Source organism: Nocardioides oceani (assembly GCF_030412965.1).
Taxonomy (GTDB): domain Bacteria; phylum Actinomycetota; class Actinomycetes; order Propionibacteriales; family Nocardioidaceae; genus Nocardioides; species Nocardioides oceani.
In genome coordinates this window covers 971,595-1,028,551 of record NZ_JAUHJQ010000001.1, presented here as the reverse complement: position 1 = coordinate 1,028,551, position 56,957 = coordinate 971,595, and the positions used below count along the sequence as shown (strand labels likewise).

Genomic DNA, 56,957 nt, shown 5'->3' with positions numbered 1-56,957 from the left:
GCTGGGCCAGCTCCTCGTGGGTGCACCCGAAGTCCTCGAGCAGCTGGGCGTACGCGGCGGCCTCCTCGAGCGGGTTCAGCTCGGAGCGGTGCAGGTTCTCCAGGAGCGCGTCCCGGAGCATGTCGGTGTCGTCGGTTTCCCGGACGATGGCCGGGATCCGCTCCAGGCCCGCCTCCTGCGAAGCGCGCCAGCGGCGCTCGCCCATGACCAGCTCGTAGGCGTCGGGACCACTGCGCCGGACCACGATCGGCTGGAGCAGACCGACCTCGCGGATGGAGTGGACCAGCTCGGCCATCGCGTCCTCGTCGAACACCTGGCGTGGCTGGGCCCGGTTCGGCACGACCTGGCCGACCGGGACCTCGGCGAAGTAGGCCCCCGCCACCGGTGCGAGCGGCTCGCCGACCGCTCCGGTCGGCCCAGCGGCGACCGTCGGCGTCGCTCCGTCCCCCCTGACCGCCGTCGAGGCAGCACCGGACGACGTCACGGCATCGCCGGTGACCGCGTCCGTCGTGCTGGTCGTCTCCGCGTCGTCCGCGGGCGTCGGCCCGGTCGGGATCAGCGAGCCGAGCCCGCGGCCCAGACCGCGGCGCACCGGCGGCTTCGTGGTCACGACGCGGCTCCCGCGGTCGTGCGGTGCTTGGTGGCGATCTCGCGGGCCGCCTCGAGGTAGCTCAACGCACCGGGGGAGCCGGGGTCGTAGGTCATCACCGTCTGGCCGTACGACGGCGCCTCGGACACCCGCACCGAGCGGGGGATCGCGGTGCGGAGCACCTGCGGCCCGAAGTGCTCACGCACCTCCTCCGCCACGCCCGCGGCGAGCCGGGTGCGGGCGTCGTACATCGTGATCAGGATCGTGGAGACGTCCAGGCCCGGGTTCAGGTGCGCCTTGACCATCTCGACCGTCTCGAGCAGCTGGCCCAGGCCCTCCAGCGCGTAGTACTCCGCCTGGATCGGGATCAGCATCTCGTCGCCCGCGACCAGCGCGTTCAGAGTGAGCAGGCCCAGCGACGGGGGACAGTCCACGATCACGTAGTCGAACCGGTCCTCGCCGACGTCCTCCGCGCTGCCGACCAGCGGGTGGCCCGTGATCGCCTTCTTGAGCCGGTTCTCCCGCGCGACGACGCTCACCAGCTCGATCTCCGCCCCGGCGAGGTCGATGGTGGCCGGCACGACGAACAGGTTCGGCAGGTCCTCGCTGGTCGCGACCACGTCGGTGAGCGGGACGCCGTCCACCAAGGCGTCGTAGGTCGACGGCGTCCCGCGCCGGTGGTCGATGCCGAGGGCGGTCGAGGCATTGCCCTGCGGGTCGAGGTCGATGACCAGCACCCGCTGGCCGAGCTGGGCCAGGGCTGCCGCGACGTTCACCGTCGACGTCGTCTTGCCGACGCCGCCCTTCTGGTTCGCGACCACGAACACGCGCGTCGTCGCCGGGCGGGGGACCGCCGGCCGGCTGTGCGCACCCTGCCGAGCGATGATGCTGTGCTGCGCCGCCTTCGCCAGCGGCGTCTGGTCGTCCTCGAAGCCGGCCGAGTACGTCGCGAGGTCGGCCGCGGTCCGCACCGTGAAACCGGTCGCAGGGCTGGTTTCACGTGAAACGTCGGGGTGGTCCGGCACAGCGGCTCCTGTGGAAAAGCTCGGCGGTTCTGTGGACAGTCACGCTCAGCGGGGGCTTCGGATCGGTGGATAACTCTGCGGAGACGCCCGCCGCGGTGCTAGCCGCCCCGCCGTGACCGTCGCCCGCCGCGGGACTTCCCGGTACGTCCCTTGGCGCCACCGGAGTCCCGCCCGGCGCTCGCGGCGGGTGGCCACGATACCGCCGCCGGATCGGCCCACGAAACCCGCACGGCACCCGTCGTCACCTCGAGCACGTCGGCCCCGAGCTCACGGACGACCGGCTCGGCGCAGCCCCACCGGTCGAGCAGCGGACGGGCCTCCTCGATCTCCGCCACCACCGACGACCCCTTCATCGCCACCAGCGCACCCTCGGCCGCGACCAGCGGCATCGACCACTCCAGGAGCCGCCCCAGGGGCGCCACGGCGCGCCACGTCACGACGTCGAACCGACGCTCGCCGTGCAGCGACTCGGCACGACCGCGCACCACCTCGACCGTCGTCAAGCCCAGCTGCTCAACGACCTCGCCGAGGAACGTCGTCCGGCGCAGGAGCGGCTCGACGAGCGTGATCGCCAGGTCGGGCCGCGCGATCGCGAGGACGATCCCGGGCAGCCCTGCGCCCGAGCCGATGTCGCAGACCGACCGATCCGCGTCGATCCACTCGCCGAGAACCGCGCAGTTCAGCACGTGGCGGTCCCAGAGCCGCGGCGCCTCACGCGGGCCGATCAGCCCACGGACGACACCCTCGGTCGCGAGGAGCTCGGCGTACCGCTCGGCGAGTGGCAGCCGGTCGGACGCGAACACCCTCCGCGCCGCATCAGGCGTGGAGGGTGTACGTGTTTCACGTGAAACGTCGTCGGTCACCGGCGAACGACCCGGCTCACTCCGGGAGGACGACGACGTGGCGGCGCGGCTCCACGCCCTCGGACTCCGAGACGAGCCCGGCCGCGGCGACGGCGTCGTGGACGACCTTGCGCTCGAAGGGGGACATCGGGTCGAGCGAGACGGGCGCTCCCGTCTCCTTGACGCGCGCCACCGTGTCCGCCGCCAGCGCGACGAGCTGCTCGCGCTTCTGGGCCCGGAAGCCGGAGATGTCCAGCATCAGACGCGACCGCTCGCCGGTCTCGCGGTAGACCGCCAGCCGGGTCAGCTCCTGCAGCGCGTCGAGCACCTCGCCGTCGCGGCCGACGAGCTGGGCCAGCTCGGCGCCCACGATCGAGACCGCGGCTCGGTCGCCCTCGACGTCCATGTCCAGGTCGCCGTCGAGGTCCGCGATGTCCAGCAGCTCCTCGAGGTAGTCCGCAGCGATGTCGCCCTCGGCCTCGAGCTGCTCCACGCGCGAGGGGCGACCGGGGGAGTCACCCTCGGCCGCAGGCGCGTCGGCCGGGCGCCCGTCCTCGCCGGCCTCGGTCGCGTCGTCCAGCTCGGCCGGCTCCGTCGTCTCGGCGGTCTCGGTCGTCTCGTGGCTCACTTCTGCTTCCCACCTTCGGTCTTGCCTCGCGCGGGGCGCTGCCCACCGGAGGACCTGCGTTGCTCTCGGGTCTGCTTCTTCGGCTGCTGCCGCGCAGCGGGGCGGCGCTCCGTCGTCGGCTCCGGGGCCGCCTCCGCCACCTCCGCGACCGCGGCACCACCCTTGCGGACCGCCTTGGCACGGTCCCGCTCCTCCTTGGCCGTGAAGGCCGGCGTGCCGGGGGCGGGGTTGTTGCGGATGACGTAGAACTGCTGGCCCATCGTCCACAGGTTCGAGGTGGTCCAGTAGAAGAGGACACCGATGGGGAACGCGATGCCGCCGACGGCGAAGACGACGGGAAGCACGTAGAGCAGCATCTTCTGCTGCTGCGCGTAGGGGCCGCTCAGCGCGTCGGCCGGCATGTTCTTGCTCATCAGCTGGCGCTGGGTGAGGAACGTCGTCGCCGTCATCGCCACGACCAGGAAGGCCGCCAGGACCATCACGCCGACGTGCCCGTTGGCGTTGAGGAAGGTGTCGGAGATCGGGATCTTCCCGAACAGCTCGGCCTCGCCGAAGCTGCGGGCCCGCTCGTCGGTCAGGATCCCGTGGGTCTTGTTCTTCGCGGCCTGGTCGATCAGGCGGAACAGCGCGAAGAAGATCGGCATCTGGAGCAGGATCGGCAGGCAGGACGCGAACGGGTTGGTGCCCGAGTCCTTGTAGAGCTTCATCGTCTCCTGCGCGAGACGCTCCCGGTCGTGGCCGTACTTCTTCTGCAGCTCCTTGACCTTGGGCTGGATCAGCTGCATGTTCCGGCTGGACTTGATCTGCTTGACGAACAGCGGGATCAGGGCCGCGCGGATGACGAGGGTCAGCCCCACGATGGACAGCACCCACGCGAGGCCGCCATCAGGGTCGAGGAACGACCCCAGCACGTTGTGGAACCCGACCAGGATCACCGAGATCACGTAGTACAGCGGCGTCATGATGAAGTTGCCGATGTCGCCCAGAAAACCCACGGGTCAGGCTCCTTGCGTCGAAGAGGAAGATCCCGCTGGGGCGCGGGAGGGAACGGGGTCGTAGCCGCCCGCGGCCCACGGGTGGCACCGGCCGAGCCGGCGCACCGCGAGCCAGCTGCCCCGCAGGCTGCCGTGCTCGGTCACCGCCTCGAGCGCGTACGCCGAGCACGAGGGGTGGTAGCGACACACCTGGCCGTAGAGCGGGCTGATGACGGCCCGGTAGGCGCGCAGCAGCGCGATGAGCACGAGCCTCACGACGGCACCGACACGCGGCGGTCACGCACGCGCGCCAGTCCGCGGGCGAGGTCCTCGCCCAGGGCGCCGTACGACGCCTCGGCAGCGGCGGGCAGCGCCCGCACCACGAGCACAGCAGAGCCCGGAAGCGACGAGACGTGCTCCCGGGCGAGGTGTCGCAGACGGCGCTTCACACGATTGCGGGTGACGGCGTCGCCGACCGCCTTGCTCACGACGAACCCCACCCGTGGTGGGCGATCGCCGTCACCGGGGGTCCACAGGTGGACCACCAGCGTGCGCGACCCCGCTCGCTCCCCGGCACGGGTGGCGGCGCGGAACGAGTCCGCGTCGACCAGCCGATGGGCCGGCGGGAGCACAGCGGGGTCGAGCTGGGCGGCGGCGCGGCGCTGGCCGTCAGACGGCCAGGCTCTTGCGGCCCTTGCGGCGACGCGAGGAGAGGATGGCGCGGCCGGCACGGGTGCGCATGCGCAGGCGGAAACCGTGCACCTTGTGGCGGCGACGGTTGTTCGGCTGGTACGTACGCTTGCTCACGGGCTCTTCCTTCGGTGGTGGTTCAGGGGCATCAACCCCGGCGGATCGGCGGTGCGGTCACGGTCCGTGACACCTTTCGGCTGGCACCGCCCACCCACGCGAGGCCGGATGGCTCCCGTGGACGTGCGGCACCGGTCGACGCCGGGGACCGGCCAACGGTACGCGCTGCGCTTTCCCAGGGTCAAACCGGCGGAGGCCCTCGCGGACCACCCGCCGGGACCAGCGTACGGGCCTGTGGATGACGTCTTGCTGCTGGCGCGAGGTGGGGGTTACGTTCGGTCGGTCGAGTTTCCCCGCCGGGCGCTCCGCAGCACCACGGGAAGCGAGCCGTGATCCCGGTCACCCGCTTTCTCAACAGGCGTTTGACCTGCGAAAACAGTGATTTCGCCTCCTCGGGCCCCGGCTCTCGGCCAGACTCCTCCACAGCGAGCGGGTCGCGTTCACAACCTGTGGACAAAGCTGTGGAACTTCGTGAGCGCAAGGAGAAGGGGACACCCACCGTGGACCAGAGCACGCCGGACCTCGGGACCGCCTGGCGGCAGGTCGTCGACGACCTCCAGCCCCACCAGCGGGCCTGGCTGACCGCCAGCGAGCCGGTCACGCTCCACGAGAGCACCGCCATCGTGGCGGTGCCCAACGACTTCACCCGCGGGCAGCTCGAGGGCCGCCTGCGCGGCCAGCTCGAGGACGCCCTGACCGTCGCGTTCGGGCGCGAGATCCGGATCGCGGTCACCGTCAACCCGGCGCTGGACCGCGACGCCCACCCCGCTCCGGGTGACCGGGTCGACGTGGCCCCCCTGCCCGAGCAGCCGACGGAGGCCGACGTCGCTTTGTCGACAAACCGACATGACGCTCTGGCGCCCGTCCAGCAGCTGCCCCGTCCCGGCGGTCATCCGCCGCTGGTGGGCGGCGGCACCGACGCGGGCCGCGCACCCGCCGCGCACCACGGCGACGGCGGCTACCTCGGCGACGCCTTCCCCGGCCACGCCGCGATGGGCGGCGCGCCCGGCGGTGGCGATGCCGGCCGCCCGACCGCGCTGGAGACCCGGCTCAACCCGAAGTACACCTTCGAGACCTTCGTCATCGGCTCGTCGAACCGCTTCCCGCACGCCGCGGCCGTCGCGGTCGCCGAGGCACCGGGCAAGGCCTACAACCCGCTGCTGGTCTACGGGGACTCCGGCCTGGGCAAGACCCACCTGCTCCACGCGATCGGGCACTACGTCCGCAGCCTCTACACCGGCGCCAAGGTGCGCTACGTGTCGAGCGAGGAGTTCACCAACGAGTTCATCAACGCGATCCGCGACGACCGCCAGGACCGGTTCAAGCGGCGCTACCGCGACGTGGACGTGCTCCTCATCGACGACATCCAGTTCCTGGAGGGCAAGACCCAGACCCAGGAGGAGTTCTTCCACACGTTCAACACCCTCCACAACGCCAACAAGCAGATCGTGCTGACCTCCGACCGTGCGCCCAAGCGCCTCGAGGCGCTCGAGGACCGGCTGCGCAACCGGTTCGAGTGGGGCCTGATCACCGACGTCCAGCCGCCCGACCTCGAGACCCGGATCGCGATCCTGCGCAAGAAGGCCGCCATGGACCGGTTGACCGCGCCGCCGGACGTCCTGGAGTTCATCGCCTCGAAGATCCAGACCAACATCCGCGAGCTCGAGGGCGCGCTGATCCGGGTGACGGCGTTCGCGAACCTCAACCGGCAGGAGGTCGACATGACCCTCGCCGAAATCGTGCTCAAGGACCTGATCCCCGAGGGCGGCGAGCCGGAGATCACGGCCGGGCTGATCATCGCCCAGACCGCGGCGTACTTCGGGCTCTCCATCGACGAGCTCACCGGCCCCAGCCGTGGCCGGCACCTGGTCATGGCCCGCCAGATCGCGATGTACCTGTGCCGCGAGCTGACCGACCTCTCGCTGCCGAAGATCGGGGCCCAGTTCGGCAACCGCGACCACACGACGGTCATGTACGCCGACCGGAAGATCAACCAGCTCCTGGCCGAGCGCCGCGCGGTCTTCAACCAGGTCAGCGAGCTGACCAACCGGGTCAAGATGCAGGCGCGCCAGGGCTGACCGCCCCGTCGATCAGCCCGCGGAGGCGTCGAGACCGTCGAGCAGGGTGCCGAGGTCGCGCCGCAGCCGCAGCAGGTCCTCGACCGAGAGGCCCATCCCGTCCAGCAGCCGGCCGGGGACGTCCGCCACCCGCTCGCGCAGCGCCCAGCCCTGCTCGGTCGGCTCGACCAGCACGCGGCGCTCGTCCTCGGGGTCCCGCCGACGCGAGACGTGGCCCTGGGACTCCAGCCGCTTGAGCAGCGGCGTCAGCGTCCCGGAGTCCAGCCGCAACCGCCGGCCGAGTCCCCCGACGGTGACCGGCGCGTCGGCCTCCCAGAGGGCCAGGAGCGCCAGGTACTGCGGATAGGTCAGTCCGACGTCACCCAGGAGCTCGGCGTAGCGCTGCGTGACGGCCCGCGTCGCGGCGTACAGCGGGAAGCAGAGCTGCTCGTCCAGCGCGAGCTGGGGGTGTCCGGTGCTCACGTCGGCCAGCGTAGACCCTTGCACCATTCAATTGCGCGCAATACGTTGGTGCACATGAAGATCCTCTACACCGCCAGCGCCGCCGCGACCGGGGACGGCCGCAACGGCCACGTCCAGTCCACCGACGGGCTCATCGACACCGACGTCCGCACCCCCGCCGAGATGGGCGGCCCGGGCGGCGCGACCAACCCCGAGCAGCTGTTCGCCGCGGGGTACGCCGCGTGCTTCCACTCCGCGCTCAAGCTCGTCGCCGGCAAGGCGGGCGCCGACACCACCGACTCCGAGGTCGTCGCCGACGTCTCGATCGGCTCGAACGACGCCGGCGGCTTCGGGCTCGCGGTGCAGCTGGAGGTCACGCTGCCGCAGGTCGAGCCGGACCGCGCGCGCGAGCTCGTCGAGCAGGCGCACCAGGTGTGCCCCTACTCCAACGCCACCCGCGGCAACGTCGAGGTCACCCTCACCGTCGCCTGACGGCCTGGTTCTCAACAGGCCTCCTCCACAGGAGGGGATGACAGGGCCTCGTCGTTCCGGCTGTGGACCAGCCCGGTCCGCGAGAGCGAACTACACGGGGAGGATCTGGGGAGAGCCTGTGCTCCGACCACCCACGGACGGTCGGGCTCCACACCAGGAGCCCGGCCGTCCGTCGTCGTTCCACAGCCCCTGTGAGTCCCGAGTGCACCGCACGACCTGCAGAAACGAGGTTTGTCCACAGATTCCACCGAACCTATGACTCCTCCCTACCTCCAGACATCCCGATCCTCCGAGAACGTCTCCCCACGCCCCTCCCTGGGGACGACCGACCACCGGCCTCCGAGCGAGGACCGAGCACGCGACCCGGCCTCCACAGCACGGCCGACGGGCAAACCACACCGAACCTCCCGCGCCCGCAGCCCGCATGGCAGGATTCGCATCCCGCCCGACCCGACCTCGCCCCCGACCTGAAGGACCACATCGTGAAGTTCCGCGTCGACCGCGACGTGCTCGCGGATGCCGTCGCCTGGGCTGCCCGCAGCCTCCCGGTCCGACCGAGCGTGCCCGTGCTCGCCGGTCTGCTCATCGACGCGAGCGACGACGGCCTGGTCCTGTCCACCTTCGACTACGAGACCTCCGCCCGCGCGACGCTGAGCGCCGACGTGGCCGACGAAGGACGGGCGCTGGTCAGCGGCCGGCTGCTCTCCGACATCTGCCGCAGCCTGCCGAGCAAGCCGGTCGAGATGACCCTCGAGGGCGCCCGCGTCTCGCTGACCTGCGGCTCGGCCCGGTTCAGCCTCCAGACGATGCCGGTCGAGGACTACCCGTCCCTGCCCGAGATGCCGGCGGCGACCGGGACGGTGCGCAGCGACGAGTTCGCGCACGCGGTCTCCCAGGCGGTCACCGCCGCGGGCCGCGACGACATGCTCCCGGTGCTGACCGGCGTCCGGATCGAGATCGACGGCTCGACCATCTCGCTGCTGGCCACCGACCGCTTCCGGCTCTCCCAGCGCGAGCTCGAGTGGGACCCGCGCACCCCCGACGAGAGCGCCGCGGCGCTGGTCCCGGCGAAGGTGCTCGGCGACACCGCCAAGTCGCTCACCGCCGGCAGCGAGGTCACCATCGCGCTGGCGGCCACCGGGAGCGGCGAGGGCATCATCGGCTTCGAGGGCAACGCGCCCGGCGGCGTACGACGCACCACGACGCGGCTGCTGGACGGGGAGTTCCCCAAGGTCCGCAGCCTGTTCCCCAACGAGCACCTCACCGTGGCGCGGGTCGACAAGGCCGCGCTGGTCGAGTCGGTCAAGCGCGTAGCGCTCGTGGCCGAGCGGAACACCGCGGTCCAGCTGGCCTTCAGCGACGGGGTGCTCACCCTCGACGCCGGCTCCGGCGACGAGGCGCAGGCCTCGGAGTCGATCGAGGCGCGCATCGACGGCGACGACATCACCACGGGCTTCAACCCGCAGTTCCTCCTCGACGGGCTGACCGCGATCGACCAGCCGGTCGTCGAGCTGGCCTTCACCCAGGCCTCCAAGCCGGTCGTGATCAGCGGCTCGGTCCGGGACGCTGAGGGCGGGGACGCCCCGGCCGACGCGGCCGAGCCCGGGTTCCGCTACCTGCTGATGCCGCGGCGTCTCCTGTCCTGAGGGTGGGTACCGTCCGGCGTACTGCCTGACCACCCCTGACACAGCCCTCACAGGAGGAAGCAGATGGAGCTCGGACTCGTCGGCCTCGGCAAGATGGGCGGCAACATGCGTGAGCGCCTGCGCCGCGCCGGCCACACCGTCGTCGGCTACGACCGGAACCCCGACGTCAGCGACGCCGACTCCCTCGAGGACCTCGTCGCCCAGCTGCCGTCGCCCAAGGTCGTGTGGGTGATGGTGCCCGCGGGCGAGCCGACCCGCGCCACCGTCGCGGCGCTCGGCGAGCTGCTCGGCGAGGGCGACCTCGTCATCGACGGCGGCAACTCCCGCTGGACCGACGACCTCGCGCACGCCGAGCTGCTCGCCGGCAAGGGCATCGGATTCGTCGACTGCGGTGTCTCCGGCGGCGTCTGGGGCCTGGAGAACGGCTACGCGCTGATGTACGGCGGCGACGCCGACGACGTGGCCAAGGCCCAGCCGGTCTTCGACGCGCTCAAGCCCGAGGGCGAGTTCGGCTCGGTGCACGCAGGGAAGGTCGGCGCCGGCCACTTCTCCAAGATGGTCCACAACGGCATCGAGTACGCGATCATGCAGTCCTACGCCGAGGGCTGGGAGCTGCTCGACAAGGTCGAGATGGTCGACAACGTCACCGAGGTCATGCGCTCGTGGCGCGAGGGCACCGTGATCCGGTCCTGGCTGCTCGACCTCCTGGTCGCCGCGCTGGACCAGGAGCCCGGCCTCGAGGGGATCCGCGGGTACGCCGAGGACTCCGGCGAGGGCCGGTGGACCGTCGAGGCGGGCATCGAGCACGCCGTCGCGACGCCCGCGATCACCGCCGCGCTCTACGCCCGGTTCGTCTCGCGCCAGGACGACTCCCCCGCCATGAAGGCGGTCGCCGCGATGCGCAACCAGTTCGGCGGGCACGCGATGCAGACCGCCGCGCCGAAGGGTGGCGACGCCGCCGGGACCCCGGCCGAGGCCGGCACGCCCGACCAGGCCGGCTCGGCGGAGCAGGCCGGCTCGGGCGACGACAGCGCGCCGGCGGAGAGCTAGCCGACCGACGGTGCACGTCTCCCACCTCACCCTGCACGACTTCCGCTCCTACGCCACCGCCGACGTCGAGCTCGGCCCCGGCGTCACGGCGTTCATCGGGCGCAACGGGCAGGGCAAGACCAACCTGGTGGAGGCGGTGGACTACCTCTCGCGGCTCAGCTCGCACCGGGTGGCCAGCGACGCGCCGCTGGTGCGGGCCGGGGCGGACCAGGCCGTCGTGCGGGCGGCGGTCGTGCGCGACGGCCGCACCGCGGTGCTCGAGGTGGAGATCAACCCGGGTCGCTCCAACCGCGCCCGGATCAACCGGTCACCGCTCCCCCGCGCCCGCGAGCTGGTCGGCCTGGTGCGCACCGTCGTGTTCTCCCCCGAGGACCTCACCCTGGTCAAGGGTGACCCCTCGGACCGGCGCCGGTTCCTCGACGACCTGCTGGTGCTGCGGGCGCCGCGGCTCGCCGGCGTGCGGTCGGACTACGACCGCGTGCTCAAGCAGCGCAACTCGCTGCTCAAGACCGCCGGTGCCGCCCGTCGCGGGAGCTCCTCGCAGGACGCGGCGCTCGCCACGCTCGCCGTGTGGGACGAGCACCTCGCGCGCACCGGCGCCGAGCTGCTGGCCGGCCGGCTCGACCTGGTCGAGCGGCTGGCGCCGTACGTGGGGAAGGCCTACGAGACCGTCGCCCGCGGCGCCGGGCGCGACGACGCCGAGATCGAGTACCGCCCCTCCTTCGACCTCGGCGACGCCACCGACCCCGCCGGGCTGGCCGAGCGGCTGCTCGCGGAGGTGGAGCGGCGGCGCTCCGACGAGCTGGACCGGGGGCTCTCGCTGGTCGGGCCGCACCGCGACGACCTGCTGCTCACGCTCGCCCACGGCGGCGGGGTGCAGAAGCTCCCGGTCAAGGGCTACGCCTCGCACGGGGAGTCCTGGTCGGTCGCGCTGGCGCTGCGCCTGGCGTCCTACGACCTGCTGCGCTCCGACGGTGACGACCCGATCCTGGTCCTCGACGACGTCTTCGCCGAGCTGGACACCGACCGGCGCGCCCAGCTCGCCGAGCTGGTCGCCGGTGCCGAGCAGGTGCTGGTGACCGCCGCGGTCGGTGCGGACGTGCCGGAGGCGCTGGCGGGGGCCCGGTTCACGGTCGCCGGAGGGGAGGTACGTCGCGATGCCTGACGAGCCCGCCGACCGCGTCGACCCCGCCGACCCGGCCGGCCCGGCGGACCCGCCGCACCGCGACGACGGCCTCGACCTCGCCCGCGCACTGACCCGGGCCACCGCGGGCTCGACGCCGCGGACCCGCCGCCGGCGACCGTGGTCGGACCGGCCGCGGGGCACGCGCGTCACCGGGGCGCACCCCGATGACCGCGACCCCCAGCTGCTCGGCAGCACCCTGGGCCGGCTGGTCGCCGAGCGCGGCTGGGAGCTGGACCTGCGCGTCCACGGCGTCTTCGGCCGCTGGGGCGAGCTGGTCGGGGCCGAGGTGGCGGCGCACTGCACGCCGGAGTCCTTCGACGAGGGCCGCCTCGTCGTGCGCACCGACTCCACCGCCTGGGCCACGCAGCTGCGCCTGCTCGCGCCGACCGTGGTGCGCCGGCTCAACGAGGACCTGGGGCACGGCACCGTCACCGTGATCGAGGTGCTGGGCCCCCACCTGCCGACGTGGAAGAAGGGGCCGCGCTCGGCCCGCGACGGCCGCGGTCCCCGCGACACCTACGGCTGAGCCTCTGGCGATCTGGCAGGCCTCCGGCCGTACCGGCCCCTGTCCGACCCCCTGGTCGCCGCTCTCGACGGCCGTTCCGAGCCGCCTGGGGGCACGCTCGGTCCACGGGTGCCCGCCCGCCGGAGGACGTTCCGTGGTTCTGGGCCCTCCAGGCGGTACCATGGTCGACGGGTCGCGTCCGCGCGACCCGTTCCGCGCCGGGCCCCGTCCGTGGCCCGCCCCGACCCGGTCGAGAAGAAGGTGGACGTGTCCGAGGAGAGCCTCTCCCCCACTCCCCAGCCCGAGGCAGACGTCACGCCGGAGCAGGTGGCCGCAGCGCTGACCTCCTCGCGCGTCGACAACGAGTACGACGCCTCCGCGATCCAGGTCCTCGAGGGCCTCGAGGCGGTCCGCAAGCGCCCCGGCATGTACATCGGCTCGACCGGTGAGCGCGGCCTGCACCACCTGATCTGGGAGATCGTCGACAACGCCGTGGACGAGGCGCTGGCCGGCCACTGCGACCGGATCGTCGTCACCCTCTGCGAGGACGGCGCGATCCAGGTCGAGGACAACGGCCGCGGCATCCCCACCGACACCGCGCCCGGGCAGGAGATGCCCGCGGTGACGATGGCGCTGACCATGCTCCACGCCGGCGGCAAGTTCGGTGGCGGCGGCTACAAGGTCTCCGGCGGCCTGCACGGCGTGGGCGTCTCGGTGGTCAACGCGCTGTCGACCCACCTCGTCGTCGACGTCAAGAACCGCGGCCACCTGTGGCGCCAGTCGTTCACCATCGGCGTGCCCGACGGCGAGCTGGAGCAGGTCCGTCCGCTGGAGCCGGGCGAGAGCACCGGCACCACCGTGAAGTACTGGGCCAGCTCGGAGATCTTCGATACCACGACGTACTCCCTGGAGACCATCACCACCCGCATCCGGGAGATGGCCTTCCTCAACAAGGGCCTGGAGATCGTCGTGCGCGACGAGCGCCCGGCGGCCACCGAGGTCATGGACGCCGTCGAGGACGAGACCGTCGCCGACGCGGTCGAGGGCACCGGCAGCGACGCGATGCGGCGCGGCGGCGAGGGCGGCATCGAGCAGGTCTTCAAGTACGACCGCGGCCTGGTCGACTACGTCGAGCACCTCAACCGGCGCAAGGACAAGGCCAACCCGACCGTCATCTCCTTCGAGGCCGAGACGCCGGCGAGCGTCGAGAACCACATGAGCCTCGAGGTCGCGATGCAGTGGAACACCAGCTACACCGAGTCGGTCCACACGTTCGCGAACACGATCAACACCCACGAGGGCGGCACGCACGAGGAGGGCTTCCGTGCGGCCCTGACCTCCCTGGTCAACCACTGGGGCGAGGAGTGGGGCCTGATCAAGAAGCGCGAGGACCGGGTCTCCGGCGACGACATCCGCGAGGGCCTCACCGCGATCATCTCGGTCAAGCTCGGCGAGCCGCAGTTCGAGGGCCAGACCAAGACCAAGCTCGGCAACACCGAGGCCAAGGGCTTCGTGCAGCGCCTGATGAACGACCAGTTCGGCGCGTGGCTCGAGCAGAACCCCGCCGAGGGCCGCGACATCGTGCGCAAGGCCCAGGCCGCGGCGTCCGCGCGGATCGCGGCCCGCAAGGCGCGCGAGCTGGCCCGCAGCCGCAAGGGGATCCTCGGCGGCGGCGGCCTGCCCGGCAAGCTGTCGGACTGCCAGTCGACCAACCCCGCCGAGTGCGAGGTCTTCATCGTCGAGGGTGACTCCGCGGGTGGCTCGGCCCGGCAGGGGCGCGACCCGCGGATCCAGGCGATCCTCCCGATCCGCGGCAAGATCCTCAACGTCGAGAAGGCCCGCATCGACCGGATCCTGGGCAACCAGGAGGTGCAGTCGATCATCTCCGCGCTCGGCACGGGCATCCAGGAGGACTTCGACCTCGACAAGCTGCGCTACCACAAGGTCGTGCTGATGGCCGACGCCGACGTCGACGGCCACCACATCAACACCCTCCTGCTCACGCTGCTGTTCCGGTTCATGAAGCCGCTGATCGACCACGGCCACGTCTACATGGCCCAGCCGCCCCTGTACCGGCTGCGGTGGAACAAGCCGCACGAGCACGAGTTCGTCTACTCCGACGCCGAGCGCGACGCGCTGATGGCGGCCGGCCTCGAGGCGGGCAAGAAGCTGCCCAAGGAGAACCCGGTGCAGCGCTACAAGGGTCTGGGCGAGATGAACGCCAAGGAGCTGTGGGAGACCACGATGGACCCCGACCAGCGGCTCATGCTGCAGGTCACGCTGGACGACGCGGCCCAGGCCGACGAGATCTTCTCGATCCTCATGGGCGAGGACGTCGAGCAGCGCCGCTCCTTCATCCAGCGCAACGCCAAGGACGTCAGATTCCTGGACATCTAGGCGCTCTGGCCCTCTCTGGGCCTCTCTAGAGCGAACCCTAGACATCCGGTAGAACCAGCGAGAGAGAGCAATCGTGACCGAGACGCCCACCGACGGCGGCGGCCCGACCACCCCCGGACCCGGCGGCCGCATCGAGCCCGTCGAGCTGCAGACGTCCATGCAGCGCGCCTACATCGACTACGCGATGGCGGTCATCGTCGGCCGCGCGCTGCCCGACGTCCGCGACGGGCTCAAGCCGGTGCACCGCCGGGTGCTGTACGCCATGTTCGACGGCGGCTACCGCCCCGACCGCGGCTTCTCCAAGTGCTCGCGCGTCGTCGGTGACGTGATGGGTCAGTACCACCCCCACGGCGACACCGCGATCTACGACACCCTGGTGCGCCTCGCGCAGCCGTGGGTGATGCGCGCGCCGATGATCCAGGGCCAGGGCAACTTCGGCTCGCCGGGCAACGACGCCGCCGCGGCGATGCGGTACACCGAGTGCCGGATGGCGCCGCTGGCCATGGAGATGGTCCGCGACATCGACGAGGACACCGTCGACTTCCAGCCCAACTACGACGGCCGCTCGCAGGAGCCGGTCGTGCTCCCCTCGCGGATCCCGAACCTGCTGGTCAACGGCTCCGCCGGCATCGCGGTCGGCATGGCCACCAACATCCCGCCGCACAACCTGCGCGAGGTCGCGTCCGGCGCCCGCTGGGCGCTGGAGCACCCCGACGCCAGCCGCGAGGAGCTGCAGGACGCCCTGATCGAGCGGATCAAGGGCCCCGACTTCCCCAACGGTGCGCTCATCGTGGGCCACCAGGGCATCGAGCAGGCCTACCGCACCGGCCGCGGGTCGATCACCCAGCGCGCGGTCATCGAGGTCGACGAGGACGCCCGGGGCCGCACCTGCCTGGTCATCACCGAGCTGCCGTACATGGTCAACCCCGACAACCTGGCGCTGAAGATCGCCGAGCTCGCCGACTCCGGCCGCGTCCAGGGCATCTCCGACGTCCGCGACGACACCTCCGACCGCACCGGCCAGCGGCTGGTGGTCGTGCTCAAGCGCGACGCGGTCGCCCGCGTGGTGCTCAACAACCTGCTCAAGCACACCGAGCTGCAGACCAACTTCAGCGCCAACATGCTGGCGCTGGTCGACGGCGTGCCGCGCACGCTGTCGATCGACCAGTTCATCAGCAACTGGGTCGAGCACCAGGTCGACGTCATCCGCCGGCGCACGGAGTACCGCCTGCGCAAGGCCGAGGAGCGGGCCCACATCCTGCGCGGCCTGGTCAAGGCCCTCGACATGCTCGACGAGGTCATCGCGCTCATCCGCCGCTCGCCCGAGGTCGACGACGCCCGCCAGGGGCTCATCGAGCTGCTCGAGATCGACGAGCTGCAGGCCAACGCGATCCTCGACATGCAGCTGCGTCGTCTCGCGGCCCTGGAGCGGCAGCGCATCATCGACCAGCTCGCCGAGATCGAGGTGGAGATCGCCGACTACCGCGACATCCTCGCCAACGTCGCCCGGCAGCGCCGGATCGTCAGCGACGAGCTCGCCGAGATCGTCGAGAAGTACGGCGACGAGCGCCGCACGACGATCATCGCCGCCGACGGCGACCTGTCGATGGAGGACCTCATCCCCGACGAGGACCTCGTCGTCTCCATCACGCGCGGCGGCTACGCCAAGCGCACCCGCGCCGACCAGTACCGCACGCAGAAGCGCGGCGGGAAGGGCGTGCGCGGCGCGACGCTGCGCGGCGACGACGTCGTCGAGCACTTCATCGCCACGACCAACCACCACTGGCTGCTGTTCTTCACCACCGCCGGCCGGGTCTACCGCACCAAGGCCTACAACCTCCCCGAGGCGTCCCGCGACGCCAAGGGCGGGCACGTGGCCGGGCTGCTGAGCTTCCAGCCCGACGAGTCGATCGCGCAGGTGCTGGCGATCCGCGACTACGAGCAGGCGCCGTACCTCGTCCTGGCCACGCGCAACGGCCTGGTGAAGAAGACCCGGCTCGGGGACTACAACAGCCCCCGCCAGGCCGGCGTCATCGCGATCAACTTCCGCGAGGACGACGACGAGCTGATCGGCGCCGAGCTGGTCAACGCCGAGGACGACATCCTGCTCGTCTCCCGCAAGGGCCAGGCGATCCGGTTCCGCGCCGACGACACCCAGCTGCGGCCCATGGGCCGGGCGACCTCGGGCGTCTCGGGCATGAAGTTCCGCGACGGCGACTCGCTGCTGTCCCTCTCGGTCATCCGCGCGGCCCAGGTCGCCGCGGAGGAGGCGGCGGGGCTCAGCGAGGAGGCCGCGGACTCCGCCGGCGTCGAGGCGACCGCCGAGCAGGTCGAGGAGGTCAAGCCGCAGTACGTCTTCACCATCACCGACGGCGGCTTCGCCAAGCGCACCCGGATCAACGAGTACCGCCTCCAGTCGCGCGGCGGCCTCGGCATCAAGGCGATGTCGCTGGCCAACGAGGAGCGTGGCGGCCTGGTCGGCGCGTTCATCGTGGAGGACGGTGACGAGGTCCTCTCGATCACCGAGAAGGGCCAGGTCGTCCGCAGCCCCATCAACGAGCAGTTCCGCCCGACCGGACGCTCGACGATGGGCGTGAAGTTCCTGACCACCAAGTCCGGCGACGCCGTCGCCGTGGTCGCCCGCTCGGTCGAGGCCAAGGTCGAGGAGGAGGTGGCCGAGGCCGCCGACGCCGCGGCCCAGGAGGCGGTCGAGAACGCCGCCGCGGACCCGGCCGTCGAGGCCGCCGCCGCCGAGACCGCCGACCTCGAGCAGGACGTCGAGGCCGAGGAGACGGCCGATTCGGGCCCGGGTGCAACAATCGACCAGTCCGCCGCCACCGACGAAGGCGAGGGTGAGGACTGATGTCCGACCGCTCCACCGAGGAGACCGCCGTGCGACCGGGGCTCGCCGAGCGCCTGCAGGCCAAGCTGTCGGGTGCCGCGGACGAGCACCGCGCGAACGTCGACGCCCGGCCTGCACGGGGTGCCCGCACGGGCGCCGCGCCCGCCGGCCGGTCCCCGCGCCGCGCCCGGCTGCGACTGACCCGCGTCGACCCCTGGTCGGTGATGAAGACCGCGTTCCTGCTCTCCATCGCCTTCGCGGTGGTCACCGTGGTCTCGGTCTTCATGGTCTGGTCGGTCCTCGGCGCCGCGGACGTCTGGGACTCCATCAACCAGACCGTCCAGGACGTCGTCGGCGGTGACGACGGCGGTGACTTCGACATCAAGGACTACCTCGGCACCTCGCGGGTGCTCGGGTTCACGATGCTCGTCGCCGCCATCGACGTGGTGCTGCTGACCGCGGTCGCCACGCTCGGGGCGTTCCTCTACAACATGGCCGCGGCGCTGCTCGGCGGCATCGAGGTCACCCTCGCGGAGGACCAGAACTGAGCACCGGCCCGGCCCCCGCCCCCCGTTTTGGGAGGGCGCTCGGGGGTCGGGTAGTGTTCCCCCTCGGTCGCGTCAGCGACCGCACCGGCCTCGTGCCGGAGCGGGCCTATAGCTCAGACGGTTAGAGCGCTTCCCTGATAAGGAAGAGGTCACAGGTTCAAGTCCTGTTAGGCCCACCACCCGCTACCGCACCGCGCGACCGGAGGTCACCCGATGAAGAAGATCGTCCTCCTCGCCCTGGCCGCCGTCGGTGCGGCCCTCGCGAAGAAGAAGTACGACGAGGGCCAGCACGAGCAGGCGCTCTGGGCCGAGGCCACCGACAGCGTCCGCGCGTCGTCCTGAGCCGCCGGCCCACCACGACCACACCGACCGCCGCGTGAGCAGCGCGAGCACGGGGCCTTGGCGCAATTGGTAGCGCACCTGCTTTGCAAGCAGGGGGTTAGGGGTTCGAGTCCCCTAGGCTCCACTCACTGAAACCGCAGGTCAGCCTGCGGTTTCAGGAACTTCCCGGCATGAGCAACTGACCGGCTGGTCGGCGCTGTGGGGGACTGGCGGGGGAAAGACCACGCTTGTTCGCGGAGCTCTCTGACGCGACGAAGGGCAAGATGGCCGTCATGTCCCTTCGCCCGATTAAGTCGCTGGGCACCTTCCACGCACGCCAGACGCGCGACGGCGCGGCGCTCGCACGCGACGGTCAGGTCTACGTGCTGATCAACGAGCTGCATCACGGGAGGTCCGGCGGGGTCGATGAGGTAGAGGTGCTGTTCGAGGATGGGTTCTGGATGTTGGCCAGCCGGGCCGACCTGACGCCATTCTGATCGCCGGCAAGCCCTGACTCGCGATGGCAGCTCGCCCCCAGGATCGGTGACACCGGCACGACCTCGGCGGCGGTGGCTACCAATTTCTCAGGCGACAGAGTGAGCGATCCGGGCGAAGATTGGCCCGGTGAACGTCCCGCCGGCAGTCGTGTACCTCGACATGAACGTTTGGGTCGCGTTGGCGAAGGGACTCAAGGGCCAGGACCCAACATGGACCCGTCGCTACGCGTTTCTCGCTGACGCCGTCGACGCCGAGCACATCGTGGTCCCGCTGACCACTGGTCACTACCTCGAGCTGTGGCATCGCTCGAACCGGCAAAGTCGAGAAGACATCGGGCGCGTCATGCAGCGACTTTCGAGGTTTACGACCCTCGCGCCGATCCAGACCGTCCTAGCGATGGAGATCGATGCATACGTTGGTCGGCTTGCCGGGGACGACGGACGCGTAGATCCGTCCGAACTGTTGGGTTACGGCGCCTCGCACGCCTTTGACTCGCCGTATGGTCGGTTTCGGTTTGTCGAGTCGCTTGCCTCTGACGACGGCTCCGTGCCAGAAGGCGAGGCGGTCGACCCGCCACCCGAGTTCGTTAACCCTCCGGAGGGCGCTGCTTGGGAGTGGATTCAACTTGTCGGACTACCCGAGGTGCTCTCGAGCCCCGGCGTTGACCGCACCCCGTCCCACCGACTGGGTACGGCGAACGCCGAAGACGAGCTGCGGATCCGCGAGATGATGGCCGGCCAGGCTCAGGTCAAGGGTCGCCTGCGTGACTTCCTTATCGCCGAGGTCATCACGTCGCTCTCCGAAACCATTAACGACGTCTGCACTCGGGCTCATGTCTCGTCTTACGCGCTCTTCTTCGATCACGCTGAACACACCACACCCGCAGAAGCAATGCGAGCCTTCATCGCCGAACTGCCGACGGGCGACGCCTTCGTCACGCTGCGTGAACGCAAGCACCGCGACGCGACTCATCCTTGGGAACAGCACGATCGGGTCGATCTCCATTCACTCGCGACGACCTTGCCGTACGTCGACATCGTCATCACTGAGCGTCGGTGGGCCCACCTGTGCCGCGCTTCGGGACTTGCCCGCCGGCACCAGACGTCGGTCCATCCGTTGCGAGAGTTCGACACTGCGCTTCAGCAAATTGCCGCGCGTTGAGGCGGAGCCCATCCAGACGGGGTCTCACGCGAACACGCAGACATCGAAGCCTTCACGCGAAGCCAATAGCTTCTCCAGCTTGAAGCTGCGAAGCTGCGCCGCGTGGAGGGCTACGCGAGGCACGTGAAGGCGGACGTTTCGCCTGAGCAGGCCATGGAGCTCGCCGCCGTCGACAACTTGGCCGAGAAGCTCCTCGCCCACATCGTGGCGACCAAGGACGAGATCGCGCTGCTCCACATACACGGTGCGCCGAGCAAGGCCATCCAGACTCACTTCGCAAAGCTGCTCCGCGAGGACCTCGGCTTCAGCGAGGAGGTCGTGCTCACTCCGCAGAGCGGCCTTGTCACCCACGCTAGGCCAGACTTCTTTTTCGAACTCGAGGAGGGGCGCGGCATCATCGCTGAGGTCGAGCGTGGCGGGACGACCACCAACAATCACGACCTCAAGGACCTGTGGAAGGCGCACATCGCGCCCGACGCCCATCACCTGTTCCTGATGGTCCCGCACAACAATTGGAAGGCGGACGGGTCCCGGAACGGCCTTTCCAGATCGTCGCCCGCCGGCTCGGCGCCTTCTTCGGGGACCCGCGGCGAGAGATTGACGTGCTGAGCGCACACGTGTTCGCGTACTGAAGGTTCTGCTCCCGGGCCCGCCGGGCTCAGTCCCGGCGAACGGCCGCAACGTGTCGGCCCTCGCAGTTAGGGTCGTAAGGACCCAGTGAGATGACTGCCAGGGAGTACACCGGTGACAGAGGAGATCACGATCTCGTCTAGCGAAGACACCATCGACGTCACGCCGCATCCGCGGCTCCTGGCGGTTCTGGGGGACATCGAGTTCGCGCCCTGGCAGTGTCTGGCCGAGCTCGTTGACAACGCCTTCGACGACTTCCTGGTCGCGCCACCCGAAGGCGAGACACCGCGCGTCGCGATCTCCCTTCCCGGCCGCAACTCGAACCGCAGGGACGCTCAAGTCTGGATCACCGACAACGGGCGTGGGATGAGCCTTGAGCATCTCACCGGAGCGGTCTCGGCTGGATGGACGAGTAACGCACGTTACGGGAAGTTGGGTCTGTTCGGGATGGGCTTCAACATCGCGACAGCGCGGCTTGGTGGTCAGACGACTGTACGCACGACGCGCGCCGGCGATCCTGATTGGCTCAGCGTTACGCTCGACCTCAAGGCCATGGAGGCGAAGGGCGACTTCGCCGTTCCGGTGGTTCGAGAGCCGAAGGACGATCCCTCGCTCCATGGGACCGAGGTTGTCGTCAGCAGGCTGAAGCAAGAGCAGTTCGATGCGCTTTCAAGGCAGCAGACCAGGATTCGCGGGCTGCTTGGCGACGTCTACTCCTACTTGCTTCGCGAGAAGGGCTTCTCCCTCCTGGTCGACAACACGGCCGCGCAGCCGCGGTGGCCGTGTGTTTGGAACAAGGACCGGTACGTGGTCGTGCGAAACGAGCGGGTGCCCGCCTTCGTCGAGATCGACCGTGAGCTCACCCCGCTGACAGCGTGCCAGGATTGTGGCCGGTGGCAGGACCTCGGCGTTCAGACATGTCAGGAGTGCTCCAGCCACAACCTTGAGGTCCGCGAGCGCCGAATCCGTGGCTGGCTGGGCATCCAGAGGTACTCGCACAAGACGGACTTCGGCGTCGACTTCCTGCGGAACGGGCGGAAGATCCTCATTCGAGACGTCTCTCTGTTCGCGTGGGTTGACCCCAACGAGCCAGGCGCGCGAGCAATCCCTGAGTACCCGATCGAGGTGCCGAACGAAGGCAGGATCGTCGGCGAGATACATCTCGATCATGTGCGGGTCGACTACCAGAAGACCGCGTTCGAATATGAGAGCCCCGAGTGGAAGTACGCCGTGAGGCAGCTCCGCGGTGAGGGCCCGCTCCGTCCAAAACACGCCAAGGACGCTGGCTACGAGGTGAACGAGTCGCCGATTGGGCGCTTGTTCACGGCCTATCGGCGACTCGATCCGGGGTTGCGCAGTCTTGTGCCGGGCGACGGCACGAAGGCGATGCATCAGAAGGCCCGCGACTGGGCGGACGAGTTCCGGAAGGGCAACGAGGAGTATCAGGACGACCATGTCTGGTACGAAGCCGCGCGCCAGCACGACGAGCCAAAGGTGGTCGTACCACCCGAGGCCACGGACCCATCGACGGATGACGATCAAGACGTAAGCTCGCGCCTCGACATCCCGGAACCAACGGACGCAGCGACGTCCCCAAATGACGAGCCGCCTCCTGTCCGAGAGACTGAGGATCAGAAGCAAGCCCGGTATCGGTCAGCCGGCGAGGTGCTTCTCGATATCTCCGGCGAATACAGCCTGCTGACGTTCGGGACCTGGAAGGTCACTGTCTACGGGCTGACCAACATCGAACTGGTCGACGGTGACGCCCGACGCGTACCCGTCTACGTTCAGAGCCAGCGCGGCTCCGAGGTGCATGTCTTCGTCGACTTCGGCCACGCACTCTTTACGGAGTTCGGCGGCGACCCCCGTGAGCATGCACTCGTCGGAATCGCCGACTTCATGCGAGAGCGCCGGGGATCAAGCGCCTCCGTTAGCTCGATCGTCGCCGACCTGAAGGTCAAGTGCCTCCCCGACCAGCGCGTGACGCCTGACGCACTTGCGGCTGTCGCGCACAGTTTGCTCGGTCGTGTCCGGTCTGTCATGCGACCGGTCATCGCCGGAAACGCGGAAGGCTTCTGGTCGCTCGTAGGCAAGGACGACCAGGACGCAACGGAGCAGCGGTACGCCCGTGAGGGACTCGACATCTTCTGGGACACCGTGAGGTTGGAAGGCGACTGGGTCACCTACGCGCCAGCGACTGCACTGACGAGGCTTATGCAGCAGCGGCCGGGAGATTTCCTCGACGGCAAGGTATTCCGCCCCGGCTACGCGGCGTTCGTTGATCCACATGCACGGTCCTTGTCGGTTGGGCGGATCGCTGGGTACTTGAACGACGTTGGACTACTCGCAGAACGACGGACTCCACCGCGGCCTGACGACCTGAGCCGTGGGAGGTTGAGTTGCCGCCTGCTTGAGTCAGAGCTCAGCGAGGCAGCACTCGATGACTGACGCCTACCTTGATCCACGGCAACTGCTTGTTGGCGGAGAACAACGCTTCGCAACCCAAGTCGAGCGCCTTCTAGGCCAGTTGGGCTACTCGGACGTCGCCAACATCGACGGATCGGGCGACAAAGGCGGCGACCTACTAGGCACCATCGCGGGCAAGCAGTGGGTGTTCCAGTGCAAGTGGCAGCTTCGCGGCTCGGTGCCGAAGTCGGCCGTCGACGAGGTCTCGTCGGCCATGGATCACTACCGGGGTGAACGCGGCGTGGTCGTGACCAACGTCGCTCCCAGCCGCGACGCAGTTGCACGGGCCCAGGCGCTCAAACGAATCGGCCAGCGGATCGATTTTTGGACTGGAGCCGATCTGATGCAGCTGTGGGAACAGCGAGATCGCCGGAGCCCAATCAGACTTCGGGACTACCAGCGTGAAGCAGTGACGTCGCTGATCGAGGACCTCGACACCGAAGGGCGCGCGCTTCTCGTGCTCGCAACGGGCCTCGGGAAGACGGTCGTTGGTGGGGAGGTAGTCGCGCACCACCTCGAAGTCGACCCTCACGCCAATGTGCTCGTCGCTGCGCACACGAAGGACTTGGTCGCCCAACTGGAAAGAGCCCTTTGGAAGCACCTCCCCAAATCAGTCAAGACCCAGCTCCTCACAGGCGACGAGAAGCCAGGGGATCTGCGAGGTGTCACGTTCGCGACCGTGGCGAGCGCACTGAGCGCTGCGCAATCTGGCTATCAGCCCTCTCTTGTCATGATCGACGAGACCCACCACGTTGGCGAAGACGGGTTCTACAGCAAGCTGCTGGAAGTGCTCGAAGACTCGAGCCAATTCGGCGTCACAGCGACACCCTGGCGCGGGGACCGCTACGACATCGAAGATCACTTCGGCCCCGCCTCGTACAAGCTGGGAATCGAGGAGGGCATGCATCGCGGCTACCTGGCGCAGGTCGACTATCGGTTGTTCGTCGACAACATCGACTGGGAGGTCGTCAAGGACGCGTCCCGTCGCTCCTACTCGATGAAGGAACTGAATACGAAGCTGTTCCTCCCCCAGCGTGACGAGGCCGTGCGCGACGAGCTACTTGCTGCTTGGAACTCGACGCTTGATCCACGCGGGATCGTTTTCTGCCAAACCATCGAACACGCCGAACGTATGGCGGAGCTACTTCGACGGACCCCAGAGTGGCGCAATACCCAGGCTGTGCACACTGGGCCGGGCCTGTCGATGCGAGAACGGCAACTACGGTTGATCGACTTCAGAGCGGGGCGCATTCCAATCCTCACGGCCGTGGACATCCTGAACGAAGGTGTCGATGTGCCGGACGTCAACATCATCTGCTTCGCGCGAGTGACGCACAGCCGCCGCATTTTCGTTCAGCAGCTAGGCCGTGGGCTCCGGTTGCGTGAAGGTAAGAACAAGGTCGTTGCGCTGGACTTCGTCAGTGACCTGAGGCGAGTTGCAGCAGTGCTGAATCTCCGACGGCAAGCCGAGGCCGATGAGATCGAGGTACTGCCCGACGTGCCGCAGCCAGAGATCACTTTCTCTGATGCTGAGGCCGAGTCCCTCCTTGAGCAGTGGATCCTCGACGCTGCCTCGCTCGAGACCGCCAATGACGACCACCGCTTGCAGTTCATTGATCCCGAGGTGACCGTGTCGTGACTCGCGCAGACTCGCGCCGAGTGCCGGCCGACCAGCGCGCAGCAGTAGTGCGAGCCCTATATGCAGACGCGACGCGCGTCGAGTGGGAGTACCTGCCGATCAATCAGCGCACGGCCCAGTACGACAAGTGGGTCCTCGCGCCAGAGATCGGCGGGGTATTGACGGAGTACATGAGTGCTGAGACGGCCCGTTCCTGGATCAAAGACGGCCCGATGAAGGAATACACGCGGGCGCAGCAAGGCGTGGGCCGGTACGCAAAGTTCGGATCGAAGGCGGCTATCACACCGGCGCAGATTGCCGTCCGCGCCCTGGGCCTGAGCGCAGTCGTCGTGGAGGACAGCTTCGGCGTGAAGCCTCTCCATTGTGTGGCGACGGTCGCTGGCCACGAGACGTACCTGACTTGGGGCGAGGCGAAGAACTTCCGCTACCTCGTGTGGGCTTGCCTCACCTACCTCGCCAACCACTCGTCGGGCGACGCACACGTAGTAGTGATCGAGACGATGACGGATCCAACGACTGCGTCCGAGAAGGCCCAGCATGCTGCAATTGCAGGACGCTGCAAGATTGGACTTAGCCACCACCGTGTCGCCGCACCTATGGGCGACCCGAAGGACACCGAGTGACGCGCGACCCTGCTGTCACGTCGAGGATCATGTCGTCGGTTCGCTCAACGGGAACCAGACCCGAACTGATTCTCCGACGCGAGCTGTTCCGACGTGGCCTGCGCTATCGCGTTCGGTCCACGCTCATTGGCCGGCCCGATGTCGTGTTCCCCGGTGCGCGGGTGGCATGCTTCGTCGACGGTGATCGATGGCACGGCAACGGCTGGAGGATTCGCGGGTTCGACTCCTTCGAGGACGAGTTCGCGCACCGCAACTCCGACTTTTGGAAGCAGAAGATCATCCGCAACATGGCTCGCGACGTCGAGGTGACCGACAAGCTGCAGTCGGACGGATGGCTCGTAATTCGGATCTGGGCGTCGGACGTCGAAGCAGACCCGATCGCGGTCGCTGACAAGGTCGAACGGTCAGTTCTGGATCGACGAGCGAGGACGACTTAATGGAGTCGGGTCTGACATCCGTTGAGCTGTTCGCCGGCGGCGGCGGTATGGCTCTGGGAACTCGAGCCGCCGGCTTCGAACATCTCGCATTGGTCGAATGGAACAAGAACGCCGCAGCCATCCTGCGCCACAACGCGGAGAAGGATCCGGCGCTCTGGCCTGCGCGAGCCGTCCATGAGCAGGATGTGCGCGAGTGGCTCGACAGCACGGATTTGAAGGCTGGTGACGTGGACCTCGTCGCCGGGGGGCCGCCTTGTCAGCCCTTTTCGCTGGGAGGCGTTCACGCGGGTGACATGGACCAACGCAACATGTTCCCCGCCGCGATCGAAACGGTCCGGAGGCTGCGCCCAAGCTTCGTGTTGTTCGAGAATGTCCCGGGGTTGACCAGGCCCTCATTCTCGCCGTACTTCAGCTACATCAAGCACCAACTTGAGAAGCCGACGATTAGGGCGAAGGAGGACGAGCTCTGGACCGACCACCACGGCCGTGTTCAGAAGTCGAATCCGACGAGCCTGCGCTACGTCGTGCACCAGCACCTAGTCGAGGCAGCGGACTATGGACTTCCGCAAAATCGCCGACGGGTGATCCTGGTTGGCATCCGCAGCGATGTTCCTGGAGCGACGAAGTGGGCTGTGCCCGCCGAGACCCACTCACGGGATGCGTTGCTCTACGACCAGTGGGTCACGGGTGATTACTGGGCCGAGCACGGCTTGGCGATGCCGACCGTCCCGGAGGGGATCGAGTCTCGGCTCGTGCAGCTCAAGGAAGACGGTCGGCCGAGCCTTGAACGATGGCAGACGATCCGTGATTGCATCAAGGGACTGCCTGAGCCCGTCGACCGGAGGGCATCCCCCGGGTTCTCGAACCACGAAGGAATTCCGGGTGCGCGTGCCTATCCGAAGCATTCGGGAAGTCCGTTCGACTGGCCAGCGAAGACCATCAAGGCGGGCGTTCACGGGGTCAGCGGCGGCGAAGCGATGATTCGGTTTGACGACGGATCGCTCCGCTACTTCACGGTCCGCGAGGCCGCGCGGATGCAGGGCTTCTCGGACGACTACGAGTTCCCGGTGGCCCGGTCCCGCGCCATGGGCGCGATCGGCAACGCAGTGGCGACGCCAGTTGCCGAGCGGCTGACAAGGATGTTCGCAGCCCTTCTCGAAGCGGGTCCTGAGACCTGACGTGCCGATGGTCGCTCCAGACGATTAGCGTCGACCAGTGGGGTCACGCGACGGTCTCAGCCCAGACGCTGGCCCACCATCTCGAGGACCTTCGCCCGTCGGATCGAGCCGATCAGCGGATAGGTTCGGAGCATCGCTGGCCATGCTGGACGACTGCGCGGTGACCCGACTTCCCCCGGCAAGGCTCACCTGCCGGTGCGCCGCAGCCCTCGCACGGCTCCGGTGTGCCGGTGCTCGGCACAGGGAATCCATGAGCTCTCATCTTGCTCGCCGGGGTCGAGATCGCCGGGCATTCCGCGTCCTCCAAGGTAGTGCACTTTAGAACACTGTGCACCGTAGTGCGCCACTCCAGATTGAGGTGTGCCCTATCCCTACCGAGCCCCGAAGCTCCACGCGCTCGGCATCGAAGTGGCTCGGCTGCGGCACAAGAAAGGCTGGAGCATCGACCGCCTCGCGGAGGAATCCGGCGTCGGCCGACGCACGACCAACCTCGAGGGCGCGATCAAGACACCGCGGATCGACACCCTCTACGCGGTCGCGGTGGCCCTCGACGTACGGCTGGCGGAGCTCGTCGACGTGCTTTGAAGGCACGAACCCTGCACACGGAGCCCCGCCTACACACCAGCCCTGTGTAACGAAGTGTATGGCCGTAGTCCGTCCCAGATCGACCACGGTGACGACGCTTGAGGAGCGTTGACGACTCCCGAAACAGCTCCCCATGAAGGCGCGTTCGCGCCTCCAAACCGAGCGGCACGCATGCTACGAAGGCCCGTAGATCGGTCCGCCCCATGGGGCGGACCGTGAGTCATTTCAAGGCAAAGTGACGACGGCTGACGGGCGGTGACGAGGGCGATGCATGGTGGGGTCAAGTTCTACCGCGGCTCTGCGTCCGCAGCGCGCTCGTACGTAGAGGCGGACCGCTCACGGGTCGACGACTACTACCTCGCGGAGGGCACGGGCGTTGCCGAGCGGTATGTGGCCACGACATCTCCGCCCGAGGGGGGACGCGGTGTTCTCGCAGTTCAGGGCGGGGGGACGCTGGACGGTGACGCGTACGAGCGGTGGGTCGCCGGGTACGACGTCGAGACTGGGAGGCCGAAGGGCCGGTTGCGCCAGGACGCTCGGGGGCTTCGGTTCGTAGAGGTCGTGGTCAACGGGCCGAAGACCTGGTCGCTGGCTGCGGCGCTTCATCCCGACGTCGCTGCGGCGTACGACGCGGCGATGGATCGCGCGGCTGGCGAGGTGATCGGGTGGGTGGCTGAGCATGCCACCACGCGGGTCGGGCCGCGGGGCCGGCAGGTGCAGGTGCCGGTGGAGAGGCTCGAGGCGGCCGTGGTCCGGCACTACACCTCGCGAGCCGGGGACCCGCACCGTCATCTCCACGTGCAGATCAATGCTCGCGTCTTCGCGCAAGGGACATGGCGAGGACTGCACTCGGTCGGTGTCGTCGACAGCATCGAGGCGCTCAACGGGATCGGTCACGCCGCGGTGATGTGCGACCCCGAGTTCCGGGCCGCGCTCGCGGCACGCGGCTACAGCCTCGACGCTGACGGCGAGGTTCAGCAGCTCGCGCCGTACGCCGGCGGGTTCAGCCAGCGCGCGGCGCAGATCAACCGCCATGTCGACCGGTACGAGGCCGCTTGGCGTGCCGAGCACCCTGGCCAGGAGCCCGGGCCGCGACTGCGCCGCGCCTGGGACCGCCGGGCGTGGGCCGACGCGCGACCCGACAAGGTCGTGCCCCGCAGCGGCGCCGACCTCGTCGCCGCGTGGAACGAGGAGCTGCGCGACCTCGGCTTCACCCCACCAACCACCTCACCGACCAGCCCGGTGAATGACCCGGGCGTCCCGGTCGGCCGGCTCAACCGGGATGTGGCCGCCGACCTGGTGCTCACCCGGCTCGGCGCGAAGCGGTCGGCGTGGAACGCAGCCGATATCCGCGGCGAGGTCGAACGACTGATCGCCTCCGTCGACGTGATCGCCGAGCGACCGGTGCGGCACGAGCTAGTTGAGGACATCGCCGACCGCGCTTTGACGCGGTGTGTGCCGCTGCTGGACCGCGACGACGTCCCCGAGCACGTCCGCAGCCTGACATCGCAACGAGTCCAAGGCGTCGAGGCCGACCTGGTCGACAGCATGGCTGCACGCTCCGCCCGGCCGGTCACTCACGCGGTGCGGCTCCGCGGCATCGACCACCTCGACCCCGCGCAACGAGATGTGGTCGCGGCGCTCGCCGGCGACGCCGGGCTGCTCGTCATCGAGGGCGCCGCCGGCACCGGCAAGACCACCACCCTGGCGGCCGCCCGCGACGTGCTCGACGACGCCGACCGTCGACTCGTGGTCGTCACCCCCACCCTCAAGGCAGCCCAAGCCGCACAACAGCAGGTCGGCACCGACGCCTTCTCCGCAGCCTGGCTCGTCCACCAACACGGCTACCGCTGGGACGAGGACGGCCACTGGTCACAGACCGACGCCGCGCCCGAGGCCCGCGCGCGCCTGCTCCCCGGCGACGTCCTCCTCGTCGACGAGACCGGCATGCTCGACCAGGACACCGCCCGCGCGCTGCTCGCCATCGCCGACCGAGCCCACGCAGTCGTCGCGCTCCTCGGCGACCGACACCAGCTCCCGGCCGTCGGCCGCGGCGGCGTCCTCGACCTCGCCGCCCGCTGGGTGCAACCCGAAGCGCACCACGAACTCGAGTCGGTCCACCGGTTCAGCGATCCCGCGTACGCCGACCTCAGCCTGCTCATGCGAACCGGTGAGCGGTCCGGTGACGTCTTCGACGCCCTGCTCGAACGCGGCCAGGTCGTCATCCACGCCAGCGAGGTCGAACGCACCGCAGCTCTGGCCGTCATCGGCGCCGCCCGTGCCGGCGACGGTGACCAGCTCGTCATCGCCGACACCCGCGACCAGGTCGCCGCGCTCAACGCAGCTATCCGCGACCGCCGCCACGGCGAGGGCGAGCAACGTGGTGAGCACGGTGGTGAGCCCATCACGCGCCGTGGTGAACGGATCGGACTGGGCGACAGGGTCGCCACCCGACGCAACGACCGCGACCTCGAAGTCGCCAACCGCGACACCTGGACCGTGGCCGGCATCGGCGACGAGGGCAGCCTCCTGATCACCGGCCGCCACGGCCAACGGACCTTGCCCGCTGGCTACGTCCACGACCACGTCGAGCTCGCCTTCACCACCACCGCCTACGGAGCACAAGGCGATACCGTCGACTCCGCACACCTCGCACTCGGCGAGACCACCGGCGCCGCCTCGGCCTACGTCGCCATGACCCGCGGCCGCCACCACAACACCGTCCACCTCGTCGCCGAGTCCCTCGACGAGGCCCGCAGCCAATGGGTCGACGTCTTCCACCGCGACCGCGCCGACCTCGGCCCCAGCCACGCCGCTCAGCGAGCCGCCGCCGACATCGACCGGTACGGGCCGAACGCTCAGCCGACCAATGCTGGAACGCGGCCGGTGCCGAGTAGCGGCCCACGTCGCCCACCGCCATCGCTGCCGGCTCCTCCATCCAGCTCTCGCGGGATCGGCCGCTGACCAACTTCCTCGCGCCGAGTGATCGCCCGCAGCAGCCCGGAGGACCTAGGTGACCAGGAGAGGCCCGGGTCTCGACAACAGCGGCTATCAGGGGTGTCCGAACCGTTGGACCCGATGTCGCTTCTCCAAGAAGGAGCCGCCGAATCCGTCGGCGGCCACGGCGAAAGGCGACGTGATGGTGACACCCATCGGCATCCCCGACGACTGGGACGACAACAACCTGATCCTGTTCGAGGAGTTCTGCGAGCTCATCCGCACCCCGCAGCGCACCGTCCGCGACTGGCGCCGACGCGGCATCGGCCCACGCTGGACGCGCTTCCAAGGCGTCGGCCGGCTCTACATCACCGTCGCCGAGGCCCGACGCTTCCTTGCCTCCGCCACGGTCGCGCGGGTGGAGGTGCGTTCCGATGGCTGAGCGACGCGCCGTCCCGGTCTACCTGAGCCTGGACGAAGCAGCGGAGTGCATGTCGGTCTCGGTCAAGACGATCCGGCGCTGGATCGCCGCCGGCACGCTCCCGGCGTACCGCTGCGGCAAGCGAGCCATCCGGATCAAGCTCGAGGACCTGGAGGCCGCACCTCGGCAGATCCCCTCAGCACGGTGGTGATGCGGCAGAGCGTCGAGTCGACGGTGATTGACTGTCTGTCGTGGCCGAACCGTCCGACGTCCAGCACCTGGTGAAGCAGCTGATGGCCGGCGCCAGCCCGGAGGAGAACAAGACGCTCCTCGACGCGCTGATGAGCGGGCAGGTGACCAGCATCCTCGACAGGCTGAAGCGCGACGAGGCGCCCACGCTGCTCCCGGTCCCGCGCGAGGTCCGCGGCTTCCGGGTGCGCCTGGACCTGCGTGGCGCGAAGCCGCCGGTGTGGCGACGCCTCGAGCTGCCCGGTGACCTCGCCCTGCCGCGGCTTCATGACGTGATCCAGGCGGCGATGGGGTGGTCCGACAGCCACCTGCACCGTTTCCGGACTGGCCACGACCACCGCTCGCCGTTCTTCGTCACGCACTTCGACCTCGAGGAGGGCGAGGACGGGACACTCGAGGACGACGTACGACTTGACCAGCTCGTCACCGCGAAGGGCGACGAGATCTGGTACGAGTACGACTTCGGCGACGGCTGGGACCACCAGTTGGTGGTAGAGGCGGTGCTCGAGGAGCCACCGTCGACGGCGCGTTGCACCGGCGGTCGGATGGCGTGTCCGCCCGAGGACTGCGGTGGCGTCGGCGGCTACGAGGAGCTGGCGGTCTGGGTCCGCAGCGGGTACGACGATGCGCACCTCCCCGGGGTCTTCGACAACGCCGCGCACGCGCACGACTGGTTGCCGATCGACTGGCACCCCGATCATTTCGACGTCGAGGAGGCCAACGCCGCTCTGGCGATCGCGGTCGCCGAGCCCGTCGCGGTGACCGGGGAGCTGGCCGAGCTGGCCGAGCACCTCGAACGACGTGGGATCCGCCTGCTGCGGGAGGTGCTCGGCCGGCCGTTCTCCCACGGGCCGACCGAGGTCACCGAGGCGGAGGCGGCTCGGGTCACCGAGACCTACCGCACCTTCCTCGACATCATCGGCGACGGCGTCGCGCTGACCGCCGCGGGCTACCTGCCGCCCAGGGTTGTCGAGCAGATCGCCGAACGCACCGGCATCGCCGACTGGTGGATCGGCAAGGCCAACCGCGAGGACCTCACCTACCCCGCCGCCGAGATCCGCACAACTGCCCGCGCCCTCGGCCTGGTCAGCGTCCGCAAGGGCCGGCTCGCCCCTACCGCCGCTGCCAGGAAGTGTGGGCAGGATCCGTTGACGCTCTGGCAGCACATCGTCGGTCGACTGCCCTTGGGTAGCAGGGACGCCGAGCGCCACGCGGGATGGATGGCGCTCGCCGTAGTCGGCAGCGGAACCCCGCCCGAGGATTGGCGCAGCGAGATCAGCAACCTGCTGTTCGCGATCGGCTGGCGCAGCGGCCACGACCGGTTCTCGCCGCCGCCGGCCAACAGCGACACCCTGACGGTGCTCTCGCTCCTCGCCGGTGCCGCGCGGCTCCGGTGGGGTGAGATCAAAAGCGTCGACTTCGCTGTCGCGTCGACTGCGCGTGCTGTCGACCGGCGCCCGCGCTGAGGTACCCGGTCACCACCTCGGGCGCCGACGTTACTTAGAAACACGCTCGGAAAGTAAGGAAGACGGCGCTGACCTGGGGATATAGGGTCGCCATGTGCTTGGGTCTGTACATACGTGATGACACGTGAGTTGGAGTTAAGCAAGCATCCAGCGAGGCTTCGACCTCGTGCCAGCGTTGCGGATCTGGGCGTTCCGACGCATCTTCGTCAGCAGGTTCATGACCTTGTTCCGCTTCTGGCTGTCATCGAGGGCGTCGCTCAGCTTGTCCCAGAGCAACTCGTTGATGTCCCGTCGGCTCGCCTCCCCAGCGACGGTGAGGTAATCCATGACGAGCTTGGCGTAGAAGTCGTCCGACTGGGCTCGGGTGCGGACGTAAGCGGCCATCGTGTCCGTCGCAGCCGCGACGACCGATGAGACGTGAAGGTTGGGGCTCCGGCCCTCGATGAGGTGCGCGCGGCGCAGCCGGGCGACGGCTTCCTTGGTGACCGGCATCTTCTTTTGAACCCGGTCCAGAGCCAGCACGTCCTCCAGCGGCAGGTCCGTGCGGACCATCATCAGCTGCGTATAGGCCTCGTCGATGACCGCGCCGTGGATCGTCAGCTTCACCTCGGTCGGGTCACTGAGGTCGTAGTCAGGCATCGGTAAGAACCGGCGACGCTGGTCAGCGACGATCCGCTGGATGCCGCTGCCAAGGTGGTCGATGAGGTTGAGCTCGGTCATGGCTGTGACCAGGAACGGATTCCGATAGCTGCGTGGCACCCGCTCACTGAGCATGTAGTCCTCGGGTGCGCGGTCGAAGAACTCGCCGACGCTGATGAACTCGACGCGATCGATGTGCTCTGTGACGATCACGCGCGAGCGCTGCCGATAGTCCTGGTGCGCGATGCAGTTGTAGAGGGCCTCGAGAACGCTGCGCTCGTCGTACTTGCTGATCTCGCGGTAGATGAGCTCGTCGGGCGGAAGTAGCCGCAGCTGGACGTTCCGGATCCGCTTCGCCAACGCGGTCGCGGTCAGCAGGAACGGCGTCTGGAAGTGCTCGTACGCTGACTCCGCTCCGGTCAGCTTCCACGTGAGCTCCGCCGGGTGCGGGCTCACCAGATGGGTGGCTGTGTTCTTACCCAGCAGCAGGATCGCAGCACGAGTGATGCCGCCGTCCAGCGTGAGCCGCGCCTTGTCGAGGAAGGTCGCGTCGTCCCAGCTGTGGATCCGGTCCGCCAGGCGCGGGTACCGCTCTGCGAAGCCCTGCCGAGCACGCAAGATGGCGTCCGGATCCAAGTGATCGAGGGTCGCGTTCGGAATGACCTCGGCGGTCCAGTCCGTGTTGATGGTCTGCTTACGGATCTCGTCTTGCTTGTCCAAAGACAGCGGCACGAGGCTTTCGCCGGCCCGTGCGCGGTAGTCGCCCTTCCATGAGATCGGGATGCCCAGTGGTGCCGCCGGGATCTCTAGGAGGAGCACACGCTTGCCGTCACGCTCGACCTCATAGATCTCGCGGATCGTGAGGCCCTGGTCGATCGACTGCTGGACGTGGTGCTTCAGGGACTGGCGCTTCTCGACGCTCTCGAGGTGCGTCGTTCCGGTGACCTGTCGGGAGTTGGACACGCCGAAGACGAGCCAAGCGGAGTGAGCACCGCGCAAGTTGGCCTCATTGCTCAGCGCAGAGACGTATTCGCCGGTCTTGTCGGCGGAGTACTGGCGGGCCGCCTCCTTGAACTCGACGACCTCGTTCTCCCAGCCGTCGATCAGGCTGGTGAGGAGCGCGTGCATCTCGTCGGGACTCATCGCGCGTTCCTCTGCTTCGCTGATTTCGTGCCACGGTGTGGCACCGATCTTTCTTGAACTGCCGACATCAGGCTCATTCCGACCTCCGGGAGGCCTGCCAAGCGTCATACGTGTCGCCGATCTTCTCGGCGAGCGACCGGTCGCGGTCGAGAGTGGCGTGCTGGTAGATCGCCATCGCGGCGTGCGACGCATGACCCGCGCGGGCCTGGAGCTCGGCGGCCGTAGCGCCGTGCTGGCCGGCCAGCGTCAGGGCGGTGTGACGCAGATGGTGGATCGTCAGATCCGGGCGGCCGGCCTTCTCCCGGGCTGGACGGTAGCGGTCCATCAGGTAGCGGACGCTCATGTGGTCGGTCCGGTCGCCGTGGAAGAGCAGGCCGTTCGGCCCTTCGGCGGTGTGCTCGAGCAGGTGCTGCTGGAGCATCTTGAGGAACGGCGGCGGTACATGCACGGTGCGCATCCCGCTTCTCGTCTTCGGAGCGCTGACGGGGCGACCGCATTGGTGACAGGCGCCGTGGGCCGACGGGTTCGCGTCCTTGTCGACCTTGCGGGTCACATCGATTCGCCCGGTGACGCCCTCAACGTCGGAGCGCCGCAACTCCAGCAGCTCGCCCTCGCGGAGGCCAGCGAATGCGGCGAGCACGATGAGCAGCTTCAGGCGCTCGGGCATCTTGTCGATGATCACGGCGAGCTCGTCGAAGGTGGCAGGCACCGCGACGCGCTTCACCGGCGCGCCGCTCGCCCCGCGGATCTTCGGCGGCGCTCGAACGATCAACTCCTCCTCTTCTGCCGCCTGCAGGAGCGAGCGCAGGGGTCGGTACGCGGCCGCGTTGGTCGACTCTGTCGATTCATTGAGTGATGCGCGCCAGGCCTTGATCTCCGAGAGTGTCACGTCGCGGAGCGGCATCTCGCCGAAGTAGGGGAGGATCCGCGAGGCGAGCAGCGACTCGTAGCCGCGCACGGTGTTGGGCCGCAGCCCGCGCTCGGCGAGATAGCGCTTCGAGAACGCGCGGACCGTGTTGGTCGCAGCCGCCCGCTCGCGCCGTTCGGCGGCCGCTTTGCGTGCGGCCGGCGGCGACCACTCGTCCCGGTCGATCAGCGCCCGCTCTGACGAAAGCCAGGCCTCTGCGTCCATCTTCGAGCCGAAGCTCCGCGAGTAGCGCGTGCCGTCGGGCATGGCGTACCTCGCCCGATAGGAGACACCGCTCCGGCTGGTGCGCCGTTCGACCTCGCCGAAACCTCGTCTTCGTGCCATCGCGAGACCTCCCGCCCCGTCTGTGGGATAGGTTCCCCGAGCCCACCCCGGGCGGATCCCCATGCTTAACCAGCAGGGCGTGGGGGACCCGTGGGGGAAAGAATGGCACAGTCCGTCCATTGCAGGCCGCCTCTGACCTGCAATTTTAGCCGCTGATCACAGTTTGGGAGGTGACCCGACATGCTTTGCAAGCAGGGGGTTAGGGGTTCGAGTCCCCTAGGCTCCACACCGATGTCGCAGTCACCGCGGGGAGAGCGGACATGATCAGCAGGCTCGCCGCGGGCGCGACCGTGGCCCTCCTGGTCACGACCCTCGCCGCGTGCAGCGAGGACCAGCCGGCCGGCTCCCCGCCCGCGCCCACCACCACCGCGACGGCCGACCCGGAGTTCGACGTCCGCGACGAGGCCGCGGCCGCGGTGATGGCGCTCGTGCCGTCGTCGGCGACGTCGCTGACGGTGACCGACCTCGAGCGCATCCGGCTGCAGCTGGGCGTCCCGGACCTCACCGGCCGCTCGCCGGCCGCGGACCGCGCCGACTTCTGGGCGCGGGCCGGGCGCACCGCGCCGCTGCTCACCGACGGCCAGCTGCGGCCGGCCGACGCCCGGCTCGCCCGCGACTACGGCTTCACCCAGGACGACGTCCGCTGGGAGGCCCGCTTCGACGGCCCCGACGGGCCCGGCTGGGTGCTGTCCTTCCGGCTGGGCGTCGACATGACCGCCGTGGAGCGCGCGGTCCGCGACCGGGTCGGCCCCCTGGCCGGCGCCGAGGTGCGGGCGGCCGACCGGCTGGTCGTGGTCGGGGCGACCGACGACGCGACGCAGTCGTGGGCCGCCGACCCCGCGGTCGCGGCGCTCGCCGGATCGCCGGCGGACGCGACGTACGTCGAGCGTGGGTGCGTGGAGCCGCCCGCCGGCGTCGACGCGGGCGACCTCGACGAGCTCGAGGTCTGGTCGGTCGCGCTGCAGGGGCAGCTCGCGACGGCCCGCCTCGGCGAGCTGCGGTCCGACGCCTTCGACCGGATGCGGCTCGGCGAGACCTGGCCGGGGAACCGCCCGGCGTTCAGCGACGGGTTCCGCCGCGGGGTGGCCGACCCCTCGTCCGGGCGCGTGGGCTACCAGGTCGTCGACCCGGTCGTCGCCGCCGCGCTCGTGCGCACGCGGACCATGCCGTTCGCCGCCTGCGCCGACTGAGCGCCACCGAGCGCCACCGAGCGCCGACGGAGCGCCGGCCTCCCGGACGCCTCCGCCCCGGCTGGGACCTGGGTCATGCCGTACCCTGGAGAGGTGCCCGCCGCCTTGTCCCCGCGCTACTGGGGAGGGCACCTGCTGGCGGTGGTGCTGGTCGCGCTGGCCGGCCGGCTCGGGGTCTGGCAGCTGGAGTCGTGGCAGGCGCACCGGGAGGCCGAGGTCGCCGACTTCAGCGACGTCAGGCCCGTCCCGCTGCTCGACGTGATCGGCCCGGACGACCCGTTCCCCGCCGCGATGGTCGGTCGCCCCGTCGAGGTCGGCGGCACCTGGATCCCGGGGGGGACGGTATACGTCGAGGGTCGCGAGCACGACGGCCAGGCCGGTTACTGGGCCGTCACCCCGCTCGAGGTGGAGGGCGGCGAGGGCTCGGCGCTGTACGTCGTGCGCGGCTGGACGCCCTCCCCGGAGGAGGCGCCGGTGCCCGCCGCGGAGCCGGTGCGGCTGGCGGCGTACTTCCAGCCGACCGAGGGCAGCAACGCCACCGACCCCGACCGCACCGACGACGTGCTGCCGCAGGTGCGCACCGCCGACCTCGTCCAGCACGTCGACCAGGACCTCTTCAGCGGCTTCGGCGTGGCCCGGGAGCCGCTGGACGGCCTGGCGCCCGCCGAGATCGACCAGGTCTCCGAGGCCTCGGCGTTCACCGGCCTGAAGAACTTCCTCTACGGCATCGAGTGGTTCGTCTTCGGTGCCTTCGCCGCGTTCATCTGGTGGCGCTGGTCACGCGAGCTCGGCCGGGCACCGGCACGGGAGCCGGAGGACACCGAGCAGCCGGTACCGTCGAGGTCGTGATCGACGACGACGAGCGCACCGACCCCGGCCTCAACAGCGCCCTGACCCGCTACCGGTTCATGGCCACCGTCGTCGGCGTGCTGCTCATCGTGCTGTGCCTGGTGGGCGTGCCGCTCGCCAACTTCGACGGCAGCGGCATGTGGGGCGTCTTCGGCAGCACCCCGGACCTCTTCGCCGCCGGGTCCGGCGCGCAGGAGCTCGGCGAGGCCATCACCGAGTACCTCGGCGTCGCCCACGGCTGGCTCTACATGATCTTCCTGATCATGGCGTTCCTCCTGGCCCGCCGGGCCGCGTGGGACCTCAACTTCACCTTGGTGACCCTCATCTGCGGCACGATCCCGATCCTCAGCTTCTGGGCCGAGCACCGCGCGACCGAGCGGGTCCGGGCGCAGCTCGGCGAGCCGGTCCACGGCTGACCCGCCCCGCTCGAGGAGGCGGCGATGACCACGACGGCGTTCGTCCTCGGCGGCGGTGGCGTGCTCGGCGCCGTCGAGGTCGGGATGCTCCGGGCGCTCCTGGAGCGCGGCATCACCCCCGACCTGGTCCTCGGCACGAGCATCGGGGCGCTCAACGGCGCCCTGGTGGCCCGGGAGCCCACGCTGGCGGTCGTCGAGCGGATGACCCGGCTGTGGGACGACGCCCGGCAGGCGCCCCGCGAGGTGTACGGCGACCGGCCGCTGCGCACGGTCCGGCGCGCGGTCTCCACCGGCACCCACCTGTGGTCGGCCCGGCCGCTGGAGCAACGGCTCGCCGACGAGCTGGGCGACCTCACCTTCGAGGAGCTGCCGGTCCGGTTCCAGGTGTGCGCGGCGAGCATCGAGCGGGCCGCCGAGCACTGGTTCGACTCCGGCCGGGTGGTCGACGCGGTCGTCGCGAGCGCGGCGGTCCCCGGGCTGCTGCCGCCGGCGAAGGTGGGCGACGAGCACTTCCTCGACGGCGGCATCGTCAACTCCATCCCGCTGGCCCGGGCGGTGCGCCTCGGCGCGGACCGGGTCTTCGTGCTCCAGGTCGGCCGGATCGACCGCCCCCTGCGGGTGCCGCGCCGGCCCTGGGAGGTCGCGCGCGTCTCGTTCGAGATCGCCCGCCGGCACCGGTTCCACCGCGAGCTCGAGGAGCTGCCGCCCGGCGTCGAGGCGCACGTCCTCCCCGCGCGCGGCACCTCGGGCCGCGACGACACCTGGCGCGCCGCCACCGACTTCCGCAGCGTCCAGGAGCGGATCGACCGCACCTACGATGCCTGCGTGGAGTACCTCGACGAGAACCTCGGCCGATGAGCCGGGCGTCGCGACCGGTCGTCCGGTGACCTGGGCGCTGCGCCGGTTCGTCCTGGCGCCGGCGGTCGTGGGGCTCACCATCCTGCTCTGGGCCACGCTGCCGCTGTGGCTCGTCGGCGCCGCGCTGCTCTCGTCGGTGGTGCCCGGCCGGCTGCGGGTGGTCCGGCTCGCGTGGGTCGCGGTGCTCTACCTGACCACGGAGGCGCTGCTGCTCGTCGTGCTCCTCGGGATGTGGCTGGCCAGCGGCTGCGGGCGCCGGCTCCGCACGGCGTACTGGGAGGGCATCCACTACGACCTGGTGCAGGGCGTGATGTGGATCTTCTTCCGCGAGGCCCGGCGGGTGCTCCGGCTGACGATCGCGACCGACGGGCCGGCACCGGACGCGCACCCCGGAGTCCCGCTGGTCGTGTGCTGCCGCCACGCGGGGCCGGGGGACTCCTTCACCCTCATCCACGCGCTCATGCACTGGTACGGCCGCGAGCCGCGCGTCGTCCTCAAGGACACCCTGGCGTGGGACCCCGCCATCGACGTCCTGCTGCGGCGGATCCCCGCCCGTTTCGTGACCCCCGGGCGACCCGGCGCCGACGTCGACGAGCAGATCTCCGCGCTCGCCACCGGCCTGGACGAGAACGACGCGTTCGTGATCTTTCCCGAGGGCGGGAACTTCACCCCGCAGCGGCGCACCCGGGCCATCGAGCGGCTGCGGCGGCTCGGCCTGCACGCGATGGCCGACCGGGCCGAGCGGATGACGCACGTGCTGGCGCCCAAGCCGGGCGGGCTGCTGGCGGCGCTCGACGCGGCCCCCGAGGCGGACGTCGTGCTGGTCGCGCACACGGGCCTGGACCACCTCCAGGGCGTCGCCGACGTGTGGCGGGCGCTGCCCATGGACAAGCGGATCACCATGCGCTGGTGGCAGGTGCCGCGCGAGGAGATCCCCGCCGGGCGCGAGGAGCGGATCGACTGGCTCTACGGCTGGTGGGAGGCGATCGACGCCTGGGTGGCAGAGAACCGGCCGGAGGATCTCCCCTCCGGCCGGTCCCGGTGACACCTGGTCCTGCGGCTGCTCGGACTACTGCTGCTGGCCGTCGACGTCGGTGACCTCGGCCGGGTCGTCCGGCGTGGTGACCGGGTGCGGCACCTCGGTGGCGTCGGCGATCGCCTCGTCGGGGGAGGCCCCGCCGATGTCGTCGGCGACCTCGTCGGCCAGCGGGGTGCTGGACGTGGCGGTGCCGACCGGCGCGGCGGCCGTCGTGGTCGTGGTGCTCGTGGTCGTGCTGGCGCTCGGCGGCGGGCTCGGCACGTAGGAGGACTGCCAGTTGTCGCTGGTGCTGCCGCCCTGGAGCCGCTTGGCGACCACGCCGACGACGCCGGCGAGCCCGGCGACGAGCAGCACCTTCTTCAGGGTGCCGCCCTTCTTCTTCGGCGGCTCGCCCTTGAGCTGGGCGACCTTGCCCTCGGCGGCGGTCCGCACGGCGGCGGCCTTCTCACCGGCCGCGGCGGCACCGGCGGCGACGATCGGGACGGCCTTGGCCTTGGCGTCGGCCAGGGCGGGCCCGGCCTTCTCGCGCGCGTCGGCGATGACGGGCGCGGCCTTCTCCCGGGCCTCCGCGATGCTCGCGGCGGCCTTCACCTTGGCGTCGGCCAGGGCCGGACCGGCCTTGACCTTGGCGTCGGCGATCGCGGGGCGTGCGGTGGTCTCGACGAAGTCCTCGACCGCCTCCCTGGCCTGGGCGACGGCGGCCTCCACCTGGGGGCGCACGGTGTCGACGTAGTCCGAGGCCTGATCGAGGAGGGACTTCTTCTTGCGTAGACGCATCGCGTCACTTCCTCTCGTTCGGTCCTGCCGTTCGATCACGCACCGCACGGCCGGGCCACCCGGGAGGCCGGTTGGCGCAGCGTGCGAGGATCGACGGGTGCGGCGCATCGCCGCCGTACGCCGTGCAGTACCCACTCGCGTCGCGGTCGGAACCCGCGACGCGCCGATCCAGCCCGTCACACGTGAAGGACATCCATGGCTGACCAGCAGGCCGTACTGAAGACGAACCGGGGCGACATCGTCCTCAACCTCTTCCCGAACCACGCCCCCGAGACGGTCGCGAACTTCGTCGGCCTCGCGTCCGGCGAGAAGTCCTACGACGCCGGCAACGGCCGCAGCGGCCCGTTCTACGACGGCGTGATCTTCCACCGGGTGATCGACGGCTTCATGATCCAGGGCGGCGACCCGCTCGGCACCGGCACCGGTGGCCCGGGCTACACGTTCAAGGACGAGCCGCACCCCGAGCTGGTCTTCGACAAGCCCTACCTGCTCGCGATGGCCAACGCCGGCCCCGGGACCAACGGCTCGCAGTTCTTCATCACCGTCGGCCCCACGCCGCACCTGAACTTCAAGCACACCATCTTCGGCGAGGTCGCCGACCAGGCCTCCCGCGAGGTCGTCGACGCGATCGCGACCACGAAGACCGGCCCGGGCGACCGCCCGGTCGAGCCGGTGGTCATCGAGACCGTCGAGCTCCGCTGACGTCTCGCTGACCCTCCCTCGTCGACCCTCCGGTGACCGAGTCCCACCCGCCGACCCCCGAGGCCGGGGTGCCTGTCTGCTACCGGCACCCCGGCCGGGAGTCGCACATCCGCTGCCAGCGGTGCGGCCGTCCCATCTGCCCTGACTGCATGCGGGACGCCTCCGTCGGCTTCCAGTGCCCCGACTGCGTCGCCGAAGGCGCGCGCACCACGCGCAGCGGCCGCACGGCGTACGGCGGACGCCTGCCGGCGCGGGTGGGCAGCACCTCGATCGCGCTCATCGCGGTCAACGTCGCCGTCTGGGTGGCGATCCTGGCCACCGGCGGCGCCGCCAGCCGGCTCGTCGACCTGCTGGCGCTGCGGCCCCGGGCGCTGTGCGTCCTCGGCGACGGGGGCTACGACGTCCCGCGCGCGGTCTGCCAGGTCGGCGGGACCTGGCTGCCCGGCGTCTCCGACGGCGCGGTCTGGCAGGTCCTGACCTCGGGCTTCACCCACCAGGCCGTGCTGCACATCGCGTTCAACATGTTCGCGCTCTACGTCCTCGGCCCGCAGCTCGAGGCGGCCCTCGGCCGGTGGCGCTTCCTCGCGCTCTACTTCCTCTCGCTGCTCGCCGGCTCGGCCGTCGTGCTGTGGTTCGGCGGCGAGTACCAGGCCACCCTCGGCGCCTCGGGGGCCGTCTACGGCCTCTTCGCCGCGCTGTTCGTCCTCGCCCGCAAGGTCGGCGGCGACGTGCGCCAGCTCGGCGCGTTGATCGCGGTCAACGTGGTGCTGACCTTCGCCGTGCCGGGCATCTCCTGGCAGGGCCACCTCGGCGGGTTCGCCGGCGGCCTGCTCGTCGCGCTCGCCCTGGTCCACGCCCCCCGCGGGCCTCGGCGCACGACGGTCCAGGTGGCCGGCCTGGCGCTGGTGGCGCTCGTCGTGCTGGGCGCCATCGCCGCGCGCGCGCTCGTCCTGGCCTGACGGTCCGACCCGCGCCCGCGCCCGGTCCGCAGGACCCCGTCGCGGCGACCCCATCCCGGGTCCCGCAGCGGGGTCCCGGGCGTGCCTGCTGTCCACAGCTGTGGAGCATCCTGTGCAGAATGACATGCGTGTAGTTCTGCACAGGTTCATCCACCGGTGTGGACAAATGCCGACCGCCGGCCGGCCCGGAGGCCGACCGGCGGTCGGGATGCTGTGGCCGCCTCCAGGCGGCCCGGCGGGTGGGAGTGCTCACTCCCAGCGGGTGGCGTAGGTGAACCCCACGGCCATGAACGCGATGCCGACCACGAGGTTCAGCTGGCCGAGGTCGTTGAAGACCCACAGGTCGGTCAGGTCGTCGCTGAAGACGTAGAAGGTGCAGATCCACAGCAGGCCGATCAGGAAGCAGCCGAGCATCCCGACGACCACGCCGCGGCCACGGCCGAGCGGGGTGGAGGGGTGCGCAGCGACGATCAGGCCGAGGAACAGCAGGCCGAAGCCGATGAGGTAGTTCCAGTCGCCGAGGTCGGCCATGAACGCCGGGCTGCCCGCCTCGCCGGTGGCCGGGTCGGGGCGGACCGAGGCGTAGTAGTAGACCATCCACGCGATGCCGACCACCGCCAGGACCAGCGCGAGCACGGAGCGCACCGAGAGGATCGGGCCCCGCACGGGGGCGAGGGGGTCGCGCTCGGTCTTCTGCTTGGCCACGGGGCTCTCCTGGTGCTGGTGCTGGGTGGTTCCTGGGCTCGCCGCAGCCGGGCGCCGCGGACGCGGGCTACCTTAGTCGTCGTGACGTCCGGTTCCCACGCTCGGCCCGAGGAGCACCCGCCGCGTCGCTGGGCCGACCGGCTGCGCCGGCCCCGCGGTCGAGCAACCCTCGGCTGGCGCATCGGCACGCCCGTCATGGTCGTGCTCAGCGGCGCGCTGTTCGTCACGAGCGCCGAGAACAGCGCGGGGACCGACCTGCGACCGGGCCGCTACACCGACCTGGCCTCGCTGGTGGAGGCCGAGGCCGACCAGTACGACGCGCTGGCCGAGCGCGCCTCGGACCTCGACGCGGAGGTCGACCGGCTCGCCGGCACCGTCTCCGACGTCGGCGTGACCAAGTGGCGCCGCCAGGCCGACGAGCTCCGCGACCCGGCCGGTCTCGCGCCGCGCCGCGGCGCCGGCGTGCGCATCACGCTCTCCGACGCGCCCGCCGAGGTGGTCGACGCCCAGCCCGCGGACGCCGACATCAACGAGTTCCTCGTCCACCAGCAGGACATCCAGGCCGTCGTGAACGCGCTGTGGCGCGGCGGTGCGACGGCGGTGACCATCGCCGGCCAGCGGGTCATCACGACCACCGGCATCAAGTGCGAGGGCAACGCGGTCACGCTGCACGGGGTGCCCTACCCCCAGCCCTACGTGATCGAGGCGGTCGGCGACCCCGGTGGTCTGCAGGCCAGCATCGGCGGGGACGACTACGTGGCGGCGTACCTCGACGCCGTCGCCCGCGGCGCCGTCGGCTGGGAGCTCGACGTCGAGGACGACGTCGTCGCCCCGGCGTACGAGGGCGTCCTCACCATGTCCTACGCCGAGCCGCTCGACTGAGGCACGGACCGCACGGGCGGCACGTCAGCGACGGCCCTCGCGGGAGGGGGTGGCCGAGGGCAGCTCCGTGGGCAGGCCGGGGTCGGAGGGTGAGGGGGAGTCCGAGGGCGAGGGCTCCTCGGTGGGCTCGTAGCTGGAGACGACGATCGTGATCGTCGAGCCCTCGGGCAGGGTCTCGCCGGCGCTGGGGCTCTGCTGGATCACGGTGCCGGCCGGCTCGGTGGTGTCGGAGGAGCGGACGACCGAGACGCGGAACCGGGCATCGGTGATGATCCGCTCGGCCTCCGGCTGGCGGCGGCCCACCACGTCGGGCACCTCCTCGGGACCGTCGGAGTAGGCGATGGTGACCATCGCGCCCTCGGCGACCTCCTGCCCGGCCGCGGGCTCCTGGGCGACGACCTCGCCCGCCGGCTCGTCGGACTCCGTCTCCTCCTGGTTGGTCCGCAGCCCGGCCGAGCGCAGCTGCGCGGCCGCGTCGGCACGGGTCAGGCCGACCACCGACGGGACGGTGACCTGCGGCTCGCCGAGGGAGACCACGATGTCGACGGCGGTGCCGGGCTCGACGTACTGGTCACGGTTCGGCTGCTGCTCGGCGACCTTGCCGGCGGGGATCGCCTCGTTCTCGGCGAAGGAGACGTCGCCGACGCTGAGCCCCGCCTCGCGGATCGCGGCGCGTGCCTGGTCGTCGCCCAGCCGGATGAGGTTCGGGACCTGCACCTGCTCGGGCGGGGACTCGAAGAGCCGCGGCAGCAGCAGGGCGCCGGCGACCACGAGCGCGAGCACGAGCAGGACGAGGAAGGCCAGCAGCCCGGTACGACGACCGGGGCGGTCGTCGCCGGCGGCCGGCAGGGGGGGACGTACGGCGGTCGTGGGCGCCGCAGTGGCGACCGGCGCGGCGACCACGGTGGTCGGCGGCGGAGCGGGCGGCGCGACGGCCTGGACCGGTCGACCGGCGAGGTAGCGCTCGATGTCGCTGCGCATGGCGGCGGCGGACTGGTACCGGTCCTCGACCCGCTTGGCGAGCGACTTCATCACGATCGCGTCGACCTCGGGCGGGAGGTCCTGGTCGTGGTCCGACGGCGGCCGGGCCGGCTCGCGGACGTGCTGGTAGGCCACCGCTACGGGGCTGTCGCCGACGAACGGCGGCCGCCCGGTGAGGAGCTCGTAGAGCAGGCAGCCGGCGGAGTAGACGTCGGAGCGGGAGTCCACGGTCTCGCCGCGCGCCTGCTCGGGGGAGAGGTACTGCGCGGTGCCGACGACCGCCGCGGTCTGGGTCATCGTCGAGGAGGCGTCGCTGATCGCGCGGGCGATCCCGAAGTCCATCACCTTGACGTCGCCCGAGGGCGTGAGCATGACGTTGCCGGGCTTGATGTCGCGGTGGATGATCCCGGCGCGGTGGCTGTAGTCCAGCGCCGACAGCACGCCGCTGGTGATCTCCAGGGCCCGCTCGGGGAGGATCTTGCGGCCCTCACGGAGGATGTCGCGCAGCGTGCGCCCGGCGACGTGCTCCATGACGATGTAGGGCTGGGCGACGCCGCTGCCGTCGGTGGCGGTCTCCTCGCCGGTGTCGTAGACCGCGACGATCGCGGGGTGGTTCAGCGAGGCCGACGACTGCGCCTCGCGGCGGAACCGCGCCTGGAACGTCGCGTCGCTGGCGAGGTCGGTGCGCAGCCGCTTGACCGCGACGACCCGGCCCAGCCGGGTGTCGGTGCCCTTGCGGACCTCCGCCATCCCCCCGCGCCCGAGGAGCTCGCCGAGCTCGTAGCGCCCGCCGACCACCGGGCCGGTCACGGGGTGGCCCCGCTGGCGGGCGTCGGCGCGACCGTCGCCTGCGCCGGGGAGGCGGGGGCGGTGCTGGCCTGCGCGGGGGTGGTCGGGGCCGTGGGGGTCGGCGGCGCGGACGTGGCGGGCTCCTCGCTCGGCTCCTCGGAGAACGTCGGCTCCGGCGACGGCGCCTCGGTGGTCGGCTCCTCGGTGGGGGCCTCGGTGGTCGGCTCCTCGGTGGGGGCCTCGGTCGTGGGCTCCTCGGTGGGCTCCTCGACCGGCTCGGGTCCCCAGAACTGCACGGTCACCCGCTCGCCCTCGTCGAGGCGGCCCGAGGGGTCGACCGAGGTGACCAGGCCGGGCGTCTCGCCGCCGGGGTTGGCGACGGGCTCGGTCGTGACCTTCAGGCCGGCGCGGCTCAGGGCGCGGCGGACCTCGTCGACCGGGCGGTCGAGGTAGTCGGACTCGTCGATGGTGATCGTCCCGGCGGACGCGGTGGGGGTCTCGACGGGGTCGTCGTCGTCACCGCGGCCGGCGAGAGCGATCGCGGCGACGATCCCGGCGACGACCAGCGCCGCGACCAGCAGCCCGATGACCAGGCCGGTCCGGCGGCGGTCCTCCTCGGCGACCGCGGAGGTCCCGGTGGCGGGGGTGGCCGCGGCGGGCGGGGCGGCGACAGGCACGGGCGGGACGACGGCCGTCGCCCCCTCGGCGGCCAGGGGCGGCACCAGGGCGGTCCGGGACAGGACCTCGGTCTGCTCCTCGGCGGCGGGGCTCGGCGGGGCGAGCACCTCGGTGGAGGGGTCGCGCAGCGCCGCGGCGAACACCGACGCGTCGGCGTACCGCTCGGCGGGGTCCTTGGCCATCGCGCGGCGCACCACGGAGGCCAGGTCCGCCGGGACGGAGTCCGGCAGGTCCGGCACGGGGTCGTTGAGGTGGGCCAGCGCGGTCGCGACCGGCGAGTCGGCCTGGAAGGGCCGGCGCCCGGCGAGCATCTCGAAGGCCACGACGCCGAGGGCGTAGACGTCCGAGGCGGGCGTGGCGGGGTTGCCGCGGGCCTGCTCGGGCGAGAGGTACTGCGGCGTGCCCATCACCTGGCCGGTCTGGGTCATCCCGATGCCGTCGGCCGCCCGCGCGATGCCGAAGTCGGTGATCTTGACCGTCCGGTCCGGCGTGACGAGCAGGTTGGCCGGCTTGATGTCGCGGTGCACGATGCCGGCGGCGTGGGCGGCGCCGACCGCGTCGGCGACCTGCCCGACCAGGTGGCGGACCGCGCCGGGGTCGAGCGGCTGGCCCTCGCGCAGCAGCGCGGAGAGCGGCTGGCCGTCGACGAGCTCCATGACGAGGTAGGGCCGCGGCACGCCCGAGCCGTCGACCGGCGCGGCCTCGCCGAAGTCGTAGACGGCCGCGACGCCGGGGTGGTGCAGCGATGCGGCGTGGCGGGCCTCGGTCTCGAACCGGGAGCGGAACGTCGCGTCGTCGGCGTACTCGTCCTTGAGCAGCTTGACCGCGACCTCGCGGCCCAGGGTCGTGTCGCTCGCGCGCCACACCTCGCCCATGCCGCCGGTGGCGATCCGGGAGTCGAGCCGGTAGCGGTGCGCGTCGTCGGCGAAGCGGGGCCCGGGGGCCCCGAAGGTCACGGTCGGGTCGCTCACTGCCGGATCACCGCCTCCATCACGGCCTTCGCGATCGGGCCGCCGAGGGCGCCACCGGCGATCTCGGAGCGGGAGATCTCGGCGTTCTCGATGACCACGGCGACCGCGATGTCCTCGTCGGGGGCGAAGGAGACGAACCAGGCGTACGGCGGCCGGTCGGGGTCCCCGCTCTGCGCGGTGCCGGTCTTGCCGGCGACCTCGACGCCCTGGATGGCCGCGGGGGAGGCCGTGCCGTTCTCGACCGTGGCCACCATCAGCTCGGTCACCTCGTCGGCGGTCTGCGGCTGGACCGCCTGGGAGAGCTCGGTGGGCTCGGTCTTGTCGAGCACCTCGTAGTCGGCCGACTGGACCTCGTCGACGAGGTAGGGACGCATGACCACCCCTCCGTTGGCGATGCCGGCCACGACCATCGCCATCTGCAGCGGGGTCGCGCGCACCTCGTACTGGCCGATGCCGGTCTGGCCGAGCTGGGCGGCGTCGAGCTTGCCGGGGTAGACCGACTCCGCCTGCGGGCGGAGGTCCTCGAGGTAGTCGCTGTTGAAGCCGAACGCCTCCGCGGTCTCGAGCATCCGCTCCGCGCCGACCTCGCCCGCGAGCGCGGCGAAGGTCGTGTTGCAGGACTGCTCCATGGCCTGGGTGAAGGGGATCCGGTCTGTGCCGCAGGGCCGGCCCTCGTTGTCGATCAGGCCGGTGTCGTCGCTGGTGAGCGGGAGCTGGTAGGTCGCCCCGCCGGGGACCAGGTCGTCCGCGGTGTAGAGACCCGCGTCGATCGCCGCGGCGGCCGTGACCACCTTGAAGGTCGAGCCCGGCGGGAGCGTGGTCTGGATCGCGCGGTTGAGCAGCGGCTGCGCCGGGTCGTCGCTGAGCCGGTCCCAGGTGTCCGAGACCTCGCTGAAGTCGTGGGAGGCCAGGTTGTTGGGGTCGTACGTCGGCAGCGAGACCATCGCGAGCACCTTGCCGCTGCTCGGCTGCAGCGCGACCACCGACCCCTGGGTCCCGCGGCCGAGCGCGCTCAGCCCGGCGTACGCCGCGTCCTGCGCGGCCGGGTCGATCGTCAGCTGGACGTTGCCGCCCTCGGACTCGTCGTTGCTGACCAGGTCGACCAGCTTGGTGACGAAGAGCCGGGAGTCCTCGCCGGAGAGCACGTCGTTCTGGGTGCGCTCGATGCCGCTGGCGCCGTAGGAGTAGGCGAAGAAGCCGGTCAACGGGGCGTACTTGAACGGCTGAGGGTAGGTGCGGAGGAACTCGAACTGGTCGTCGACCGGCTCGCTGACCGCGACCGAGTCCCGCCCGACGAGGATCGCGCCGCGCTCGCGGGAGTACGCCGCGTCGATCACGCGCCGGTTGCGCGGGTCGTCGTTGAGGTCGCCGGCCGCCTGGTACTGCAGGTAGGTCGCGTTGACCATCAGCGCCAGGAAGAGCAGCAGGCAGAAGATCGAGATCGTCCGGATCGGCTTGTTCATCGTCATGACAGGCGTACCACCTGGGTGGTCTCGGCGTCCGCGGCGACGTCGGTGGCGTCGTCGCCGACCGAGGGCACCGGGCGGCGGGCGAGGTCGGAGACGCGCAGCACCAGCGCCACGATCACCCAGTTCGCCACCAGCGAGGAGCCGCCGTAGGACAGGAACGGCGTGGTCAGGCCGGTGAGCGGGATCAGCCGGGTGACGCCGCCGACGACCACGAAGACCTGCAGCGCGAAGACGGCCGCGAGGCCGGTGGCCATCAGCTTACCGAACCCGTCGCGGGAGATCAGCGCCGCACGCAGCGCGCGCTCGACGATGAGGCCGTAGAGCAGGAGCACCGCGATGACGCCGGTCAGGCCGAGCTCCTCGCCGATGGCGCCGATGATGAAGTCGGACTCGGCGTAGGGGATCCGCTCGGGGTTGCCCTCGCCGAAGCCGCGGCCCAGCAGGCCGCCCCACGCCATGCCGAACAGCGACTCGACGAGCTGGCCGCTGCCGGGGGACTGGTCGAAGTAGGCCATCGGGTCGAGCCAGATGTTGACGCGGTTCTGGATGTGGGAGAGCTGCCCGGTCGTCACCGAGACGTAGTAGAGGAGGCCGGCGCCGCCGAAGAACATCGCGCCGCCGACGACCAGCCAGCCGGGCCGCTCGGTCGCGACGTAGAGCATGACCAGGAACAGGCCGAAGAACAGCAGGCTCGAGCCCAAGTCGCGCTGGAGCACGAGGATCCCGAGGCTGATCAGCCACATGGCGAGGATCGGGCCGAGGTCGCGGCCGCGCGGGAGGTCGACGAACAGCACCCGGCGGCCGGCCAGGGCCAGCGCGTCGCGGTGCAGCACGAGGTAGCCGGCGAAGGCGACGACGAGCAGCACCTTGGCGACCTCGCCGGGCTGGAAGCTGAACGGTCCGACGCCGATCCAGATCTTCGCGCCGTTCACGGTCTTGCCCAGGCCCGGGACCATCGGCAGGAGGAGCAGCGCGATGGCCGCCAGCCCGCTGGTGTAGGTGAAGCGGGTCAGCACGCGGTGGTCGCGCAGCACGACGAGGGTGCCGACGAAGAGCAGCACGCCGAGCGTCATCCAGGTCAGCTGCTGGCGCGCCAGCGCCGAGCCGTCGGCCAGGTCGAGCCGGTGGATCACCGCCAGGCCGAGCCCGTTGAGCGCCGCGACGACCGGCAGCAGCACCGGGTCGGCGTACGGCGCCACGAAGCGGATCACCACGTGCGCAGCGACCACGAGGCCGGCCAGCCAGCCGCCGTACCCGAGCAGGTCGACGGGGACCTCGCCCTCGACGCCGAGGCCCACGGCGGCGTACGCCCCGATGCCGACCGCGAGGGCGAGCACGAGCAGGAACAGCTCGGCGCCCCGCCGGCGGCGGTGCACGAAGCCCATGATCGCGCCCTGCTGACCGGCGGCCATCAGCGCGACTCCGGTCCGGGTGCCGACCCGGCGGCCGTGCCGGACGAGGGCGCCGGGGGCCCGGACGTCGCCGACCCGGAGGAGTCGGGGGTCTGCTTGGCGGCGAGGTTGTCGACCGCGCGGCGGGCGTCGTCGAGGTCGTCGACCTCGATCCCCTCGCGGACCTTGCCGGCGTCGAAGTCCGAGAGCCGCTCCAGGGTGACGTCGGTGGTCTCGTAGGGCTCGCTCAGGGAGACGCCGGGCACGTCGGTGTTGAGGCCGCGGAAGATGACGACCGCGCCGTCCTCCTCGCCGACGAAGTACTGGTCCTGGCTCCACGCCCACGCTGCGGCGGCGGCCATCCACAGCACCCCGCCGAGCAGGAGCAGCGCGAAGAGGGGCCGCAGCCAGGCCAGGCGGCGCGGGGGCCGGGGCGCGTAGCGGGCGGCCTCGGGGTCGATCGGGTCGGAGGGGATCGCGAACGGCACGTCGTCGGGGACGTCGGCCGGGACCGGGTCGAGCTCGCCGGTGTCACCGGCGCGGCCGGCGCGGAACAGGCCGCCTGGCTTGGTGCCGCGCGTCGGCTTGCGGCGCAGCTCGGCGGCGGCGCCCACCAGCATCGGCTCGAGCTCGGCGTACGCCGGGTCGCCGGCCGCCTGCTCCTCGCTGAGGACGTCGGCGACGATGCAGGTGACGTTGTCGGAGCTGCCGGCGTCCAGGCTGGCGCGCACCAGCTCGACCGCCGCGAAGTCGGGGGTGCCGTCGCCGAGGACGGCGCCGAGCCGGGCGTCGTCGAGCACGCCGCTCGCGCCGTCGCTGCACAGCAGCAGCCGGTCGCCGGCGACCAGCTCGATGAGGAACAGGTCGGGGTCGACGTCGCCCGGGCCGCCCAGCGCCTTGAGGATCAGGTTGCGGTGCGGGTGGACGCGGGACTCCGCCTCGCTGATCCGCCCCTCGTCGATGAGGCTCTGGACGAAGGTGTGGTCCTTGGTGAGCTGGGAGAGCTCACCGTCGCGCCACAGGTAGGCCCGGCTGTCGCCGACGTGGCCCAGCCCGATGCGGTGCCCGTCGAAGAGCGCGACGGTCGCGGTGGTGCTGGTGCCGTTGAGGCCCGGGTCCTCGTCGACGAGGTCGTTGATCCGGTCGTGCGCGCGGTGGAGGGCGCCGGAGACCAGGCCCAGCAGGTCCTCGGGCTCGCCGGTGGGCTGCTCGTCGAGGCGGCGCAGCTGCGCCACGGCCGTGCTCGAGGCGATGTCGCCGCGCGCCGCGCCCCCGACGCCGTCGCACACCGTGAGCAGCCAGGGGCCGGCGTACCCGGAGTCCTGGTTGTCCTTGCGGACCCGGCCGACGTCGGAGATCGCCGACCAGTGGAGGCGCAGGCTCACTTCCGGAGCTCCAGGATGGTCTTGCCGATCCGCACCTGCGTGCCGAGCGTGACCGTGGTCGGCTGGGTGATCCGGACGCTGCCGATGTAGGTGCCGTTGGTCGAGCCGAGGTCCTCGACGAACCACTGGTCGCCCGAGGCGGCGATGCGCGCGTGCCGGGTCGAGACGTAGTCGTCGTCGAGGCGGATCGCGGCGTCGCTGCCGCGGCCGATGAGGACCGGGGCGCCGTCGAGCTCGGCCCGCTCGCCGACGTTGCTGCCCTCGGTGACGATGACGTGGGTGGGGGAGCCGCGGCGCTTGGCCGGCGGCTTGTCCTTGCCCGCTCGGCCCGCGCGGCCCGCCCGGCCCGTGCGGCGCGGCTGCGGCTCGGCGCCCCGGGCGGACTCGGGCACCCGCGCGCCGAACATGTCGGAGCGGATCACCGAGATCGCCGAGAGCACGAAGATCCAGAGGATGGCCAGGTAGGCCACCCGGATGAGGAAGAGGGTGAGCTCAGACATCCCAGGCGTCCTCCTCGACCACGCGCACCGTCATCGTCGTGTTGCCGATGCGCACCTCCGCTCCGTCGTGCAGGACCGAGCGCGCCATCTTCTGCCCGTCCACGAGCATGCCGTTGGTGGAGCCGAGGTCGCGGACCTCGACCCGCACCGTCTCGTCGCCGCCCCGGCGCTCGGTCGTCACGCCGAACTCGACGTGGCGCCGGCTCACCCCGGGGTCGTTGATCCGCACGTCGGCCTCGGTGCCGCGCCCCACGACCACGCCCGGCGGGTGCAGCGGCTGGGTGGTGCCGTTGACCTCGAGCACGGCCCGCGCGCGTCGTACCTGGGTGTGCGTGGCGTTGCCCGTCACCCGCGCCTGGGCGCGGCTGCGGATCCGGAAGCGGCCGGTCGTGAGGTCCTCGGCCTCCTCGAACTCGATCGCGACCGGGCCCGGGAAGACGTAGCCCTGGTTGTCGGCGTGGTCCTGCAGCTGCTGGGCCAGCTCGCCGGCCATCGCGGTGTCGTACGGCGCCAGCCGCTCGAGGTCGGGGCCGGAGAGCTCGACGTGGAAGTCGTTGGGGACCAGCCGGCGGTCGCGGGAGAGGATCTGCGCGTTGTTGTCGACCTCCCGCTGGAGCGCCGCCGCGATCTCCACGGGCTGCACGGCCGACCGGAACGCCTTGGCGAAGGCGCCGGAGATCATCTGCTCGAGCCGCTGCTCGAGACGGGAGAGTCCGCCCACGTCCCGCCGCCTCCTTCCACGTCGCTCTGCCTGGTGCCGCCGGGTGCTTCTCGGACTCCTGGTCCGGGCAGGGCCGACAGGCCCTGTCGGCCGCCGGGTCGCGACCGATCGTAACCATGTCGCCGGCCCGCGGCTCGCACCCTCCGTTCCCGGTTTGGCCCCACCTCACGCGCTGGGCTAACCTTGCGGCGCTTCACGCGCGAGTGGCGGAATAGGCAGACGCGCACGGTTCAGGTCCGTGTGCCCGAAAGGGCGTGGGGGTTCAACTCCCCCCTCGCGCACGTGAGTGGCCCCGGGGATGACCTGGGGCTTTACTCATTTCCGGAGTTAGCCTGAGCCCCCAAGGGCGCACGAAGGGTGCACCAGCCTCTACTCGGAGAGGTTTGGACGTGGCATACATCGAGAAGCGGCGCCGCACCGACGGCGGGATCTCGGCGCGCGTGAAGTGGCGCCTGGGAGGCACGCGGGACGGCGCGGTACAGCTCGAGGTCTTCAGCGCGGGCACCGACGCGCAGAACCTCGCCCGGGCCGAGGGCTTCAAGAAGATGGTGGACGCTGCCGGCCAGCGATGGCCAGACGGCTGGGTGAAGGGCGAGGGCTTCGTCCGACCAGCCAGCGAGGCAGATCCGCTCACTGAGCCGCCGCGTTTCGTCGACATCGGCGAGGAATACGTCCGCCAGATCGTCGACCTCTCGCCCGGCCAGCGCAAGCGCTATCTGGGCCACCTCCGCGTGCTTGAAGTAACCAGGATCCGAGGATCGCTGATCTTCACCAAGCCGGTCACGGCGATCAGCGAGGCAGACCTCAAGGACTGGTTGATCGACTGGGACCGGTCCCTCAAGACGAAGGCGAACTATCACGGCCTGATCCACGGAGTCTTCGGATACGCAGTCAAGCGCGGCTGGCTGTCGGCGAACCCTGCCGTCGGGACGGCCCCACGGATGTCCAGGGTGAAGCAGTCACGACCGGAGCTGCGGTTCCTTACGGAACGAGAACTGCAGCGTGCGGTCGAGCTGGCCGGACCCTACGCCGACCTCCTGACCGTGGCCGTGGGCACCGGCATGCGGTTCGGCGAACTCGGAGCTCTCTGGGTTTCCGATGTGGACCTCGAGCGCCGCACAGTCCGAATCAACAAGGCGTGGAAGCGCAACGGAGAGGACGATGCCACTGACGTTCCAGGGTGGCTCGCCAAGCTGTTGAAGCCCAAGCACACGATGCGCGACCACCACTTGGGCGTGCCCAAGACAACCAAGTCGCGCCGGACGATCACCATCTCGCCCGCCCTGTTCACCGTCTTGCGCAAGCGCATTGAAGGCAAGGCTGCTGATGACTTCGTGTTCGTTTCAAACGCTGGATACCCGCTGCACAACGGGGACTTCAGCACGCACGTGTGGCGAAAGCTGATGACGGCGCTCGAGGCCGAAGGCATTGCTCGATTCCGATTCCATGACCTGCGGCATACCCACGTCGCGTGGTTGGTGGCTGGCGGCGCGCCCTTGCCTCACATCCAGGCCCGGTTAGGGCATGAGTCGATCACGACGACGATCGACACCTATGGCCACCTGCTCCCAGCTGGTGACGAACTCATCTCCGGCATCATCGACACTGCATTGACCGGAGGGACGATCCGCCCCGGCCCTGGATCGTCGATGGGAAAGAAGGGCAAGGGAAAGAAGTCCGAGAAGCGCACCAAGCCGGCTCGGGATCAGGGCGTGTCGCGTTCGGTGGAGAAAGAGGCCGCGACATGAGGGCGGTTGATGCCTTCACAGTCGAGGCCTTCACCGCGCCGCGGGCGTGCTGCCGTCTTTGCCGGAAGGACACTCGCGCCCTGCTCACAGCTTTGAGCGGCGACGGTTAGAGTTCGGCGGCCGGACAACGCTCAGCGTGTGAGGTGATGCGGAGACTGGCTGCTCGCCTGCGTCGATCAACTCATCGAGGTGTTCCGGACGGAATCGGATGTGCTTGCCGATCCGCGTGCAGCGCACCCTCCGCTCCCGAACAGCATCTGCCACCCACCTCGTCGGAACGTTGAGGTAGGTAGCCGCCTCCTCAACGGTGAGCAAGGGACGCCAACTCGATGCCTCGCTCACCGTCGGCCCCCTAGTTCACCGTCTCGAAGATCAATCGCGGCGGATCGTGGGGCGACCCAACGCCGCACCTCGTCGACCGTCGTATAGAGCCGGCCGGTGCCGTTGAACCTCCAGAACCGCGGGCCGATGCCTCGTGCCTGCCAGGAGCGCACCGTCCCCTGCGGCGTGCGAGCAAGAGAACAGAACTCCTCGATGGTCAGCAGCGCGCTGCCGTTCCAGTCGGCGGGAATGTCGATGGGCTGCAAGAGACTGCTCCTCTCAGTGTCCGGACGGTCTCCTAAGTCCGGGCAGCCCCCTGCGGCGATCAAGTCCGGCCAACTTGCACGAGAACAGAGCGGCGCGAGGAGGTCGGTCCCGGGTCGGTAGCCCGGAGGGCAGCAGTCCTCAGGACGCAGTCAGATCAGAAGGCGCAAGCCCACAGCAGTTGGGCGGTAGGGTTCGTCGCTGATGGTTTCCGGTCTTGACCCCTCACAACTGCGGGCTGCTCGCGAGAAGGCGGGTCTGACTCAGCATGAGTTGGCGCGTCTGGTCGGCGCGGCCGGGGGTGAACGCGTATCCCGGTGGGAGCTGGGCACGTCAGTTCCCCGCCCAGACTTCGTGGTCAAGCTCGCGCGGGCCCTCGACATCCCGCCGCATCGGCTGATCCACCTCGACGGCGACGTCTCGGATCTCAGGGCGCTACGGCTGCAGGCAGGGCTCACCGTTCTCGAACTCGCCGGGTCCGTGAACGTGGCTGTCCCGACGTACTACGCGTGGGAGCAAGGACGCTGGACTCGGCTACCCGGACCACAGTCGCTCGAAGGACTCGCGTCCGCACTCGGGGAGCCAGTGGAGCTTGTTGTCGCAGCATTCCGTGAAGCGCAACGGCAACGCCGCCGGAGCGAAACAGCCTCGGTCTAAACGTCTTCGTCGGGTCTGACCGATATCCACAGGGAGAAAACTCGTTCCGGGAGATCGGACGATTTTGTGGTCCCATGGACTCCGGATCGTTCGGAGGCGTTGATGCTCGGTCCCATCGGGGGGATTGAGCCGCGTAACCCTCTGGTCAGGACTGGGCGATGGCATCTCGGGATCGGTCACCTGTGGATATCGAGCGGAGCGATAGAACTGCACTAGTGTTGTTCTATCGGGTTGGGCTCGCGTTGATCGCTCCGGGCCCGTCTTGACACGTAGGTGATCGAGACACGAGAGGACTCGGGACCCATGCCGCAGAACACCGCTCAACCCCTGCCAGCCGAGACACCGCGCGCCACGGGCGCGATGCCCGCGCTTGACGGCCGTCCGCGACCGCGACCCAGGCGGCGCCGCCGGCCATGGGTGTTCGCCCTGTGCGTCGCCTTGGTTGTCGCCGGCGCCTTGGGAACCGCGTTCGTCTTCACGTCGGTCAACGACACCCGGGAGGTCCTCGTCGTCAGCCAGGACGTCAAGCGCGGCGAGATCATCGAGGCCGGCGACCTCTCGGTGGTTCGGGTGAGCGTCGATCCCGCGCTGACGCCGCTTCCTGGCAGTCAGAAGGCTGAGCTTGAGGGCAACCGCGCTGCGGTAGACCTGTGGGCCGGCACCCTGCTCACTGAGCAGGCCGTCACCGACAGTCTGGTTCCGGGGGAAGGGGAGTCCCTCGTGGGCATCAGCCTCACTCCCGGCCAGATGCCCTCGGAGCCGCTCTATGGCGGCGACGTCGTCCGGATCGTCACCACCCCCGGTGATCAGGGCGAGGTCACCGACAAGGACCCGGTCACCGTCGAGGCAATCGTCGTTGGTGTTAGCCGGGTTGAGGAGACAGGGGAGACCGTCGTCGACGTCTCGGTGCCCGAGGGTGATGCTGCCGACCTGGCTGCCCGTGCCGCCACCGGACGGGTTGCTCTCGTTCTGGACGCCCGGGAGCGCTGAGGCATGGCGCTGATCGTCCT

Annotated in this window: 57 protein-coding genes and 4 tRNA genes (2 of these 61 cut by a window edge); 39 read left to right on the top strand and 22 right to left on the bottom strand. The window is 70.3% G+C overall.

Going from position 1 to position 56,957, the window contains the following annotated elements; genetic code table 11:
- The 8 genes from QWY28_RS04950 to rpmH all read right to left on the bottom strand — a co-directional run.
- Positions 1-610, bottom strand: partial view of a ParB/RepB/Spo0J family partition protein gene (locus tag QWY28_RS04950; protein ID WP_300951175.1) — the 5' portion only. The gene continues 434 nt to the left of window position 1, outside the view; the window shows 610 of its 1,044 coding nt (coding positions 1-610); it begins with the start codon at positions 608-610; its stop codon lies beyond the left edge, outside the window.
- A complete protein-coding gene (locus QWY28_RS04945; protein ID WP_300951174.1) occupies positions 607-1,560 on the bottom strand; it encodes a ParA family protein in 954 nt (317 codons plus the stop codon). The genes QWY28_RS04950 and QWY28_RS04945 overlap by 4 nt, the downstream gene beginning before the upstream one ends.
- Before the next feature lie 152 nt (positions 1,561-1,712).
- Entirely contained in the window at positions 1,713-2,417 is a 705-nt protein-coding gene (gene rsmG / locus QWY28_RS04940) for a 16S rRNA (guanine(527)-N(7))-methyltransferase RsmG (RefSeq protein WP_300951173.1), read from the bottom strand.
- A 76-nt stretch (positions 2,418-2,493) separates the two neighbouring features.
- A complete protein-coding gene (locus QWY28_RS04935; protein WP_439117222.1) occupies positions 2,494-3,084 on the bottom strand; it encodes a Jag family protein in 591 nt (196 codons plus the stop codon).
- Positions 3,081-4,046: a membrane protein insertase YidC gene (gene yidC, locus QWY28_RS04930; RefSeq protein ID WP_439117231.1), complete on the bottom strand. Its 966-nt coding sequence runs from the start codon at positions 4,044-4,046 to the stop codon at positions 3,081-3,083. The genes QWY28_RS04935 and yidC overlap by 4 nt, the downstream gene beginning before the upstream one ends.
- Positions 4,047-4,082: 36 nt before the next feature.
- Positions 4,083-4,334, bottom strand: a complete 252-nt coding sequence (yidD, locus tag QWY28_RS04925; RefSeq protein ID WP_300951171.1) for a membrane protein insertion efficiency factor YidD — start codon at positions 4,332-4,334, stop codon at positions 4,083-4,085.
- Complete coding sequence (rnpA, locus tag QWY28_RS04920; RefSeq protein WP_300951170.1) at positions 4,331-4,690, bottom strand: ribonuclease P protein component; 360 nt, start codon at positions 4,688-4,690, stop codon at positions 4,331-4,333. Before rnpA ends, yidD begins: the two co-directional genes overlap by 4 nt.
- A gap of 37 nt (positions 4,691-4,727) precedes the next feature.
- Complete coding sequence (gene rpmH / locus QWY28_RS04915; protein WP_011758123.1) at positions 4,728-4,865, bottom strand: 50S ribosomal protein L34; 138 nt, start codon at positions 4,863-4,865, stop codon at positions 4,728-4,730.
- A gap of 578 nt (positions 4,866-5,443) precedes the next feature.
- Between rpmH and dnaA the strand changes: the two genes are divergently transcribed.
- Positions 5,444-6,943 carry a chromosomal replication initiator protein DnaA gene (gene dnaA, locus QWY28_RS04910; RefSeq protein ID WP_439117230.1) on the top strand — a complete coding sequence of 500 codons (1,500 nt, stop codon included), beginning with the start codon at positions 5,444-5,446 and terminating at the stop codon, positions 6,941-6,943.
- Positions 6,944-6,955: 12 nt separating this feature from the next.
- Here dnaA and QWY28_RS04905 read toward each other — a convergent pair whose 3' ends face one another.
- Positions 6,956-7,405 (bottom strand): MarR family winged helix-turn-helix transcriptional regulator, encoded by a 450-nt coding sequence (locus QWY28_RS04905; protein ID WP_300951168.1) that lies wholly within the window; start codon positions 7,403-7,405, stop codon positions 6,956-6,958.
- Between the two features lie 45 nt (positions 7,406-7,450).
- On the opposite strand from QWY28_RS04905, the gene QWY28_RS04900 reads away from it, so the two are divergent.
- The 24 genes from QWY28_RS04900 (at position 7,451) to QWY28_RS04785 (ending at position 32,661) form a co-directional block, all read left to right on the top strand.
- Entirely contained in the window at positions 7,451-7,876 is a 426-nt protein-coding gene (locus QWY28_RS04900; protein ID WP_300951167.1) for an organic hydroperoxide resistance protein, read from the top strand.
- A gap of 482 nt (positions 7,877-8,358) precedes the next feature.
- The gene (dnaN, locus tag QWY28_RS04895; protein WP_300951166.1) at positions 8,359-9,522 is read left to right on the top strand and encodes a DNA polymerase III subunit beta; all 1,164 of its coding nucleotides are present in this window, start codon (positions 8,359-8,361) and stop codon (positions 9,520-9,522) included.
- A 63-nt stretch (positions 9,523-9,585) separates the two neighbouring features.
- Positions 9,586-10,572: a phosphogluconate dehydrogenase (NAD(+)-dependent, decarboxylating) gene (gnd, locus tag QWY28_RS04890; RefSeq protein WP_300951165.1), complete on the top strand. Its 987-nt coding sequence runs from the start codon at positions 9,586-9,588 to the stop codon at positions 10,570-10,572.
- A 10-nt stretch (positions 10,573-10,582) separates the two neighbouring features.
- Positions 10,583-11,737 carry a DNA replication/repair protein RecF gene (recF, locus tag QWY28_RS04885; RefSeq protein ID WP_300951164.1) on the top strand — a complete coding sequence of 385 codons (1,155 nt, stop codon included), beginning with the start codon at positions 10,583-10,585 and terminating at the stop codon, positions 11,735-11,737.
- The gene (locus QWY28_RS04880) at positions 11,730-12,284 is read left to right on the top strand and encodes a DciA family protein (protein ID WP_300951163.1); all 555 of its coding nucleotides are present in this window, start codon (positions 11,730-11,732) and stop codon (positions 12,282-12,284) included. Before recF ends, QWY28_RS04880 begins: the two co-directional genes overlap by 8 nt.
- A 246-nt stretch (positions 12,285-12,530) precedes the next feature.
- On the top strand, positions 12,531-14,660 hold the full coding sequence (gene gyrB, locus QWY28_RS04875; RefSeq protein ID WP_439117229.1) for a DNA topoisomerase (ATP-hydrolyzing) subunit B: 2,130 nt from the start codon (positions 12,531-12,533) through the stop codon (positions 14,658-14,660).
- A gap of 157 nt (positions 14,661-14,817) precedes the next feature.
- Positions 14,818-17,523, top strand: coding sequence for a DNA gyrase subunit A (gene gyrA / locus QWY28_RS04870; protein WP_439117228.1), 2,706 nt, complete (start codon positions 14,818-14,820; stop codon positions 17,521-17,523).
- Positions 17,523-18,050, top strand: a complete 528-nt coding sequence (locus tag QWY28_RS04865) for a DUF3566 domain-containing protein (protein ID WP_300951161.1) — start codon at positions 17,523-17,525, stop codon at positions 18,048-18,050. The genes gyrA and QWY28_RS04865 overlap by 1 nt, the downstream gene beginning before the upstream one ends.
- A 102-nt stretch (positions 18,051-18,152) precedes the next feature.
- A tRNA-Ile gene (locus tag QWY28_RS04860) sits at positions 18,153-18,229 on the top strand.
- 34 nt (positions 18,230-18,263) lie between these two features.
- Positions 18,264-18,392 carry a DLW-39 family protein gene (locus tag QWY28_RS04855; RefSeq protein ID WP_300951160.1) on the top strand — a complete coding sequence of 43 codons (129 nt, stop codon included), beginning with the start codon at positions 18,264-18,266 and terminating at the stop codon, positions 18,390-18,392.
- Between the two features lie 51 nt (positions 18,393-18,443).
- Positions 18,444-18,516, top strand: a tRNA-Ala gene (locus QWY28_RS04850).
- Between the two features lie 103 nt (positions 18,517-18,619).
- The gene (locus tag QWY28_RS04845; protein WP_300951159.1) at positions 18,620-18,868 is read left to right on the top strand and encodes a hypothetical protein; all 249 of its coding nucleotides are present in this window, start codon (positions 18,620-18,622) and stop codon (positions 18,866-18,868) included.
- Positions 18,869-18,995: 127 nt separating this feature from the next.
- Complete coding sequence (locus QWY28_RS04840) at positions 18,996-20,030, top strand: hypothetical protein (RefSeq protein ID WP_300951158.1); 1,035 nt, start codon at positions 18,996-18,998, stop codon at positions 20,028-20,030.
- Between the two features lie 102 nt (positions 20,031-20,132).
- A complete protein-coding gene (locus QWY28_RS04835; RefSeq protein WP_300951157.1) occupies positions 20,133-20,639 on the top strand; it encodes a hypothetical protein in 507 nt (168 codons plus the stop codon).
- Positions 20,640-20,774: 135 nt separating this feature from the next.
- Positions 20,775-23,108, top strand: a complete 2,334-nt coding sequence (locus tag QWY28_RS04830; protein ID WP_300951156.1) for an ATP-binding protein — start codon at positions 20,775-20,777, stop codon at positions 23,106-23,108.
- A complete protein-coding gene (locus QWY28_RS04825; protein ID WP_300951155.1) occupies positions 23,101-24,765 on the top strand; it encodes a DEAD/DEAH box helicase family protein in 1,665 nt (554 codons plus the stop codon). The genes QWY28_RS04830 and QWY28_RS04825 overlap by 8 nt, the downstream gene beginning before the upstream one ends.
- A 20-nt stretch (positions 24,766-24,785) precedes the next feature.
- On the top strand, positions 24,786-25,388 hold the full coding sequence (locus tag QWY28_RS04820; protein ID WP_300951154.1) for a hypothetical protein: 603 nt from the start codon (positions 24,786-24,788) through the stop codon (positions 25,386-25,388).
- On the top strand, positions 25,385-25,825 hold the full coding sequence (locus QWY28_RS04815) for a very short patch repair endonuclease (protein ID WP_300951153.1): 441 nt from the start codon (positions 25,385-25,387) through the stop codon (positions 25,823-25,825). The genes QWY28_RS04820 and QWY28_RS04815 overlap by 4 nt, the downstream gene beginning before the upstream one ends.
- Positions 25,825-27,003 carry a DNA cytosine methyltransferase gene (locus tag QWY28_RS04810; RefSeq protein WP_300951152.1) on the top strand — a complete coding sequence of 393 codons (1,179 nt, stop codon included), beginning with the start codon at positions 25,825-25,827 and terminating at the stop codon, positions 27,001-27,003. Before QWY28_RS04815 ends, QWY28_RS04810 begins: the two co-directional genes overlap by 1 nt.
- A 360-nt stretch (positions 27,004-27,363) precedes the next feature.
- Positions 27,364-27,588 carry a helix-turn-helix domain-containing protein gene (locus QWY28_RS04805; protein ID WP_300951151.1) on the top strand — a complete coding sequence of 75 codons (225 nt, stop codon included), beginning with the start codon at positions 27,364-27,366 and terminating at the stop codon, positions 27,586-27,588.
- Positions 27,589-27,855: 267 nt separating this feature from the next.
- The gene (mobF, locus tag QWY28_RS04800; protein WP_300951150.1) at positions 27,856-30,552 is read left to right on the top strand and encodes a MobF family relaxase; all 2,697 of its coding nucleotides are present in this window, start codon (positions 27,856-27,858) and stop codon (positions 30,550-30,552) included.
- Positions 30,553-30,727: 175 nt separating this feature from the next.
- The gene (locus QWY28_RS04795; RefSeq protein WP_300951149.1) at positions 30,728-30,967 is read left to right on the top strand and encodes a hypothetical protein; all 240 of its coding nucleotides are present in this window, start codon (positions 30,728-30,730) and stop codon (positions 30,965-30,967) included.
- Positions 30,960-31,157 (top strand): helix-turn-helix domain-containing protein, encoded by a 198-nt coding sequence (locus QWY28_RS04790; RefSeq protein WP_300951148.1) that lies wholly within the window; start codon positions 30,960-30,962, stop codon positions 31,155-31,157. Before QWY28_RS04795 ends, QWY28_RS04790 begins: the two co-directional genes overlap by 8 nt.
- Before the next feature lie 40 nt (positions 31,158-31,197).
- Positions 31,198-32,661 carry a plasmid pRiA4b ORF-3 family protein gene (locus QWY28_RS04785; RefSeq protein WP_300951147.1) on the top strand — a complete coding sequence of 488 codons (1,464 nt, stop codon included), beginning with the start codon at positions 31,198-31,200 and terminating at the stop codon, positions 32,659-32,661.
- A gap of 135 nt (positions 32,662-32,796) precedes the next feature.
- On the opposite strand, the gene QWY28_RS04780 is transcribed toward QWY28_RS04785, so the two are convergent.
- Entirely contained in the window at positions 32,797-34,443 is a 1,647-nt protein-coding gene (locus QWY28_RS04780) for an RNA/DNA-binding domain-containing protein (RefSeq protein WP_300951146.1), read from the bottom strand.
- A gap of 73 nt (positions 34,444-34,516) precedes the next feature.
- Positions 34,517-35,695 (bottom strand): tyrosine-type recombinase/integrase, encoded by a 1,179-nt coding sequence (locus QWY28_RS04775; protein WP_500690665.1) that lies wholly within the window; start codon positions 35,693-35,695, stop codon positions 34,517-34,519.
- 155 nt (positions 35,696-35,850) lie between these two features.
- Between QWY28_RS04775 and QWY28_RS04770 the strand changes: the two genes are divergently transcribed.
- The 6 genes from QWY28_RS04770 to QWY28_RS04745 all read left to right on the top strand — a co-directional run bounded on the left by QWY28_RS04770 (position 35,851) and on the right by QWY28_RS04745 (position 40,053).
- Positions 35,851-35,921: transfer RNA gene (locus QWY28_RS04770), tRNA-Ala, on the top strand.
- Positions 35,922-35,955: 34 nt separating this feature from the next.
- Entirely contained in the window at positions 35,956-36,885 is a 930-nt protein-coding gene (locus QWY28_RS04765) for a hypothetical protein (protein ID WP_300951144.1), read from the top strand.
- A 93-nt stretch (positions 36,886-36,978) separates the two neighbouring features.
- Entirely contained in the window at positions 36,979-37,734 is a 756-nt protein-coding gene (locus tag QWY28_RS04760; protein ID WP_300951143.1) for an SURF1 family protein, read from the top strand.
- Positions 37,731-38,150 (top strand): DUF3817 domain-containing protein, encoded by a 420-nt coding sequence (locus QWY28_RS04755; RefSeq protein WP_300951142.1) that lies wholly within the window; start codon positions 37,731-37,733, stop codon positions 38,148-38,150. Before QWY28_RS04760 ends, QWY28_RS04755 begins: the two co-directional genes overlap by 4 nt.
- A gap of 24 nt (positions 38,151-38,174) precedes the next feature.
- Positions 38,175-39,008 (top strand): patatin-like phospholipase family protein, encoded by an 834-nt coding sequence (locus tag QWY28_RS04750; RefSeq protein WP_300951141.1) that lies wholly within the window; start codon positions 38,175-38,177, stop codon positions 39,006-39,008.
- Between the two features lie 25 nt (positions 39,009-39,033).
- The gene (locus QWY28_RS04745) at positions 39,034-40,053 is read left to right on the top strand and encodes a 1-acyl-sn-glycerol-3-phosphate acyltransferase (protein WP_300951140.1); all 1,020 of its coding nucleotides are present in this window, start codon (positions 39,034-39,036) and stop codon (positions 40,051-40,053) included.
- Positions 40,054-40,077: 24 nt separating this feature from the next.
- Here the strand turns inward: QWY28_RS04745 and QWY28_RS04740 are convergent, their stop codons facing one another.
- Positions 40,078-40,824 carry a hypothetical protein gene (locus tag QWY28_RS04740; protein WP_300951139.1) on the bottom strand — a complete coding sequence of 249 codons (747 nt, stop codon included), beginning with the start codon at positions 40,822-40,824 and terminating at the stop codon, positions 40,078-40,080.
- 195 nt (positions 40,825-41,019) lie between these two features.
- On the opposite strand from QWY28_RS04740, the gene QWY28_RS04735 reads away from it, so the two are divergent.
- On the top strand, positions 41,020-41,526 hold the full coding sequence (locus QWY28_RS04735) for a peptidylprolyl isomerase (protein WP_300951138.1): 507 nt from the start codon (positions 41,020-41,022) through the stop codon (positions 41,524-41,526).
- A 149-nt stretch (positions 41,527-41,675) separates the two neighbouring features.
- Positions 41,676-42,485 (top strand): rhomboid family intramembrane serine protease, encoded by an 810-nt coding sequence (locus QWY28_RS04730; protein ID WP_300951137.1) that lies wholly within the window; start codon positions 41,676-41,678, stop codon positions 42,483-42,485.
- A 249-nt stretch (positions 42,486-42,734) separates the two neighbouring features.
- Here the strand turns inward: QWY28_RS04730 and QWY28_RS04725 are convergent, their stop codons facing one another.
- Positions 42,735-43,190, bottom strand: coding sequence for a cell division protein CrgA (locus QWY28_RS04725; protein WP_300951136.1), 456 nt, complete (start codon positions 43,188-43,190; stop codon positions 42,735-42,737).
- A gap of 81 nt (positions 43,191-43,271) precedes the next feature.
- Between QWY28_RS04725 and QWY28_RS04720 the strand changes: the two genes are divergently transcribed.
- Positions 43,272-44,072 carry a DUF881 domain-containing protein gene (locus tag QWY28_RS04720; protein ID WP_300951135.1) on the top strand — a complete coding sequence of 267 codons (801 nt, stop codon included), beginning with the start codon at positions 43,272-43,274 and terminating at the stop codon, positions 44,070-44,072.
- A gap of 24 nt (positions 44,073-44,096) precedes the next feature.
- On the opposite strand, the gene pknB is transcribed toward QWY28_RS04720, so the two are convergent.
- The 7 genes from pknB to QWY28_RS04685 are packed head-to-tail and all read right to left on the bottom strand — an operon-like array spanning position 44,097 to position 52,957.
- A complete protein-coding gene (pknB, locus tag QWY28_RS04715) occupies positions 44,097-45,863 on the bottom strand; it encodes a Stk1 family PASTA domain-containing Ser/Thr kinase (RefSeq protein ID WP_300951134.1) in 1,767 nt (588 codons plus the stop codon).
- The gene (locus tag QWY28_RS04710) at positions 45,860-47,491 is read right to left on the bottom strand and encodes a protein kinase domain-containing protein (RefSeq protein WP_300951133.1); all 1,632 of its coding nucleotides are present in this window, start codon (positions 47,489-47,491) and stop codon (positions 45,860-45,862) included. The genes pknB and QWY28_RS04710 overlap by 4 nt, the downstream gene beginning before the upstream one ends.
- Positions 47,488-48,960: a peptidoglycan D,D-transpeptidase FtsI family protein gene (locus QWY28_RS04705; RefSeq protein WP_300951132.1), complete on the bottom strand. Its 1,473-nt coding sequence runs from the start codon at positions 48,958-48,960 to the stop codon at positions 47,488-47,490. The genes QWY28_RS04710 and QWY28_RS04705 overlap by 4 nt, the downstream gene beginning before the upstream one ends.
- Positions 48,957-50,372, bottom strand: coding sequence for an FtsW/RodA/SpoVE family cell cycle protein (locus QWY28_RS04700; protein WP_300951131.1), 1,416 nt, complete (start codon positions 50,370-50,372; stop codon positions 48,957-48,959). Before QWY28_RS04700 ends, QWY28_RS04705 begins: the two co-directional genes overlap by 4 nt.
- Positions 50,372-51,736 carry a PP2C family protein-serine/threonine phosphatase gene (locus QWY28_RS04695; protein WP_300951130.1) on the bottom strand — a complete coding sequence of 455 codons (1,365 nt, stop codon included), beginning with the start codon at positions 51,734-51,736 and terminating at the stop codon, positions 50,372-50,374. The genes QWY28_RS04700 and QWY28_RS04695 overlap by 1 nt, the downstream gene beginning before the upstream one ends.
- Positions 51,733-52,236, bottom strand: a complete 504-nt coding sequence (locus QWY28_RS04690) for an FHA domain-containing protein FhaB/FipA (RefSeq protein WP_300951129.1) — start codon at positions 52,234-52,236, stop codon at positions 51,733-51,735. Before QWY28_RS04690 ends, QWY28_RS04695 begins: the two co-directional genes overlap by 4 nt.
- Positions 52,229-52,957, bottom strand: a complete 729-nt coding sequence (locus QWY28_RS04685) for an FHA domain-containing protein (protein WP_300951128.1) — start codon at positions 52,955-52,957, stop codon at positions 52,229-52,231. Before QWY28_RS04685 ends, QWY28_RS04690 begins: the two co-directional genes overlap by 8 nt.
- Positions 52,958-53,154: 197 nt before the next feature.
- Between QWY28_RS04685 and QWY28_RS04680 the strand changes: the two genes are divergently transcribed.
- Both QWY28_RS04680 and QWY28_RS04675 read left to right on the top strand, forming a co-directional pair.
- A tRNA-Leu gene (locus tag QWY28_RS04680) sits at positions 53,155-53,238 on the top strand.
- Between the two features lie 108 nt (positions 53,239-53,346).
- Positions 53,347-54,705 (top strand): tyrosine-type recombinase/integrase, encoded by a 1,359-nt coding sequence (locus tag QWY28_RS04675; protein WP_179516866.1) that lies wholly within the window; start codon positions 53,347-53,349, stop codon positions 54,703-54,705.
- 84 nt (positions 54,706-54,789) lie between these two features.
- Here QWY28_RS04675 and QWY28_RS24420 read toward each other — a convergent pair whose 3' ends face one another.
- Both QWY28_RS24420 and QWY28_RS04670 read right to left on the bottom strand, forming a co-directional pair.
- On the bottom strand, positions 54,790-55,047 hold the full coding sequence (locus tag QWY28_RS24420) for a helix-turn-helix domain-containing protein (RefSeq protein ID WP_179516867.1): 258 nt from the start codon (positions 55,045-55,047) through the stop codon (positions 54,790-54,792).
- Entirely contained in the window at positions 55,044-55,292 is a 249-nt protein-coding gene (locus QWY28_RS04670; RefSeq protein ID WP_179516868.1) for a hypothetical protein, read from the bottom strand. The genes QWY28_RS24420 and QWY28_RS04670 overlap by 4 nt, the downstream gene beginning before the upstream one ends.
- A 202-nt stretch (positions 55,293-55,494) precedes the next feature.
- Between QWY28_RS04670 and QWY28_RS24415 the strand changes: the two genes are divergently transcribed.
- The 3 genes from QWY28_RS24415 to QWY28_RS04660 all read left to right on the top strand — a co-directional run.
- Positions 55,495-55,947, top strand: coding sequence for a helix-turn-helix transcriptional regulator (locus QWY28_RS24415; protein WP_179516869.1), 453 nt, complete (start codon positions 55,495-55,497; stop codon positions 55,945-55,947).
- Positions 55,948-56,250: 303 nt separating this feature from the next.
- Complete coding sequence (locus tag QWY28_RS04665) at positions 56,251-56,937, top strand: SAF domain-containing protein (protein ID WP_242530422.1); 687 nt, start codon at positions 56,251-56,253, stop codon at positions 56,935-56,937.
- A gap of 3 nt (positions 56,938-56,940) precedes the next feature.
- Positions 56,941-56,957, top strand: the start of a protein-coding gene (locus QWY28_RS04660) for a hypothetical protein (RefSeq protein WP_300951127.1). 622 nt of this gene lie beyond the right edge of the window; only the first 17 of its 639 coding nucleotides appear in the window; it begins with the start codon at positions 56,941-56,943; its stop codon lies beyond the right edge, outside the window.

What these genes read in the sequence shown, in the direction of transcription:
- yidC (WP_439117231.1), bottom strand. Translation starts at nt 4,046, where the DNA reads ATGACGCCGCTGTACTACGTGATCTCGGTGATCCTGGTCGGGTTCCAC.
- gnd (WP_300951165.1), top strand. Translation starts at nt 9,586, where the DNA reads ATGGAGCTCGGACTCGTCGGCCTCGGCAAGATGGGCGGCAACATGCGT.
- QWY28_RS04880 (WP_300951163.1), top strand. Translation starts at nt 11,730, where the DNA reads ATGCCTGACGAGCCCGCCGACCGCGTCGACCCCGCCGACCCGGCCGGC.
- gyrA (WP_439117228.1), top strand. Translation starts at nt 14,818, where the DNA reads ATGCAGCGCGCCTACATCGACTACGCGATGGCGGTCATCGTCGGCCGC.
- QWY28_RS04865 (WP_300951161.1), top strand. Translation starts at nt 17,523, where the DNA reads ATGTCCGACCGCTCCACCGAGGAGACCGCCGTGCGACCGGGGCTCGCC.
- QWY28_RS04855 (WP_300951160.1), top strand. Translation starts at nt 18,264, where the DNA reads ATGAAGAAGATCGTCCTCCTCGCCCTGGCCGCCGTCGGTGCGGCCCTC.
- QWY28_RS04825 (WP_300951155.1), top strand. Translation starts at nt 23,101, where the DNA reads ATGACTGACGCCTACCTTGATCCACGGCAACTGCTTGTTGGCGGAGAA.
- QWY28_RS04810 (WP_300951152.1), top strand. Translation starts at nt 25,825, where the DNA reads ATGGAGTCGGGTCTGACATCCGTTGAGCTGTTCGCCGGCGGCGGCGGT.
- mobF (WP_300951150.1), top strand. Translation starts at nt 27,856, where the DNA reads ATGCATGGTGGGGTCAAGTTCTACCGCGGCTCTGCGTCCGCAGCGCGC.
- QWY28_RS04795 (WP_300951149.1), top strand. Translation starts at nt 30,728, where the DNA reads ATGGTGACACCCATCGGCATCCCCGACGACTGGGACGACAACAACCTG.
- QWY28_RS04790 (WP_300951148.1), top strand. Translation starts at nt 30,960, where the DNA reads ATGGCTGAGCGACGCGCCGTCCCGGTCTACCTGAGCCTGGACGAAGCA.
- QWY28_RS04780 (WP_300951146.1), bottom strand. Translation starts at nt 34,443, where the DNA reads ATGAGTCCCGACGAGATGCACGCGCTCCTCACCAGCCTGATCGACGGC.
- QWY28_RS04775 (WP_500690665.1), bottom strand. Translation starts at nt 35,695, where the DNA reads ATGGCACGAAGACGAGGTTTCGGCGAGGTCGAACGGCGCACCAGCCGG.
- QWY28_RS04765 (WP_300951144.1), top strand. Translation starts at nt 35,956, where the DNA reads ATGATCAGCAGGCTCGCCGCGGGCGCGACCGTGGCCCTCCTGGTCACG.
- QWY28_RS04750 (WP_300951141.1), top strand. Translation starts at nt 38,175, where the DNA reads ATGACCACGACGGCGTTCGTCCTCGGCGGCGGTGGCGTGCTCGGCGCC.
- QWY28_RS04740 (WP_300951139.1), bottom strand. Translation starts at nt 40,824, where the DNA reads ATGCGTCTACGCAAGAAGAAGTCCCTCCTCGATCAGGCCTCGGACTAC.
- QWY28_RS04735 (WP_300951138.1), top strand. Translation starts at nt 41,020, where the DNA reads ATGGCTGACCAGCAGGCCGTACTGAAGACGAACCGGGGCGACATCGTC.
- QWY28_RS04730 (WP_300951137.1), top strand. Translation starts at nt 41,676, where the DNA reads ATGCGGGACGCCTCCGTCGGCTTCCAGTGCCCCGACTGCGTCGCCGAA.
- QWY28_RS04705 (WP_300951132.1), bottom strand. Translation starts at nt 48,960, where the DNA reads ATGACGATGAACAAGCCGATCCGGACGATCTCGATCTTCTGCCTGCTG.
- QWY28_RS04700 (WP_300951131.1), bottom strand. Translation starts at nt 50,372, where the DNA reads ATGGCCGCCGGTCAGCAGGGCGCGATCATGGGCTTCGTGCACCGCCGC.
- QWY28_RS04690 (WP_300951129.1), bottom strand. Translation starts at nt 52,236, where the DNA reads ATGTCTGAGCTCACCCTCTTCCTCATCCGGGTGGCCTACCTGGCCATC.
- QWY28_RS24415 (WP_179516869.1), top strand. Translation starts at nt 55,495, where the DNA reads ATGGTTTCCGGTCTTGACCCCTCACAACTGCGGGCTGCTCGCGAGAAG.
- QWY28_RS04665 (WP_242530422.1), top strand. Translation starts at nt 56,251, where the DNA reads ATGCCGCAGAACACCGCTCAACCCCTGCCAGCCGAGACACCGCGCGCC.